The sequence below is a fragment of the Niallia sp. NCCP-28 genome, assembly GCF_023168165.1.
Lineage (GTDB): Bacteria > Bacillota > Bacilli > Bacillales > Cytobacillaceae > Niallia.
Genome location: NZ_BQYJ01000001.1, coordinates 403,701 through 461,371 on the forward strand (window position 1 = coordinate 403,701; position 57,671 = coordinate 461,371).

At 35.1% G+C, this 57,671-nt stretch carries 55 protein-coding genes, 3 pseudogenes and 1 riboswitch (2 of these 59 cut by a window edge); of the genes and pseudogenes, 7 read left to right on the forward strand and 51 right to left on the reverse strand.

Annotated features, from left to right (window positions below; genetic code table 11):
• The 15 genes from aroB to NCCP28_RS02045 all read right to left on the reverse strand — a co-directional run.
• A protein-coding gene (gene aroB, locus NCCP28_RS01975) for a 3-dehydroquinate synthase (RefSeq protein WP_248559729.1) crosses the window boundary here: on the reverse strand, positions 1–950 show its 5' portion. 130 nt of this gene lie to the left of the window's left edge; 950 of the gene's 1,080 nt are visible here — the first part of the coding sequence; its start codon is at positions 948–950; the stop codon falls past the left edge of the window.
• Entirely contained in the window at positions 950–2,119 is a 1,170-nt protein-coding gene (aroC, locus tag NCCP28_RS01980; protein ID WP_248559730.1) for a chorismate synthase, read from the reverse strand. The genes aroB and aroC overlap by 1 nt, the downstream gene beginning before the upstream one ends.
• Positions 2,120–2,280: 161 nt before the next feature.
• The gene (locus tag NCCP28_RS01985) at positions 2,281–3,060 is read right to left on the reverse strand and encodes a CheR family methyltransferase (protein ID WP_248559731.1); all 780 of its coding nucleotides are present in this window, start codon (positions 3,058–3,060) and stop codon (positions 2,281–2,283) included.
• Positions 3,061–3,311: 251 nt separating this feature from the next.
• A complete protein-coding gene (gene ndk, locus NCCP28_RS01990; protein ID WP_248559732.1) occupies positions 3,312–3,758 on the reverse strand; it encodes a nucleoside-diphosphate kinase in 447 nt (148 codons plus the stop codon).
• Between the two features lie 89 nt (positions 3,759–3,847).
• On the reverse strand, positions 3,848–4,810 hold the full coding sequence (hepT, locus tag NCCP28_RS01995) for a heptaprenyl diphosphate synthase component II (RefSeq protein WP_248559733.1): 963 nt from the start codon (positions 4,808–4,810) through the stop codon (positions 3,848–3,850).
• Positions 4,811–4,877: 67 nt separating this feature from the next.
• Positions 4,878–5,585 carry a demethylmenaquinone methyltransferase gene (locus NCCP28_RS02000; protein ID WP_248559734.1) on the reverse strand — a complete coding sequence of 236 codons (708 nt, stop codon included), beginning with the start codon at positions 5,583–5,585 and terminating at the stop codon, positions 4,878–4,880.
• A 7-nt stretch (positions 5,586–5,592) separates the two neighbouring features.
• Positions 5,593–6,390: a heptaprenyl diphosphate synthase component 1 gene (locus NCCP28_RS02005; protein WP_248559735.1), complete on the reverse strand. Its 798-nt coding sequence runs from the start codon at positions 6,388–6,390 to the stop codon at positions 5,593–5,595.
• Between the two features lie 296 nt (positions 6,391–6,686).
• The gene (gene folE, locus NCCP28_RS02010; protein WP_248559736.1) at positions 6,687–7,250 is read right to left on the reverse strand and encodes a GTP cyclohydrolase I FolE; all 564 of its coding nucleotides are present in this window, start codon (positions 7,248–7,250) and stop codon (positions 6,687–6,689) included.
• A 506-nt stretch (positions 7,251–7,756) separates the two neighbouring features.
• Positions 7,757–8,029, reverse strand: a complete 273-nt coding sequence (locus NCCP28_RS02015; RefSeq protein WP_016203034.1) for an HU family DNA-binding protein — start codon at positions 8,027–8,029, stop codon at positions 7,757–7,759.
• A gap of 847 nt (positions 8,030–8,876) precedes the next feature.
• A complete protein-coding gene (spoIVA, locus tag NCCP28_RS02020) occupies positions 8,877–10,355 on the reverse strand; it encodes a stage IV sporulation protein A (RefSeq protein WP_248559737.1) in 1,479 nt (492 codons plus the stop codon).
• A gap of 1,222 nt (positions 10,356–11,577) precedes the next feature.
• Entirely contained in the window at positions 11,578–12,630 is a 1,053-nt protein-coding gene (locus tag NCCP28_RS02025; protein WP_248559738.1) for an NAD(P)H-dependent glycerol-3-phosphate dehydrogenase, read from the reverse strand.
• A 15-nt stretch (positions 12,631–12,645) separates the two neighbouring features.
• Complete coding sequence (gene der, locus NCCP28_RS02030) at positions 12,646–13,956, reverse strand: ribosome biogenesis GTPase Der (RefSeq protein ID WP_248559739.1); 1,311 nt, start codon at positions 13,954–13,956, stop codon at positions 12,646–12,648.
• A gap of 633 nt (positions 13,957–14,589) precedes the next feature.
• Complete coding sequence (locus tag NCCP28_RS02035; protein ID WP_248559740.1) at positions 14,590–14,775, reverse strand: capping complex subunit for YIEGIA; 186 nt, start codon at positions 14,773–14,775, stop codon at positions 14,590–14,592.
• Positions 14,765–15,661 carry a YIEGIA family protein gene (locus NCCP28_RS02040; RefSeq protein ID WP_248559741.1) on the reverse strand — a complete coding sequence of 299 codons (897 nt, stop codon included), beginning with the start codon at positions 15,659–15,661 and terminating at the stop codon, positions 14,765–14,767. Before NCCP28_RS02040 ends, NCCP28_RS02035 begins: the two co-directional genes overlap by 11 nt.
• Positions 15,658–16,266 carry a YphA family membrane protein gene (locus tag NCCP28_RS02045; RefSeq protein WP_248559742.1) on the reverse strand — a complete coding sequence of 203 codons (609 nt, stop codon included), beginning with the start codon at positions 16,264–16,266 and terminating at the stop codon, positions 15,658–15,660. Before NCCP28_RS02045 ends, NCCP28_RS02040 begins: the two co-directional genes overlap by 4 nt.
• A gap of 105 nt (positions 16,267–16,371) precedes the next feature.
• On the opposite strand from NCCP28_RS02045, the gene NCCP28_RS02050 reads away from it, so the two are divergent.
• Positions 16,372–16,515 carry a YpzI family protein gene (locus tag NCCP28_RS02050; protein ID WP_248559743.1) on the forward strand — a complete coding sequence of 48 codons (144 nt, stop codon included), beginning with the start codon at positions 16,372–16,374 and terminating at the stop codon, positions 16,513–16,515.
• Between the two features lie 100 nt (positions 16,516–16,615).
• On the opposite strand, the gene rpsA is transcribed toward NCCP28_RS02050, so the two are convergent.
• The 11 genes from rpsA to NCCP28_RS02105 form a co-directional block, all read right to left on the reverse strand.
• Positions 16,616–17,755, reverse strand: coding sequence for a 30S ribosomal protein S1 (rpsA, locus tag NCCP28_RS02055; protein WP_248559744.1), 1,140 nt, complete (start codon positions 17,753–17,755; stop codon positions 16,616–16,618).
• Between the two features lie 233 nt (positions 17,756–17,988).
• Positions 17,989–18,666 carry a (d)CMP kinase gene (gene cmk / locus NCCP28_RS02060; protein WP_248559745.1) on the reverse strand — a complete coding sequence of 226 codons (678 nt, stop codon included), beginning with the start codon at positions 18,664–18,666 and terminating at the stop codon, positions 17,989–17,991.
• 412 nt (positions 18,667–19,078) lie between these two features.
• The gene (locus NCCP28_RS02065) at positions 19,079–19,258 is read right to left on the reverse strand and encodes a DUF5359 family protein (protein WP_248559746.1); all 180 of its coding nucleotides are present in this window, start codon (positions 19,256–19,258) and stop codon (positions 19,079–19,081) included.
• 67 nt (positions 19,259–19,325) lie between these two features.
• Positions 19,326–19,988 carry a flagellar brake protein gene (locus NCCP28_RS02070; protein WP_248559747.1) on the reverse strand — a complete coding sequence of 221 codons (663 nt, stop codon included), beginning with the start codon at positions 19,986–19,988 and terminating at the stop codon, positions 19,326–19,328.
• A 468-nt stretch (positions 19,989–20,456) separates the two neighbouring features.
• Complete coding sequence (gene ypeB, locus NCCP28_RS02075) at positions 20,457–21,806, reverse strand: germination protein YpeB (protein ID WP_248559748.1); 1,350 nt, start codon at positions 21,804–21,806, stop codon at positions 20,457–20,459.
• Positions 21,807–21,817: 11 nt separating this feature from the next.
• Positions 21,818–22,954, reverse strand: a complete 1,137-nt coding sequence (sleB, locus tag NCCP28_RS02080; protein WP_248559749.1) for a spore cortex-lytic enzyme — start codon at positions 22,952–22,954, stop codon at positions 21,818–21,820.
• A 272-nt stretch (positions 22,955–23,226) separates the two neighbouring features.
• Complete coding sequence (gene prsW / locus NCCP28_RS02085) at positions 23,227–23,907, reverse strand: glutamic-type intramembrane protease PrsW (RefSeq protein ID WP_248559750.1); 681 nt, start codon at positions 23,905–23,907, stop codon at positions 23,227–23,229.
• 323 nt (positions 23,908–24,230) lie between these two features.
• Complete coding sequence (locus tag NCCP28_RS02090; protein WP_248559751.1) at positions 24,231–25,199, reverse strand: YpdA family putative bacillithiol disulfide reductase; 969 nt, start codon at positions 25,197–25,199, stop codon at positions 24,231–24,233.
• Positions 25,200–25,359: 160 nt separating this feature from the next.
• Positions 25,360–26,637 (reverse strand): Glu/Leu/Phe/Val family dehydrogenase, encoded by a 1,278-nt coding sequence (locus tag NCCP28_RS02095; RefSeq protein ID WP_248559752.1) that lies wholly within the window; start codon positions 26,635–26,637, stop codon positions 25,360–25,362.
• Between the two features lie 769 nt (positions 26,638–27,406).
• Complete coding sequence (locus NCCP28_RS02100) at positions 27,407–27,991, reverse strand: genetic competence negative regulator (RefSeq protein WP_248559753.1); 585 nt, start codon at positions 27,989–27,991, stop codon at positions 27,407–27,409.
• 315 nt (positions 27,992–28,306) lie between these two features.
• Positions 28,307–29,095, reverse strand: coding sequence for a metallophosphoesterase (locus NCCP28_RS02105; protein WP_248559754.1), 789 nt, complete (start codon positions 29,093–29,095; stop codon positions 28,307–28,309).
• A 159-nt stretch (positions 29,096–29,254) separates the two neighbouring features.
• Here NCCP28_RS02105 and NCCP28_RS02110 point away from each other — a divergent pair, with 159 nt between their 5' ends.
• From NCCP28_RS02110 to cotJC, 3 genes and pseudogenes are all read left to right on the forward strand, one after another.
• The gene (locus NCCP28_RS02110) at positions 29,255–29,485 is read left to right on the forward strand and encodes a spore coat associated protein CotJA (protein ID WP_248559755.1); all 231 of its coding nucleotides are present in this window, start codon (positions 29,255–29,257) and stop codon (positions 29,483–29,485) included.
• A complete protein-coding gene (locus tag NCCP28_RS02115; protein ID WP_248559756.1) occupies positions 29,482–29,742 on the forward strand; it encodes a spore coat protein CotJB in 261 nt (86 codons plus the stop codon). The genes NCCP28_RS02110 and NCCP28_RS02115 overlap by 4 nt, the downstream gene beginning before the upstream one ends.
• 24 nt (positions 29,743–29,766) lie before the next feature.
• Positions 29,767–30,000, forward strand: a pseudogene (gene cotJC, locus NCCP28_RS02120) (spore coat protein CotJC); the annotation flags it as partial.
• A 456-nt stretch (positions 30,001–30,456) separates the two neighbouring features.
• Here the strand turns inward: cotJC and NCCP28_RS02125 are convergent.
• A complete protein-coding gene (locus NCCP28_RS02125) occupies positions 30,457–31,995 on the reverse strand; it encodes a recombinase family protein (RefSeq protein WP_248559757.1) in 1,539 nt (512 codons plus the stop codon).
• A 57-nt stretch (positions 31,996–32,052) separates the two neighbouring features.
• Between NCCP28_RS02125 and NCCP28_RS02130 the strand changes: the two are divergent.
• A pseudogene (locus tag NCCP28_RS02130) lies at positions 32,053–32,412 on the forward strand (manganese catalase family protein); the annotation flags it as partial.
• Positions 32,413–32,467: 55 nt separating this feature from the next.
• Here NCCP28_RS02130 and NCCP28_RS02135 read toward each other — a convergent pair.
• From NCCP28_RS02135 to NCCP28_RS02155, 5 genes are all read right to left on the reverse strand, one after another.
• Entirely contained in the window at positions 32,468–32,926 is a 459-nt protein-coding gene (locus NCCP28_RS02135) for a YpbF family protein (protein WP_248559758.1), read from the reverse strand.
• Positions 32,927–33,065: 139 nt separating this feature from the next.
• A complete protein-coding gene (locus NCCP28_RS02140; RefSeq protein ID WP_248559759.1) occupies positions 33,066–33,737 on the reverse strand; it encodes a LysM peptidoglycan-binding domain-containing protein in 672 nt (223 codons plus the stop codon).
• Positions 33,738–33,762: 25 nt separating this feature from the next.
• Positions 33,763–34,356, reverse strand: a complete 594-nt coding sequence (locus NCCP28_RS02145) for a CPBP family intramembrane glutamic endopeptidase (RefSeq protein WP_248559760.1) — start codon at positions 34,354–34,356, stop codon at positions 33,763–33,765.
• On the reverse strand, positions 34,346–35,851 hold the full coding sequence (locus tag NCCP28_RS02150) for a RecQ family ATP-dependent DNA helicase (RefSeq protein WP_248559761.1): 1,506 nt from the start codon (positions 35,849–35,851) through the stop codon (positions 34,346–34,348). The genes NCCP28_RS02145 and NCCP28_RS02150 overlap by 11 nt, the downstream gene beginning before the upstream one ends.
• On the reverse strand, positions 35,848–36,897 hold the full coding sequence (locus NCCP28_RS02155) for a YpbB family protein (RefSeq protein WP_248559762.1): 1,050 nt from the start codon (positions 36,895–36,897) through the stop codon (positions 35,848–35,850). The genes NCCP28_RS02150 and NCCP28_RS02155 overlap by 4 nt, the downstream gene beginning before the upstream one ends.
• A 268-nt stretch (positions 36,898–37,165) precedes the next feature.
• Between NCCP28_RS02155 and NCCP28_RS02160 the strand changes: the two genes are divergently transcribed.
• Positions 37,166–37,414, forward strand: a complete 249-nt coding sequence (locus tag NCCP28_RS02160) for a ferredoxin (protein WP_248559763.1) — start codon at positions 37,166–37,168, stop codon at positions 37,412–37,414.
• Positions 37,415–37,435: 21 nt separating this feature from the next.
• Here the strand turns inward: NCCP28_RS02160 and NCCP28_RS02165 are convergent, their stop codons facing one another.
• The 18 genes from NCCP28_RS02165 to NCCP28_RS02250 form a co-directional block, all read right to left on the reverse strand.
• Positions 37,436–38,053, reverse strand: coding sequence for an ECF transporter S component (locus tag NCCP28_RS02165; RefSeq protein WP_248559764.1), 618 nt, complete (start codon positions 38,051–38,053; stop codon positions 37,436–37,438).
• 168 nt (positions 38,054–38,221) lie between these two features.
• Positions 38,222–38,355: riboswitch (FMN riboswitch) on the reverse strand.
• 137 nt (positions 38,356–38,492) lie between these two features.
• Entirely contained in the window at positions 38,493–39,542 is a 1,050-nt protein-coding gene (locus NCCP28_RS02170; protein WP_248559765.1) for a sulfate/molybdate ABC transporter ATP-binding protein, read from the reverse strand.
• Between the two features lie 13 nt (positions 39,543–39,555).
• The gene (gene cysW / locus NCCP28_RS02175) at positions 39,556–40,428 is read right to left on the reverse strand and encodes a sulfate ABC transporter permease subunit CysW (protein WP_248559766.1); all 873 of its coding nucleotides are present in this window, start codon (positions 40,426–40,428) and stop codon (positions 39,556–39,558) included.
• Between the two features lie 101 nt (positions 40,429–40,529).
• Positions 40,530–41,366 (reverse strand): sulfate ABC transporter permease subunit CysT, encoded by an 837-nt coding sequence (cysT, locus tag NCCP28_RS02180; RefSeq protein WP_248559767.1) that lies wholly within the window; start codon positions 41,364–41,366, stop codon positions 40,530–40,532.
• 32 nt (positions 41,367–41,398) lie between these two features.
• On the reverse strand, positions 41,399–42,433 hold the full coding sequence (locus NCCP28_RS02185; protein ID WP_248559768.1) for a sulfate ABC transporter substrate-binding protein: 1,035 nt from the start codon (positions 42,431–42,433) through the stop codon (positions 41,399–41,401).
• Positions 42,434–42,852: 419 nt separating this feature from the next.
• Positions 42,853–43,653: a peptidoglycan DD-metalloendopeptidase family protein gene (locus tag NCCP28_RS02190; RefSeq protein ID WP_248559769.1), complete on the reverse strand. Its 801-nt coding sequence runs from the start codon at positions 43,651–43,653 to the stop codon at positions 42,853–42,855.
• A gap of 325 nt (positions 43,654–43,978) precedes the next feature.
• Positions 43,979–45,106 carry a glycerate kinase family protein gene (locus NCCP28_RS02195; protein ID WP_248559770.1) on the reverse strand — a complete coding sequence of 376 codons (1,128 nt, stop codon included), beginning with the start codon at positions 45,104–45,106 and terminating at the stop codon, positions 43,979–43,981.
• 154 nt (positions 45,107–45,260) lie between these two features.
• Positions 45,261–46,436, reverse strand: coding sequence for a hypothetical protein (locus NCCP28_RS02200; RefSeq protein ID WP_248559771.1), 1,176 nt, complete (start codon positions 46,434–46,436; stop codon positions 45,261–45,263).
• Positions 46,408–46,959, reverse strand: a complete 552-nt coding sequence (sigX, locus tag NCCP28_RS02205) for an RNA polymerase sigma factor SigX (protein ID WP_248559772.1) — start codon at positions 46,957–46,959, stop codon at positions 46,408–46,410. Before sigX ends, NCCP28_RS02200 begins: the two co-directional genes overlap by 29 nt.
• A gap of 621 nt (positions 46,960–47,580) precedes the next feature.
• Positions 47,581–49,341, reverse strand: coding sequence for an ATP-binding protein (locus tag NCCP28_RS02210; protein ID WP_248559773.1), 1,761 nt, complete (start codon positions 49,339–49,341; stop codon positions 47,581–47,583).
• Complete coding sequence (locus NCCP28_RS02215) at positions 49,338–50,054, reverse strand: response regulator transcription factor (RefSeq protein ID WP_248559774.1); 717 nt, start codon at positions 50,052–50,054, stop codon at positions 49,338–49,340. The genes NCCP28_RS02210 and NCCP28_RS02215 overlap by 4 nt, the downstream gene beginning before the upstream one ends.
• A gap of 115 nt (positions 50,055–50,169) precedes the next feature.
• Entirely contained in the window at positions 50,170–51,345 is a 1,176-nt protein-coding gene (gene ccsB, locus NCCP28_RS02220; protein WP_248559775.1) for a c-type cytochrome biogenesis protein CcsB, read from the reverse strand.
• Position 51,346: 1 nt separating this feature from the next.
• The gene (resB, locus tag NCCP28_RS02225) at positions 51,347–52,966 is read right to left on the reverse strand and encodes a cytochrome c biogenesis protein ResB (RefSeq protein ID WP_248559776.1); all 1,620 of its coding nucleotides are present in this window, start codon (positions 52,964–52,966) and stop codon (positions 51,347–51,349) included.
• A gap of 17 nt (positions 52,967–52,983) precedes the next feature.
• Positions 52,984–53,508 carry a thiol-disulfide oxidoreductase ResA gene (gene resA / locus NCCP28_RS02230; RefSeq protein WP_248559777.1) on the reverse strand — a complete coding sequence of 175 codons (525 nt, stop codon included), beginning with the start codon at positions 53,506–53,508 and terminating at the stop codon, positions 52,984–52,986.
• Positions 53,509–53,608: 100 nt separating this feature from the next.
• Positions 53,609–54,337, reverse strand: a complete 729-nt coding sequence (gene rluB, locus NCCP28_RS02235) for a 23S rRNA pseudouridine(2605) synthase RluB (RefSeq protein WP_248559778.1) — start codon at positions 54,335–54,337, stop codon at positions 53,609–53,611.
• 322 nt (positions 54,338–54,659) lie between these two features.
• On the reverse strand, positions 54,660–55,193 hold the full coding sequence (locus tag NCCP28_RS02240; protein ID WP_248559779.1) for a spore maturation protein: 534 nt from the start codon (positions 55,191–55,193) through the stop codon (positions 54,660–54,662).
• Positions 55,194–55,196: 3 nt separating this feature from the next.
• Entirely contained in the window at positions 55,197–55,787 is a 591-nt protein-coding gene (locus NCCP28_RS02245; protein ID WP_101176832.1) for a nucleoside recognition domain-containing protein, read from the reverse strand.
• Complete coding sequence (locus NCCP28_RS02250) at positions 55,780–56,928, reverse strand: D-alanyl-D-alanine carboxypeptidase family protein (RefSeq protein ID WP_248559780.1); 1,149 nt, start codon at positions 56,926–56,928, stop codon at positions 55,780–55,782. The genes NCCP28_RS02245 and NCCP28_RS02250 overlap by 8 nt, the downstream gene beginning before the upstream one ends.
• Positions 56,929–57,086: 158 nt before the next feature.
• Between NCCP28_RS02250 and NCCP28_RS02255 the strand changes: the two are divergent.
• Positions 57,087–57,493 (forward strand): annotated as a pseudogene (locus NCCP28_RS02255) (SMI1/KNR4 family protein).
• A 91-nt stretch (positions 57,494–57,584) separates the two neighbouring features.
• Here NCCP28_RS02255 and NCCP28_RS02260 read toward each other — a convergent pair.
• Positions 57,585–57,671: the 3' end of a superoxide dismutase gene (locus tag NCCP28_RS02260; protein ID WP_248559781.1), read on the reverse strand. The gene runs 807 nt beyond the window's last position; 87 of the gene's 894 nt are visible here — the last part of the coding sequence; the start codon falls outside the window, past its right edge — the gene reads right to left on this strand; its stop codon occupies positions 57,585–57,587.

Genomic DNA, 57,671 nt, shown 5'->3' on the forward strand with positions numbered 1-57,671 from the left:
TTCATTCTATTAATTAATCGATCCAGATCAAGATGATGCGGAATTTGAATTTGATAGTTTAATTTCTCCAACCATTGTGAGAAATCGGATATAGAAAAATCCAAACCATATTTCTTTTTGCTTAACGTTAGAGCAAAAATCATGCCAATTGCAACAGCTTCTCCATGCGTCATATTTCCATAACCCATTTCTGCTTCAATTGCATGGCCTAATGTATGTCCAAAATTCAAATAGGCTCTAATTCCTGTTTCTTTCTCATCTTCCCCGACAATTCCCGCCTTTATTTCAATGCCTTTTTGCAAAAAATCAGCTAGCTCTTGCTCTGTTACTTTGCCTAAATCATCCAACTTTAAAAGAGTATCATAAAACTCTTTATCACTAATTAATGCATGCTTTATTACTTCAGCAAAGCCTGACTTAATTTCTTTGTCAGGCAATGTCGCAATAGCTGAAGTATTATAAAATACAGCTTCCGGCTGATAAAAGGCTCCAATCATATTCTTTCCTTCTGGGTGATTAATAGCCACCTTTCCTCCAACAGCGCTGTCATGAGCCAAAATAGTTGTTGGGAGTTGAATAAAAGGGATTCCCCTCATAAAGGTAGCTGCTACAAAACCAGCCAAATCTCCTACTGCACCGCCACCAAGAGCTAAAACAATCGACTTTCTGTCAAAGTTTTGCGTTAGGGCAAAAGTTAAACAATCATAATATACATCAAATGTTTTAGCTTTTTCTCCTGATGGAACAACATATGCTTCATAAGAAAAATCAGCTAAAAGCTCTGTAAGGGAGGCTAAATGCAGCTTAGCCACTGTTTCATCAGTTAATATAAAAAGTTTGGAACAGTTTGGAAAATGATTATGCAGAAATTCAGGCAAATGTCTAACTGCCTGCTCTTCAATAAAAACATCATATTCTTTTGAATCAGTTTTAACCCTAACTGTTTTCATTAGAATTCCCTCGCATATTCTCGATGTTTATTGATATTTTCTAATAGGCTGTCGAACCTGTCAGAATAAAACTGATCAATAATAGCACATGCCAATTCCCATGCGACAACATTTTCCGCAACAACAGCAGCAGCAGGAACAGCACAGCTGTCTGAACGCTCAATGCTCGCAGCAAAAGGCTCTTTCGTTTCAATATCGACACTATTTAATGGTTTATATAAAGTTGGAATTGGCTTCATGACACCTCTCACTACAATCGGCATACCTGTTGACATTCCACCTTCTAAACCGCCTAATCTGTTTGTTTTGCGTGTATAGCCATTTTGTTCATCCCATATAATCTCATCATGCACTTCACTGCCAGGTTTTCTCGCTGCTTCAAAGCCAATGCCAAATTCCACACCTTTAAATGCATTAATGCTCATAATAGCTCCAGCAAGCTTTGCATCCAATTTGCGGTCATAATGTACATAACTGCCAACGCCGACAGGCATGCCTTCAACGATTACTTCTACTATACCGCCGATAGAATCACCATTGGTTTTTGCATCATCAATTGCTTTCATCATTTCTTTTTCAGCAATAGGGTCTAAGCAGCGAACCGGTGATTGTTCAGATATTTCTGCTACTTTTTCAATAGACTCATAGGACCCTACATTTGCTTTTACGCCGCCAATTTCTAAAACATGTGATGCCACTTTTATTCCTAAAAGGGAAAGCAGTTTTTTTCCGACAGCGCCAGCAGCTACTCTCACCGTTGTTTCACGGGCAGAAGAGCGTTCTAGCACATTGCGCATATCACGGTGGCCATATTTGATCGCCCCATTCAAATCAGCATGTCCAGGTCTTGGACGAGAGATTTTCCGTTTGATTTCTGTTTCATTTTCTTCTATTGGATCCTGACCCATTATTTTTGTCCAATGCTTCCAATCATTATTTTCGACAATTAAAGACACCGGAGAACCTAATGTATAACCATGTCTGATTCCGCCGCCAATTTCGACTATATCTTTTTCAATCTGCATTCTTCTGCCACGACCATGGCCTTTTTGTCTTCTTGCCAATTCCTCATTAATATCACTTGCAAGCAGTGGCATTCCAGCAGGAAGCCCTTCAATAATTGTTATAAGTTTGGGACCATGTGATTCCCCTGAAGTTAAATATCTCATTTTTCGAATCCTTTCTCCCTTCAACGCTTTAAAGGAAATATGTTTCAATATAACATATTCATGTATAGAAAAATAGTATAAAAAATAAATTTAATAAAAAAACCTTATAATTAATTAGCTTCAAAACACTATCGCCTAAACTGAAAAGCCTAAAAAACAACTTATAATCGCTTGCGATAGAAAAAAGTATCCTCTGTTTCAAATCCATACTTTCCTGGATTAAATATTTGTTCTGTACTGCCTACAAAAAAAATTCCTCCAGGTTTTAGGGCATTAGAAAATTTTTGATAAAGCAAATCTTTTGCCTCTTCGGTGAAATAGATAAGCACATTTCGACATACAATCAAATCAAAGGGGCCTTGAAATGAATCTGCCAATAGATTATGTTTTTTAAACATTACCGTTTTTTTTATCTCTTCATTTACATGAAAAAAACTGCCTTTTTCTGTAAAGTATTGCTGTTTTTGTTTTAAGGGAACTTCATTTAATGCTCTGCCTACATAAATGCCTGCTTTCGCTTTTTGAATAGCCAGTTCATCAATATCTGTAGCTAGAATATCATACGGAGTTCGTGGCAAACAATTGGCAAAAACCATCGAAAGAGTATAAGGCTCTTCTCCTGTAGAACAAGCAGCACTCCATACTTTCAGTTTCCCGCCTCGTTTATCCATTAGTTTAGGGATGATTTTATTCTCTAAAACTTCCCACCTTTTGTAATTTCGGTAAAATTCTGAAACATTGATTGTCATTCGATCCAATAATTCATCCATTAAATCTTTATTTCTAATGACTGCCTGAAAATATTCCTTAAAAGAAACAAATCCCCTTTTTTCATAAAGAGATGTTAATCTTCTTTTCATTTGAGCTTCCTTGTATAAGGATAAATCAATACCTGATTGACTGTAGAAATTTTTGATAAAATCATCATAATCTTTATCCATTATTACCCCTCACTACACTGCGTTAATTTCTTTTTTATAGTATAAACGATAAAACAGGAAAAAGGGCATTAAATTTCTCTCCCCCTACTGATTTCACATCAAATAAATAGGCCAGTGTTAGCCTATGCTTAAATAAATAACAAGAATATTCCCAATAATCAAAGGAAAGTAGTGCGCAATTAATAGTATAGAAAAAGATACTTGATTTTCATCAAGCATCTTCTTATGTAAGTAAGGGCTTATCTAGATAATTAATTCACCCATGCTTCTATATTTTTTTGATATGTAATTAATTCTTCCTCTTTAAAAAACAACTTAATTTCTCTTGCAGCGCTTTCTGCACCATCCGATCCATGAATAACATTTTTGCTTTTAACAGCAGCAAAATCTCCTCGGATTGTTCCAGGCATCGCTTCCATTGGATTTGTTTTGCCCATCATTAGTCTTGATTTAGCAATAACCTCTTCTCCTTGCCATACCATTGCAAAAACAGGACCAGAAGTAATAAAGTCTACTAATTCCGTAAAAAAAGGCTTTTCCACATGCTCCTGGTAGTGCTTCTCGGCCAACTCAGTGGATATATGCATAAATTTTGCACCAATAAGTTGGAAGCCTTTTTGTTCAAAACGTTCTATAATTTTGCCTATCAGATTTCTTTGTACACCATCTGGCTTTACCATCAAAAACGTTCTCTCCATCGTTTTCACTCCTATACTATTAATAGAAAATGTAAAAATAGGCTATTCATGAAAACACTACCATAAACGGAGACACTTTGCAAAATTTTCTAATATTTCCGTTTCCCTAAATACTTTGCTATATTAGTCAGCGCTTTTTTCGAACGGTTATTCGGTAAGCCTTCTAATTCCTTTAACGCTTTAACCAAATACAAATCACTTACTTTTAAGGAACGATCAATAGCATCTGAATTCTTTATTAGCATAATAATTTTCTCAAGATCTTTTTTGTCCATATCTTCATGGACAGTTTTTACAGCCTCCCGCACTTCTTTTTGCTCCATTGCGTACAAAACAGGCAGTGTAATATTTCCCTGCAGCAAATCTCCTCCTGCTGGTTTCCCTAATTCTTTTTCAGTTGCGACAAAATCAAGTACATCATCAATGATTTGATAAGACATTCCTACATAATAGCCATAACGATACAGCTTTTTTTGATATTTTTCTTCCACATCAGAAGCAATGGCTCCCACTAAAGAGCTTGCTGAAATAAGAAGAGCGGTTTTTCTTTTGATGCGGCGAAAATAATCTCTGATATTTTGTTCATAACGGTATTTATCTTTTATTTGCTGAAGTTCCCCAATGCATACTTCCACAATGGTATTGGCCAATACTTTATGCGCCTCTGTTTTTTTTATGTCGCTCATTACTTCTAAAGAACGGGCAAAAATATAATCCCCTGTGTACATGGCAATTTTATTGTCCCATTTTGCTTTAATCGTAGGCTGTCCTCGGCGAAGATCTGCATCATCAATAACATCATCATGCACTAAAGAAGCCATATGTATTAGTTCTAAGGCAACGGCAGCCTTTTTTATCACATCAATATTATAATCGCCAAACTGACCTGCCAATAAAACAAATATCGGTCTAATCCGTTTGCCGCCCGCCTGCAATAAATGCAAAGAAGACTCTCGCAAAACATTAGAATCAGCCATTACCGTTTCTTCTAATGTTTTTTCAATGATCGCTAAATCCGAATTCAAAAATGAATACATCATTTTTAATTTCACTCACTACTCACCCGTCTTTTAAAATCTATACGGCTAAAAATTCTGCTGTTTTTAACCGTACAGAAACTTATTTTTCTTTATATCCAAAATGGGCAGCTGCAACTCCGCCACTGTACGGCTTATAAGAAACATTAGATAAGCCGGCTTGTTCAAACATATTTTTTAATTCCTCCATACCAGGAAAATCGCGGGCAGATTCTTGCAGCCATGAATACTCTTTATAGCTTTTTGCAAACAATTTTCCAAATAGAGGCATAATGAACCGAAAATAAAAATAGTAGCCCTGCTTAAATACGGGCATTGTTGGTTGGGATGTTTCTAAACAAACTACCGTTCCCCCTGGTTTTACCACTCGCCGCATTTCTTTGAGCACTTGCAAATAATCAGGTACATTTCTGAGTCCAAATCCAATTGTTACATAATCAAAGCTGTTGTCTGGAAAAGGCAGATTCATCGCATTTCCATGTATAAGCTTGATATTGGAGCGGCTTTTTGTTTTTTCTTTCCCAATGCTTAACATATTTTCGCTAAAATCCAAACCAGTAGCATGACCAGTTGGCCCGACAGCATCCGCCAAACTAATCGTCCAATCAGCGGTGCCGCAGCAAACATCCAATGCAGCCGCACCTTTTGATACATTCATTTTTTTCATTGTATCTTTTCGCCAAAATTTGTGTTGCTGAAAACTAATTAGCGTGTTCATTTTATCATAATTACCATAGATCTTTTCAAAGACATGATGGACTTTTTCTTCCTTCGATTGTTGTTGCTGCATTGCCTTTTTACCCTTCTTCCACATACATTTGTTGTTGTTGACATTCATTTAATAAAAGTTGGATTTTTTCTAATAGCAAATTATTTATGCAAATGGGCGCAGACTTCATCGCCTTCTGCAAACGGCTACAAGCTTCTTCTAGACATTTCCCTAAAATAAGTTCTGAAGAGGATCCAGTCTTCTTTTTCTCTTTCCATTTTTCTGATGCAAAGTTATCTATGACAAGAGAGGATCCAGTCTCATTATATGTATTTTTTTCTTTTAATAGCCTTTTTATAAGCAATAAGAAACTAGATAGATTTTTCCATGCTTCCATATGAAAAGCCGCTATTAATTTATCTACTAAAGCATATTCTACTATTACAATGCTTTTCACTAACTCGTCTATATTGGCTGCTGCTTTTTGATAGAGAGCAATTTTTTGTTCATTGATCTCTTTTATTGCTTCCGCCAATATTTTTATCATATGAATATCTTCTGCTTCTGCTAATAGCTGAAAATAATGGCCACTATAAAAGTCACCTGCCAAAACAGTCAACTGTCTATTTTTTTCTAAATCTTTGCTTTGGCTTTCATTTGTTATCAGCTCATGGGTATCAAGGGCAATTTGGATAAGCATGGTAGTTATTGTATATTTCTCGATATCCTTATCCGATAATTTCGCCTCTTTTAAAATAGAAAGGATTAAAAGCAATCTTTCATCATCAATAACAGGCTTCTGTATATGCTGAAAAAGATAGGTATGAGAAATTTTCTGCAAGATTTTTTCTTTTATTTGATCAATCAAACTTTGTGTAATGGCCATTTTATCACCCTTGTTCCCCTATTATTTCAAATTTACTATTTACGCTTACTTTTGTAATTATAGCATAAAACGGGTGTATGACGCTTTTTCAACCTTCTAGCTCATTTTACATTACATACATCCACTTGCCTGAAAAACAAACATCCATAATGATTGCTCTCAAATCTTTGTCCATGACTATTATTTAGATAAAATAATATTTGATTCATTCGCAAAAACCAAATAGTTTGCACAAATGAATCAAATATCAACATTCTTCTTTAAAAGACTCTTTGAAAAAAGACCTGACCCCGATATTATTTTAATAAAGACAGCACTTCTGCCCTTGCATCAGAATCTTTTGCATAGCGGCCTCGCACAGCTGTCGTGATCGTTTTTGCCCCAGGTTTATTAACGCCTCTCATCGTCATGCACATATGCTCTGCTTCAATTACCACCATTACACCATGAGGCTCAAGCATTTCATAAATGGAGTCTGCAACAGTTGATGTAATTCGTTCTTGAAGCTGCGGCCTTTTGGCAACCACTTCTACCGCTCGCGCTAATTTGCTTAAACCTGTTACTTTTCCATTTCGCGGGATATATGCAACATGAGCGGTTCCGAAAAAGGGAACTAAATGATGTTCACACATGCTGTAAAATGGGATATCTTTTACTAGCACTAATTCTTCATGATCTTCTCCAAATATCGTTTGAAAATATTCTTTCGGATCTTCCTGCAAACCTGAGAAAATTTCACTATACATTTTTGCTACCCTTGTAGGTGTATCCAACAAACCTTCTCTATCGGGATCTTCTCCAATAGCTTCTAAAATAAGTTTTACCGCTTCTTCAATTTTTGGGATATTTACCTTAGACATTTCCTTTTTCCTCCTAAAGCCTTTCATTCCATTTATCTCTAACCATATTAGCATAATAACCAATAGAAGACTATCTCGCCTTGCTTTACAAAAATAAATTATAGGAGTATTCCTTTTATGCTCGGACATACTAAAAAATATAAACCGCCATAATTAGATAGATACTATAAAAAAACAAATGGTGTAAAAGCTATTATTTACGCTTTATGCTGTTTTTAGTTTTTTCTAAATAAATAAACCCATATAAATGGATTAACAGCAAAAACTATTTAATAAAAAACATATAGTTAGGAGAATAATATAAAAACACCCGTTTGTCGACTGTTTTCTTTGATAATCATTGGGGGAATGCGAAAGGAAGACAATCGTTTGTTTCAGCACGCTGCCAAAGTTATTTCCTGTTGCTTTTTTAAAACAACATATTTCAAAAAAACTTTTCTACCAAAACATTGCATAAAAAAAACCGCGATGGCCGCGGTTTTTTAATATCATAGCAATGTATGTAATTACTTCACTGCATCTTTAAGTGCTTTTCCTGGTTTAAAAGCAGGAACTTTGCTAGCTGCGATTTCAATTTCTTCGCCTGTTTGTGGGTTGCGCCCTTTACGTGCTGCACGCTCACGAACTTCAAAGTTTCCAAAACCGATAAGTTGAACTTTATCCCCATCTTTTAAAGCATTTAAGATTGTATCGAAAACAGCGTCAACTGCTTTAGTAGCGTCTTTTTTAGATAATTCACTTGCCTCAGCAACTGCGTTAATTAATTCTGTTTTGTTCATGCCTTTCACCTCCTCCCAAATGTTTCAAATAAATTCAAAGAAAGCATCTACTATCATTATTTGTAAACAAATTCACGGAATTATATACGTCATACCAAATATTTTCTTAAATATAAACTATATCCTAGTGCATATAAGAGAATTATTTGAACAAAAAGTGTCTTGCTTAAATGATATACCCCTAAAAAGCCTTATATGACGCTAATTCCTTTAAAAGATTATCATAATCATTTGCGCATATCAAGAAATATTATCTATCGAACGCAATCTTTTAATAATTTAACAGCTATTTGTAACAGTTGTCTTCCTTTTTTAACAATTCCTTCAAAATTCAGCTGAAAAATTATTCACTTTAAAAACCTTGCATGCTAATCAAGGCTTAAAATTGTTTGAATCCCCCATCAATTAGCGCTTCCATTTAAGCTTTATCTTTTGAACTATCCACCATTTAGCTAACGCTTGAAGTGGAATTTTCCTGCAAACACCAGTTTAGCCACTAATTAGAGCAGATTCTATCCGTAGTCCATGAAAACTTTTAGCATCTTGACTTCTCTCGCATCCTACTTTCATTTGGTTTTCGCAGAAGATTAGAACATGGAAGATTCCATCTGGCAGACGCTTTTCCTGCTAGAACCCATAACTTCCATTTTCAAAGAACAACTTGCAAAAATATCATAGCACACCTGTTCGCTTTTTTCAACTATTTAGGCTTAACCCTATCAGCATTCATCCTCGCTTACTCATCGGACTACGCCCTCCGCATTCCTTAAAGCGGGAGTCTTCTGTCGGGAAATGATAAAAAACAGAAAGGTCCCAACACAAAAAAAGAACCCTAAAAAGAGTTCTTCTAAAGAATGATTGCAATTAGTCCACCAGATCCTTCATTGATAATTCGTTCAAGTGTTTCTTTTAATTTATATCTTGCATTTTCTGGCATAAGCGAAAGCTTCGCTTGAATCCCTTCACGCACTATTGAACTTAAACTTCTGCCAAAAATATCAGAATTCCAAATGGATAGCGGATCATCTTCAAAATCCTGCATTAAATATCGGACAAGCTCCTCACTTTGCTTTTCAGAACCAATGATTGGCGCAAACTCCGACTCTACATCTACTTTTATCATGTGTATAGATGGTGCAACAGCCTTTAATCGCACCCCGAATCTAGAGCCTTGGCGAATAATTTCTGGTTCATCCAAACTCATATCCACTAATGATGGAGCAGCTATTCCATAGCCCGTTTGCTTTACCATCTTTAAAGCGTCAGATATTTGATCATACTCCGTTTTTGCATGAGCAAAATCTTGCATCAGCTCTAACAAGTGATCTTTCCCTCTTATCTCAACACCGACAATTTCTTTTAATATTTCATCATATAGCTCATCCGGGGCAAACAAATCAATTTCTGCAACGCCTTGCCCCATTTCAATTCCCGCAAGGCCTGCATGATCAATAAATTCATATTCGCTAAATTGGGTTACCACTCGATCAACATCTCTTAATCTTTTAATATCTTTAACCGTATCTTTTACTGCTTCTTGATAGTTGTCGCGAAGCCAATGATTTTCACGTAATACCATTACCCAGCTTGGAAGATTTACATTAACCTCCAAAACCGGGAATTCGAATAATGCTTCCCTCATTACATTTAATACATCTGTTTCCCTCATCGATTCTACACTCATTGCAATTACAGGAATATCATATTCATTAGAAAGCTCTGTACGAAGAGACTCTGTATTTGGATGAAATGGCTGTGCACTATTGATGATCATAATAAATGGTTTTCCTACTTCTTTTAGCTCTTCAATCACCCGTTTTTCGGCTTCTAAGTAGTTGCTTCTAGGGATATCCCCAATTGTACCATCTGTTGTAATAACGACACCAATAGTGCTATGTTCTTGAATAACCTTTCTTGTACCAATTTCAGCTGCTTCATGGAAAGGGATTGGCTCTTCATACCACGGTGTATTAATCATTCTTGGACCATTTTCGTCTTCGTAGCCTTGTGCTCCTGGAACTGTATATCCTACACAATCCACTAATCTTATATTAACATCTAATCCTTCATCCACTTTAATAGATGCTGCTTGATTTGGAACAAATTTTGGTTCTGTCGTCATGATTGTTTTGCCAGCAGCGCTTTGCGGCAATTCATCTTTTGTTCGAGCTTTGTCTCCTTCATTGTCCATATTAGGGATTACGACAAGTTCCATAAACTTTTTAATAAAAGTTGATTTTCCTGTTCGTACAGCACCTACAACTCCTAAATAAATATCGCCGCCCGTTCTTTCGGCAATATCTTTAAAAATATTGACCTTTTCCAAGTGATCCCCTCCTGAACTCTCCTTAGTATATCGGAAACTATTCCGTAAAATACTATTTGACACTATATATTTATGATGTTGTCCTATATCTTTATGACTGATTTTAAAAATTTCCTCCTTTAGATTTTTGTCCATTGATAAAACAAATGCATGTTGCCAATAAAGCGAAACTTCAATCAGCTGGGTTTTCCATATCCCCACTGATTATTAGGAACTTACTTGGATTTTGTTTCAGCAGTTCTCCTAGCTAGCTTCCTTTCATCATCTCGAGCTGGAAAGCAACAGGGGCAAATAGACCAAGAATCCGTATCTTTTTGCAACTTGGTGCCTACACGAAGAAAAAGGCAATTCCTTATGTTAAGGTAATTTTTTTAGTTTGCTATTCTTGAAGTTATAACTTTTTAGAAAAAATAGAAAAAAACCTTCTCTTCAATATATACATGAAAAGAAAGCTTATGACATTTTTTTAACACAATACAAAATAACATTTGCCGAATATCCTACTGGTTGCTTCTTGAGGCAAGATAAAACACAAGCTACACCGACGTTTCCACAGAGCATAGAGACTAGAATATCTTTCTATTAGGCCTTTAACCACCAGTATCTTCTTATCTCAAATAAGAGGACAAAACCTACTAAAAAAGGATAAGAACTCATTCTATAACAAAATATTCTGTTAAACTTATCTGTTGATTTCCGCTGCAGGCGTTTGCTCCAAACAACAAATTGCTAAAGTCAACAATAAAGCGAAACTTCAATCAGTGAGGGTTTTCCACGTCCCCACTGATTGTTAGCTGAACCAATCAGGCTTTTATGGGCAAGTTTCTACCCATCTAGATTTCTAGATTTCTCGTTTTCTCTTACAATCCCTTAGGTGGGGGCAAAAGCCCATTAATGCATGATAAACTTTAACATAGCTTAACAAAAAAACCAAAGTAAAGAAGGGGAAACTTTACTTTGGCAATTTTTTAGACTATTTTACCCAATCCCTGTTCAATCCACCAGGTTGCTTCGTTGCATTGTATGCAATTTGTTACAAAATCGCTTCATAAAAATGCCTATTTTTCTAAAAAAACGTTGGTATTTTTTAGAATGGGCCTTATACAAACTAAACAGCCAGTATATCTGCCCCTAACTATGAATTGAATTTTCCTTTTTTAAAATCCCTCACAAAATGCCTACAAACAAAAAAAGCAGCATATTTTCTGCTGCTTTCCTTTATTTATTCTATGTATTGAGAAGCAAGAATATTTATTAAATCCTCCATCTCACTTGTTTTTCCTCTTTCCATAAGGCTATCTACCGCCCTCTTTGGATCTCCTCCGTTAAAGAGGACATTGTACAAAGCATTGGCTATAGGCAGCTCTACATTATATTTTTCAGAAAGCTGATGAGCGGCTTTTGTCGTGCGGATTCCTTCCACAGCCATGCCCATATCACTTAATACGTCTTCCATTTTCCGCCCTTTTCCCAACTGATTTCCTGCTCTCCAGTTTCTAGAATGGGGACTTGTACATGTTACAATTAAATCGCCAATGCCTGTCAGTCCAGCAAATGTTAAAGGATTAGCTCCCATTTTTGTTCCAAGACGAGCCATCTCAGCAAGTCCTCTTGTAATTAAAGCTGCTTTGGCATTATCTCCATAACCTAATCCATCTGTAATTCCTGCACAAACAGCAATGATATTTTTTAATGCACCACCAATTTCAACGCCAATAATATCCGGATTTGTATATACTCTAAAATTAGAATTAATAAATAAATCTTGGACTTTTTGTGCTTCTTCCATATTTTTGGAAGAAACAGTCACCGTTGTTGGATGGCGCAGGCTCACTTCCTCGGCATGACTCGGGCCAGAAAGAACAACTATGCTTTTAATCAGTTCTTTCGGTATCTCTTCTTCCATTATTTCAGAAATCCGCAAAAGAGATTCTGGTTCTATTCCCTTGCTTACATGAACAAATGTCATAGGGCTTTTTACAAAGGGAATAATTTGTTTAATCACTTCCCGCATTGCTTTTGTTGGTACAGATAGTGTTATATATGCAGCATCACGCACTGCTTCTTCCATAGAAGTTGTCCCATGTATTCCATGTGGGAGCAAAATATTTGGCAAATATTTTTTATTCTCATGAACCTGATTTATTTCATCAATTGTTTGCTGGTTTTTTCCCCATAAATAAACAGTATGTCCATTATCTGCAAGAACCAATGATAGTGCTGTTCCCCAGCTGCCAGCACCTATCATTGCCACTTTAACTTTGCCATTGCCCATCAAAAAACACCTCGATTATTTGCGTTCTCTCGCAAAGATTTTAATTGGTGTGCCTTCGAAGCCAAATGCATCTCTTATGCGGTTTTCCAAGAAACGTTCATAAGAAAAATGAAGCAGTTCTGGATCATTAACAAATACAACAAATGTTGGCGGTCCCACGGCAACTTGTGTAGCATAGTAGATTTTTAATCTTTTTCCTTTATCGGTTGGTGTTGGATTCATCGCAACTGCATCCATTATGACATCGTTTAAGACACTTGTTTCCACACGCAATGTATGGTTTTCGCTTGCTAAATTAATCATTGGAATAAGCGTATGGATACGTTTTTTTGTTTTTGCAGATAAAAATACAATTGGAGCATAATCTAAAAATAAGAAATGTTCTCGAATATTCCGTTCAAATGCTTTCATTGTTTTTTCATCTTTTTCAACAGCATCCCATTTATTGACCACAATAATAACTGCTCTTCCAGCTTCATGCGCATAACCGGCAATCTTTTTATCCTGTTCAATAATTCCTTCTTCTCCATCGATTACAATAAGAACCACATCTGATCTTTCAATTGCTCTTAATGCGCGAAGAACGCTATATTTTTCTGTTGTTTCATATACTTTTCCCTTTTTTCTCATTCCGGCTGTATCAATAATAACATAAGGGTTTCCATTCACAGTTACTTGCGAATCAATTGCATCCCTTGTGGTTCCTGCTATATTGCTGACAATTACTCTATCTTCCCCTAGTATAGCATTAACTAAAGAAGATTTCCCAACATTTGGACGTCCAATTAAAGAGAATTTAATGACATCGTCTCCATATTCTTTCCCTTCTCCTTTTGGAAAATGTTGAGCTGCTTCATCAAGCAAATCTCCTAATCCTAAACCATGGGAACCTGAAATCGGAACTGGTTCACCAAAACCTAGAGAATAAAAATCATAAATCTGCTGGCGCATCTCAGGGTTATCAATCTTATTTACTGCAAGAACAACAGGTTTTTTTGCACGATATAAAATTTTTGCTACTTCTTCATCAGCAGATGTTACTCCTTCACGCCCATTGGTAATAAAAATAATAACGTCCGCTTCTTCTATAGCAATCTCTGCCTGCATTCTAATTTGATCTAAAAACGGCTCATCTCCAATGTCGATGCCCCCTGTATCAATTAAATTAAAATCATGATTCAACCATTCAGCAGAACTATAGATTCTATCCCTTGTTACTCCTGGAATATCTTCTACTATTGAAATACGTTCGCCAACAATTCTATTAAAAATAGTGGACTTGCCCACATTTGGCCTTCCTACTATCGCAATTACCGGTTTTGCCATTACATTCATCCTTCCATCATTTCCATTAAACTTATTTATGCAGCCAATCTGCTTCTTTCTAAAAAACAAGCATGTTATCAACTTGCTAAAGATAGACAATAAGCCGCACCTGCATTTTTAAACTATCTATTCAAGTTTGCTTCTCCTTATAAAGGACAACACAAAAGTTTAAAGGTGTCCATCATATGAGCATAAGCCAAATTTCCTTTACGCATAAGCTGTTGTTCACCTAATCTCACGGAAAATTCACTGCATATGGAGCCGAAAAAAATTTTGCTCTTATTACGGCTTTTATACGCACTGTTAAAATAATCCAACAATCAATATTATTGAGAAACATGCTTAAAAATAAAGTGAAAATCCAATCAGAATTTTACGGGCAAGTTTCTGCCCACTTGGATTTCTCCTTTTCCCTTAATATCCATTAGGTGAGATCAAAAGCTCATTAAATAGTGATAAAAAAGGAATACTGGATTATACTCATTATATCTAGGACACCCCTATAACTTATTTATTTTAACAAAGAGCCCTACTACTAGCAAGAACAAAAATTCTTAGCCATGTTCTTCCAAACAGGAAACAAGTTCCTTCTTATCCTGTACAAATAAAATGAACCATGGCATAAAATCATTTCTAATGCTTTACAATAATATAAATATCTTTGCTTATTTGATGAGCAATGCCATCTAGTATTGCTTCTAGATTAGTCGAAATATGCTCCATTTCTTTTTGATTTTCACAATAAAACACACCTGTTCCTTGGGCTACTTTGGCAGGATTGGTTGTAATGGCAGCCAGTATATACTTTTCAATATTCACCTTTCTCTTCCTTTCTCTCCAGCCTTTTGTTTGGCATTCTAATTGCATTCTCCAATGTTGGCACCGCTCCAATAATCGCTAGAGCCTTTTTAGTATTTTTTTCTTGGGGCAGAAGAAAAACAGCTACTCTCCCATCATTTAAGTCCCTTTTAGCTAATGGAACTAGTGCTGGTGTTCCTGAATCTCGATATACTCCAAGGGCAGTAGAAACATCATAAAGAATTGCTTGCCTTTGGCCTAAATTAGCGATAGTATTTCGTGCATTAAAGTTTTTTGGTGAAAGAATAAATCCCATGCCATATTGCAGCACCTCTTTTTGTCTTTCAGGCAAGCCGATATTCATAATATAAATATTGTCAATATATAAGCCGGCTTCCTCAAATCTCGGCTCCACTGCTTCTATCTTTACAATATCCTTTAGTTTTCCGCCAGACATTAATTTTTTTGAAATAGCGATAGATAAAATGGCTGCAAGCATTCCTGTCCAAATATTGTAGGCAATATATCCAAAGGTGCTTAAAAGGCTTGTGAACATTACCAAGTAGTTCCTGCTTTCAAAAGCGATAGCTATTCCTTCGATATAAGTTTTCCCCCTCGGCACCATCTCAAAGCTATCCAGCTCTGTTAGTGTATTTCGCTCCATATTACGCACTTCCCTAAATTGAGAAGCAGCTACCGTTAAAAAAGTGACCGCGGTAAAATCTTTATCCAATATAGCTGGAATTGCCACCGTTCCTAATCCTGCCGCAATAAAACCTAATGCGATATGAATTATTTTCCCATGCAAATATGTTGGATATTGCCGATAATCTGTTCTTAGCATAAACACTCTTAAAGCGGTTCCGATTATCACCCCAAAGGCAATAGGGTATGTATATTCATTCATAATAGTTTTTGTTTCTCCTTCTCCATAATATAAACATATTTTTCCCATCTTAAAAGGGATAGTTTAACTGTATAAAAGGTGATAATTCCAGCAATGCTTATAAGCAAACTATCAAAAAAATTCATAGAACCAATTGTATAGGAATACTGATATTTCTTTAATAGAATGCCATATAAAACATCCCCATTGACGCTTCCAAAAATGATTAATAAAATTTGTTTTGTCGGCTCTTTATAGATAAGCCGGGCCACTATAATTAAACTAATGGAAAGCAGCCACTCTTTATTGAAAATAATCCATATAGGGTCAAGAATGGAAAGCAAATGAAACGAGCAATAAGCAAGCATCATAAAAAAGGCGGATAAAAGAAAATACAAAAGTGTTTTTTTTCTAAATATATTGATATAGAAAAAAACTCCGATGTACAAACAAGCCAATAATAAAGAAATATTAAAATCAAACATATTTATTTGATATGGCGATACAATAATAGCTGCTAATAATAGAATGGTGAAATTCAATCGATTTTTATGTTTTTTATTCAAAAAAAATGTCGTTTGAATCCATAACATCCATGTAAACCAGTAAAAGAACTGACCATCCAAGTTTATCTCCTCCTCCTTTCCATTATGGCTCTTCAAAGAGAACTTTAAACGATGATGCATAATCTTCTCATAATTCATCATGATAAGGAAATGGAGGTGAAAAGCATGGGCAGAGATAGACAAGAGGGAAAATTAAAAAAGAGCAAAAGAGTGGAATCGGACCGGGATCAAGCATTGCATTACCCAGGTTCTGCAAAGCTTCAAAGTCCGGAAGAAGCAAGAGCTTTTAATGATAATAAGCAAGGTTAAGCAACCAGCAAACAACTGATGAAGCAGCTAAAGCATGCTGGGCCTACTAAACAAAAAGAGTGAGCTATTAATAGGGCAATAGCTCACTCTTTATTTTCTATTAGTTTTTTAGTTTTCTTAATTGATCTCCAATCATATCGCCTAATTGGAACCCTTTAGATTCTTCAGGAAGCTCGTAAGTTTCTTCTTCATCCTGTTCTTTTTCTGTCAACTCTTTAATGCTTAAGGATAGTCGCTGTTCTTGTTCATTTACATCCAATACTTTTACTTGTACAACCTGTCCTTCTTTTAATTCTTCATGTGGCGTTCCGATATGTTTATGTGCAATTTGGGAGATATGAACAAGTCCTTCTACCCCTTTGAACACTTCAACAAATGCGCCGTATGATACAAGTCTTTTTACTGTTCCTTCCAACACACTTCCTACTGCTGCTTTTTCTGCGATATTTGCCCATGGACCCGGCTGTGTATCTTTAATGGATAAAGAGATTCGATCATTATCCCGATCCACGCTTAATACTTTTACATTTACTTGTTGCCCTTCTTCCACTACATCAGACGGTTTTGAAATATGTTCATGGGATAATTGAGAGATATGAACTAATCCATCAATTCCTCCTAGATCAACAAATGCGCCAAAATCAGTAATTCTTTGTACAACACCAGTTAAAGTTTGTCCTGCTTCCAATGAATCTAGCAAGTTTTGTTTTTGTTTAATTTTTTCTTGTTCAATTACCGCTCGATGTGAAAGAATCAACCGATTTTTGTCTTTTTCCAATTCTACAATCTTAAATGAAATTGTTTTTCCTTTGTAGTCGGAAAAATCTTCTACATAATGATCTTCCACTAAAGAAGCGGGAACAAAACCTCGCACCCCAAGATCCACTACTAAGCCGCCTTTGACCACATCTTTTACTTCAGCGTCAAAAATCTCTCCGGCTTGAAACTTTTCTTCTAAACTATCCCATGCTTTTTCTGCATCAACTTTACGCTTAGAAAGCACAAGGGCATCTTCTTCTACTTTAATGACTTGCAATTCCAATGCATCTCCCACAGCTACCACATCACTGGCTTTTTCAATGTGAAGGCTTGAAAGTTCGCTAATGGGAATCACTCCATCTAATTTACTATTGGAAATAGCGACAATAACTTGTTTTTCTTCCACTTTTGTCACTTGGCCAACTACATTTTCTCCAACACCATAATTATTCACAACAATATCATTTAATTCTTCAGACATATGTACTCCTCCTTATATATCACTTTCATAAAATATGATTAAATAATTTCAGCAAGCTCGCTTGTGCAAACTTTTTAGAATACTTTAAATTATTCCTTTTCTTTAAGTTCTTATAAATAACCGCTTTTGTCAAGTAAGTCAACTTAAAAAGGAATAGCAAAATACAGAACTACTATATATTAAATAATTCTTTTTCTGCTATTCCGCACTATTTATAAACCGTGGAAAAGAAATTAGTTGGTGATTTTTTCGGCAGTCAATTCCATGATGCGATTGACCACTTCTCCAATAGAAAGAGAAGTAGTATCTACTTCTACTGCATCCGCCGCTTTTTTTAATGGCGCTACTTCACGTTCAGAATCTAATTTATCTCTTGTTGCAATTTCTTGCTTTAGCACTTCCAAATCAGAATTATAGCCTTTTTTTAGATTTTCGGTATGGCGTCTAACCGCTCGTTCATCTACAGATGCCAATAAAAATACTTTTACTTCTGCATTTGGAATAACATGTGTCCCAATATCCCTACCATCCATTACCACGCCGCCGCTTGTTGCAAACATCTGTTGGCGTCTAACCATCTCTTCACGGATTGATTTATGTTTCGCTACAATGGAAACGGAATTGGTGACAGCACTTGTCCTAATTTCTTCTGTTACATTTTGATTATCCAAAAATATTAGTTGACCGTTTTCGCCTGGAAATAATTCAATAACTGTACTTTCTAATACATTCATCAAGTTTTGTTCATCTTCAAGATCTATTTGATTATTTAAAGCTTTATATGTTAATGCTCGATACATCGCCCCTGTATCAATATAAATATATCCTAATTTTTCCGCAATAATTTTTGCAACAGTGCTTTTTCCAGCCGCAGCAGGTCCATCTATCGCAATGCTAATTTTTTTGTTCATAAATCCTCCTAAAACTTTGGCTTTTATAAAAACCACTATGATAATAATAGCTAAAACAAAACAGCTTGCTTTTTCAAACTTCTCAAAAAGAGCTGTACTGCTGAATGGTGAAACATTTTTACAGCAAAATTTTTGCTTGGCATTTCCCCTATAGGCTTAAAGCAATTTATATTGCTCTCTAACATAAAAGAAGATGTTTTATTATTTCTGTTTTTTCTATACGAAAAACGAAATATATCGCTTCTTTTTTATTTTAACATATTTTATTTACTATTTTCTTTAAAATAAGAGGATTTAAATATTTTATTCTATTGTCCAAATTCAACATAAAAATAACACTACTCTTAACAACAAAGCAGCGCACTCATTAATAAATTAATTCCATAAAAGTAGACTTATTTGCAGCATATAGTTAATTATTTTGCTCAAATGTTTCTAATATTTTTGTAAAATTCGATTTGGACACGCCTTCGTATTCAGCCAATTCATATAATTTAGGAAATAGATCCCAGTGATGAATCATTTGACTCGCCGCTAAAAAGGCAAATTGAATGATGATAATTTTTATTATAATTCTTTCAAATTTTTTCATAAATCCTCACTCCACCGATAGCTTATACTATTAGTATCGGAGGATTTCTACCTGTTTATTCAAGGTTCTAGCCTTTCTTTTTATAGGATAGCTGAATATCATAGCAATAGCGCAAAAGCAGCTGCCTATTTTTTGGGGATACATCTACAAACTGAATGATCAGCTTATTATTTGTTTCATTAAGCTCTAATACCTTTATCAATTTCCCCCTTAATTTTGGATAATAGTATTCTCCATTTTGGAGTGGAAGAACTAATGTCAATTCTGCTAATACATCTTCTGCAAACTCTATTGACTTAGAAACAGCAACGGCGGCGCCGCCAGCACTAATATCTATTGTCATGGCCGTAAAAGGCATGCATTCATTTGATATGGGATGTATGGCAATATCAGTGCATGCTGCTACTCGCACATACTGTCTTCGCTGATTTTTAATGAGCTGATCCTTTGTGGGGAAAGGCAATATCAACATTGGTATATTTTGTTTTAATCGGCCAATAATTTCTGTATCAAATAGATAGGAAATCCCTTCATTTGTTACAAAATTCCCTCTTAATTGCGTACCATTTACTAAAAAAACAGTTTTGTTTGTTTCTAAATGGATTGGATAATCAATATATAATTCTTTTTCACTACATTCCACTAGTCGACATTTGTATTGTTCAGGACTATCTGTATCCATCGGTTGAAGAATTAAAGTATCTCCAATATTGATCAATTGCGCTCCCACTCTTTCTTTGCTTCCACTTTCTTTTAGAAGCTGGGTTCAATCCCCCACTTTTTCTTTTATTATGGCATGGAACTTTCCTTTTAAGCAATAGGGGGAAAACCTAACATTGCTTTTCATATACAACAGGAAAAACCGCTATTTTATAGGGCTGTTAACGGGATGAATCAGTCTTTTGCAGAAAATAATCCTTTCCTTATATACTACGTAGCCAGCTAATGTTTGACCATTATTTTCTAATAGGCCTTTTAATGAATGTAGTTGAACAACAAGTTTTTAGAGAAGGATGATTTTTGTCAAAAAATAACCATTTCCAAAAAAATGAACCAAAACACGAAAAAAACACAGCAAAAATAAAAAAAGAAAATCACAGGGCCACTTTTCCTCTTATAAAAAAGCCAACCGAGACTGCTGAATGGAAACAGCAATCTCGGTTGGCTTTTAAAGCTATATTCAGGTTATTTATTGTATTTACACTACTTCTTCATAAACACTTTCTGCATTTTTTAACTTCTCTACCTTTTCTTCGATGCCGTTTTTGGCATTAATGTAAATTCGATAGGTGTCATCTCCAAGTGTGCCAATAAATTCATAGCATAGAACTTCTTTGTTCAAATCATTTTGGATAATCGCTAGCCCATCATCCATAATTTTCACTTTGGTATTTATTTTCTTTTGTGCATCAGCTTTTGAAATAACTGGATCGGCAATGTTTCTTTGCTTATGGGAAAGCAAATAATCCTCAGCCGCAAATCCAACAATATTTCCATTATCTAGTGCCACTTTAATTTTTATGCTGTCAGGATAAATTTTTACTCCCTCTTGTTCTGTTACAAAGGAAAACACTCCAATATTGTCATATTGCATACTTTCAAAAAGAGCAAGATCTTTAAAGTTATTATCTTTTAAAAACTTTATTGCATTATTGCCTGCCTTATTTAAACTGATCTTTTGCTTCTCTACATCTCTAGAAAGAATATACCAGATTGGATAGCCGCCTTTTTTAGATACATCCATACTGGCCTCAAGCTTTGTATCTTTATCCAATAAATTCACACTGTAAAAACCATAATTAGAACCTTTCCCATTTTCTGTTACTTTCACATCGACATCTCCATTAAATTCGGCGTATTTTTTTGCCACTTTTACCGCTTCCTCTTTGGAGATTGTCGCGCCACTTAGATTTTTAAAGTTTTGATCTTGTTTTTCCATACTGACATTTGTAACGCCGAATGATGCTTCATCGTATCCATTTACCGTTTTTTCTACTGTTTTTAATCCATCAATAATTGTATTGTCCCCAGCTTCCTTTCCACTCGCGATAGCCATTTCCACATCCATCCAGCGCAAATTGTTTTTTAAGACTAAATGCTGTACATTGCGCAGTTCATCTTGTATTTCTGCTGCTTGACTGTATAATTTTTTTAATGAATTATACTCTTCTGTAGATAATGGCTCTTTATTCAAATCTCTTACTGCAGTGCGATAGCTGAAATCTCCAATATTGGCCAGAAATTCTTCTGTTTTATTAAATGGCAATAAGGTTAACGGCAATTGTCCTACATCGCTATGCGCTTCCGATGTAATTCTCCAAACATCTGCCAATGCAGGCGATAAAGATTCTTTCGAATTCATTGCTAAAGTAGTTCCGATTTGGTCATGCAATAAATCGACTTGATAAGTTAAATCATGAAATGCTCGTTGATAATTGTTTTCTGCATTCATTAATATCGCATTTTTTTCTTTATGCTCTTGATAGCCCCAAAATGCTGCCCCTGCAACACCAATTGTTAAAACGGTTATTAATATGCCTCTTAGCAATTTTCTCACCTCTACTTACAGAAGATATGTTTTCCGATTTGCTTAATTTGCGGTCTTGTCCATATCCAGCCACTTGTTGCTGTATCTGGATTAAAATAATATAGTGCATTTCCTGTTGGATCCCAGCCATTAATAGCATCAAGCACTGCTTCTTTTGCTTTTTCATTTGGTGACAGCCATATTTGGCCATCTGCTACTGCTGTAAATGCACGGGGTTCAAAAATAACGCCTGAAACCGTATTAGGAAAAGATGGGCTGTTTACCCTATTTAAAATTACTGCCGCAACTGCCACTTGTCCCGTATAGGGTTCACCGCGGGATTCTCCATAAACTGCATTTGCCATTAATTGAATATCATTTTGAGAAAATCCATTCGGAACATTAGCAGCCGTCGGTTTTTTCCCTTTTATATTTTCGCCAGAATTAGCTGTACCGCCACTTCCCGTGTTTGCTGCATTATTTTGTGCCGTATCCGTTCCCTTGTTTGTTGTATTATTGCTGGAACCTTTGGATGCATCGGCTCCTTTGTTTCCTGCATTATTGCCGGAACCTTTGGATGCATCTGTCCCTTTGTTTGTTGTATTATCGCCGGAACCTTTGGATGCATTTGTCCCTTTGTTTGTTGTATTATTGCCAGAACCTTTGGATGCGTCTGTCCCTTTGTTTGTTGTATTGTTATTTGCCCCACTTTTTGTACCGCCAGATCCTTTTTGATTCTCTTTAGAAGTTCCGCCTTTATTAGCTGAAGGTGTTTTTTGTTTCTCTAGATCAACCCCTCCATAATGGGAAAACTTCTTTCCACTATTAATTTGATCCTTGACAAATTTTTCATTATAGTTAGACGCTTTTGCTAACTTTTGTTTTGTTTTTGTCCCTGCTAATCCATCAATCGGCAAACCAAATTCATATTGAAAATTTCTTAGCGCCCAATATGTTTTCCATCCAAAAACTCCATCTATTTTTCCATTATAAAAGCCTAAATATTGCAGCCTTGATTGCAGTTCGATTACATCGTCACCAACTGCCCCCTGCTGAATAACTTGATTGGAAAATGCCTTAGCAGATCTTTCCCCTTCAAGCGAAGGCGCCAATACTAAGCATAGAGAAAAAATAATTGAAATTTTTGTGAGTAATAATTTCTTATTCATGATTGTTACCCCCAGAAGTAAATACTATTAACATTAACCCTATTTTTTGTAGATGTTGGTTTTTTATGCAAAAAAAAAAAACAGAATGAATAATCATCCTGTTTAAAATCAAAGATTTAGTTTATCTTCCATTGACTGCAACATTATTCATATATCAATATTCCCACTTACAATGAGAACAAAAAAACAGAGAACGAGGACTTTTCTCCAAATTTGAAAAGAGAAAAGCACGGATTAAAATTTTTTTCATAGGAAAAGCAATATAGTTTTTCCTATTTAATGGTGCTCATCTTTATATGTTTTTCAAAATGCTCTTTACTTAATTCTCTTGCGGCTTTTACCTTTTTTAATCCAAGCCACCATAAAAACAACATAAATGGAGCAATAATTGCAAGCCAGTGGTTTTGTATTGTTAGAATATAGTCATATATTCCATGCAAGAAAAAAGGAATAAATAAAGAATAAAACACCCACTTGCCCCGAGGCATAGTAAATTTCCCTTTACCTAAATAATATCCCATCAAAACTCCGAATATAGCATGGCTTGAAACAGGCAGAAGCGCTCTTCCTAAAGCATGTTCCACGCCGTTTGCAATTAAGTAAAGAATATTTTCTACTGTTGCAAATCCTAAAGACACACTTGCTCCATATATGATACCATCATATGGTTCATCAAATTCAACATGCTGATAGGCAGTATAAAAAAGGATAAACCACTTGAAAAACTCTTCCAGCAAACTGGTTGTTATTAAGGAACTCCATAATCCTGATGGAATAATATGCTCTACTTCTATAACATATTGAATAAACATGATTGGAAATACAAGAAGAGCCCCAGCAACAAACGCTCGAAATACAAGAGAAATTGGCTCTGAGTCGTATTGATCCTTTAAATAAAAATAACTTAATAAAGCAAGACCAGGAGCTATCCCAGCTGAAATAATCGCCAACATGCCAATCCTCATTCCCATTTTTTTACTTAATTATATGATATTTCCATTGTTATTACGAGTTATTAAATAAATCTCTGCCAGCACTTAGCTTTATTTTAGCATCTATTTCTTTTTTGCTAATAAAGAAAAAAAAACTTGAGATGGGCAGAAACTTTCCCGTAAAAGCCTGATAGAAAAGAACACAGGCTATATGGCCTATCTTGCCTCATCTCCCAATCAGTGTAAAAACCCACTGATTTATTAGCATAAAATAATCCTCCACCAGCAAGAGGTTTGCAGAATAAACCATAACAATAAACTATACAATCAATAAAGAATTACTGTTATCTGGAACGATTAACAATAGACTCCGCAATTTGCCCGCCATGAAAACGGCCATTTTCAATAAAAATTTCATTTGCATTATTGCCTGCTGCAATAACACCAGCAATAAATATTCCCTTAACATTTGTTTCCATCGTTTCTGGATTAAACATTGGTCTTCCTGTTGTTTTTTCAATCTCCACACCCATTTCCATTAAAAAACGATGATCTGGATGATATCCTGTCATTGCAAATACAAAATCATTTTTTATTTCAAAGGATTCGCCATTTTTTGTGTACACCAAACTATCTTCCTTAATTTCCACTAGATGAGCATTAAACTCCATCTTTATAATCTCATTTCTCACCAATGACTCAAATTCAGGCAAAATCCATGGTTTAATGCTAGATGAATATTCATTTCCTCTATATAGGACAGTTACTCTTGCTCCTGCTTTCACAAGTTCAATGGCAGCATCTACACTCGAATTTTTCCCGCCAATTACAGTAACATCATGATTAAAGTATGGGTGGGCTTCTTTAAAATAATGCATTACTTTCGACAATTTTTCACCTGGAACATTCATATAATTCGGATGATCATAATAGCCTGTTGCAACAATTACATATGGGGTTATGTATTCTTCCTTTTCACTTTTCACTATAAATTCTTGATTATTCGTTTTTTCCACAAAAGTGACTTTCTCATACGCATTAATTCGCAGCTGTTTTCTTTTAACCACTTCGCGATAATAAACCAATGCTTGATTGCGATGTGGTTTATACTGTTCTGTTATAAACGGCACTTCACCTATTTCTAATTTTTCGCTCGTACTAAAAAAAGTTTGATGGGTTGGATACCCATGTATAGCATTTACCACATTCCCTTTTTCAATAATAAGTGGATTGATATTAATTTCTTTTAATGCAATCGCGGCAGCCAAACCACAAGGTCCTGCACCAATTATTATTGCTTCTTCTCTTTTCAACCATCTTCACTCCTAACCTAATTACATTCAAACATCCCAATATTTCAGCAAATAAAAAAGATCCATATAATCTGTTTATCCAAATATGTCCTATAAAAAAAATCCCCTAAAAATAGCATAGGAGATTTTTAAAAAATATACAATAAAAAGAATTGATACTTTAAATCCATCCTCTAAATCTTGAAGCTTCAGCCATTTTTCTTACCCCTACCATATATGCGGCAAGTCTCATGTCCACTCTTCTAACTTGAGCTGTTTCATAAATATTTTCGAAAGATTTGCTCATCACCTTTTCTAATCTTGCTTCCACTTCTTCTTCTGTCCAATAATACCCTTGATTATTTTGCACCCATTCGAAATAGGAAACGGTTACTCCACCTGCTGATGCCAAAACATCCGGCACTAACAGCACTCCTTTGTCTGTCAAAATCCTTGTTGCTTCTAATGTAGTTGGGCCATTTGCTGCTTCTACGACGATGCTTGCTTTTATGTTATCTGCATTTTTTTCGGTAATTTGATTTTCAATTGCGGCAGGCACTAAAATGTCACATTCTAATTCTAATAGCTCCTGATTGGTAATTGTCTTATTAAATAAGTTTGTAACTGTTCCAAAACTGTCTCTTCTATCTAATAAATAATCAATATCCAATCCCTCTGGATCATGCAGAGCACCATATGCATCAGATATGCCAATTATTTTTGCACCTGCATCATGCATAAATTTAGCTAGGAAACTTCCTGCATTTCCAAACCCTTGAACCACTACACGAGCTCCTTCAATGGAAATTCCTTTCTTTTTCGCCGCTTCTCTTATACAAATTGTTACCCCTTTTGCTGTTGCTGTTTCTCTTCCATGTGATCCCCCTAATACTAGCGGTTTTCCTGTTATAAAGCCTGGAGAATTAAATTCATCGATTCGGCTGTACTCGTCCATCATCCAAGCCATTATCTGCGAATTGGTAAATACATCTGGAGCAGGAATATCTTTAGTAGGGCCGACTATTTGGCTGATTGCTCGAACATAACCTCGACTCAGCCGCTCTAATTCACGGAACGACATATCCCTTGGATCACAGACGATTCCTCCTTTTCCGCCTCCATACGGCAAATCAACAATTCCGCATTTTAAGCTCATCCAAATCGACAATGCTTTTACTTCTTTTTCTGTTACATGTGGATGAAAACGAATTCCGCCTTTAGTTGGTCCAACAGCATCATTATGTTGCGCCCGGTAGCCTGTGAATATTTTTACTGTTCCATCATCCATTCTCACGGGAATCTTAACAGTCATCATTCTAATCGGTTCTTTTAGCAACTCATATACTTCATCAGAATATCCAAGCTTGCTTAACGCTTTTTGAATAACCGTTTGTGTTGATTGTAAAACATCATGCTGCTCATCTGTTTGTTTTTTCTCGTTAGATTTTTTGGCTACCATTTTGAAATCCTCCTAAAAAACTACAAAATTAATTATCAATTAGTCGTGCACCGTTTATACTTTTGTCGGCAAGTCCAAATTTGCCTCTTAATAATAAAAAATCACTTTAAAGAAATGCTTGCTAAACAATAATTCTATTTATTTCAACATGCATCTCCATCATACAGTCTAAACTAGTATACCTGCCTTTTATTTTATTGCAAGAAAACTTTTCAATCCGTTAAATCATTTTATTAATTCCTTTTTCCATTATGGTTAGATGGTTTTCATTATACAGTCATCCCTAATAATAATATATTCGAATAACATAGTCTTTGTCCGTCATCTCCCTGTAAAATTTCAAAAGTCTCTATTTTCATCATAATGATTTGTCTTCTATTTCTAACGTTTTATTCTCTGGTAAAAGAGAATAAAACTTTCTTTCATTTTAACATTTTTCATAACATTTACCAATGAAGATGTACTCATCGTTTCATTTTTTTAGGCATCTCATTATAAATTATTTTTGTCTGTTTCCTTCTTTTTTTGAAAAAAACCCTTTCATCTGCTTTTATCTATGTAAAATATATGATGCAAACTGAAAACAACGACATTATTTGCTTATTTTTCAATAAAAAAATAAAGCTTCTCCGTTGCCTTAAAAATTTGGAAAACCTTTTCTTCTCCTTCCTTCCTTTATTTATAAAAAGAGAAAAAATAAGTTAACGCTGCAAATTTTTAAAGTCTTCAGAATGAACTTTATCTTTTTAACGAGCTATTAAGTATGACATTAAAAATAAGTAGTAATTGTTTCAATTGCACAATCGGCACAAATTTTTTTCCCATATTCCTCCAAAACATGGATGCTTATTAAAGAAGGCTCTCCATATTCACCTAAAATAGCTACTGCCCGCTCCTCTTCTTTTGCCGTCATCTCTTTAAACATTAAATAGTAGTGTCCGTTTTTGCTTAATAGCGCTCCACCGTTCAAGTTAAGACTTTTCAGCTGTTTGCAGACTTGAATCACATCTTCCAATTCCATAAACTCAAATAATATATCGATTGTCTCTTCAACAGTAACTTGCATTTCCAAAAAGCCCTCATTTAAAAGCTCTTCCTCGTCTTCTTCTAAACTGTCGCTCATGGTTAAAATCATTACCATTCCCTGTGCTTTCAAAGAGAAGATTTCAACAGCAACAGAACCTTGTATTTCTATATCGAAAAGAACATTTGCTTCTTCTAGCATTTCATGAAAAAAATACTGCCATTTTATCGAGTCTTTCCATATGTCTTCTTTCGTTAAACCACGTTCATATAAATCATCAAAAGTCAGGTGTATTTTTATTCTGTTATAATTTAATCTCTCTAAGCGCATAGCATTGCCTCCTGCTCCTCTGAAAAAACTCTTACTGTAGCTTATGAAACAAAAGTCAAAAGGTGATACTTTCAAAGGAATGGATATAATATTTCTCATGTTTTCTCTACCTATATGATGATATTAAACATGGCTAGCATAACAATACCTTATAATGCCTTTTCCCCTTATTTGCTCATCCAAATAGCAAGTTCATGGCGCATTAACTGGCTTTTGAAAATGACAAATCTAATCGGCCAAAAACCTTCTTGTAAGTTGCACTTTATTTAAAAAAAGAACAGTCCCCTATTTGCTTCTAGTTTTGCTTTCCCAGATTTATTGATCTAGTTTATTTTTAATCTTAATGAGATGAGTCTCTGGTTTTGCACCGAGACGAAGAGGAACCTTGGTTGTTCCATACCCGTTGCTGACAAGTATAGTTGTATTGCCTATTACTTTTGTTTTTCCAATTTCATATGGCCCTATTCCAAAAATCCTAATTTGTCCTCCATGTGTATGCCCGCTTAACACAAAAGATATTTTATGCTCTTCTTTTATCTTTTCCATTATTTTAGGATTATGGCTTAATAAAATTTTAAAAACATCTTCTTTTGTTTGCGCTAAAGCACCTTCTAAATCATCCAATTCCATCGAATAATCCTCAATTCCAACCAATGACCATTTTTCCCCTCCTTCTGAATTAAAGGTTATGGATTTATTATCAAGTACTGAGACTTTTTCCTCTGCAAACAACTGTTTTAAACGATCTGAATCTACTTCATAATCATTATTTCCCCAAACAAAATAAATATGGCCAATTAATTTTAGTTTTTGAATATTTTTTCTGATCTGTTCAAAAGATACTCCTTTTTCTGTTAAATCTCCCCCTATTATTACGATATCAGCTATATCTTTCACTTCATTGATTAGACTGTCTGCAACAGTTCTTTTATGTATATCCGAAATAAAAAAAAGGGAAACTTCCTGAAAAGATCGGGGAAAATCCGGAAAATAAATCAGTTCATATTTCACTGTATTTTCATTGGCTTGCTGATGCATTTTGACAAGCAGCAAAACTCCAATAAACAGAACAAAAACAGCCAATAAGAGCATGAATGGTAGCATAATTACCTTCCTTTCTATTTTAGAGTAAAAAATACAGAACCAGATTCTACATTATATTTCTATTTTTTTACATTTATTAACGATAAAAAGAAGCATGAAAATAAATCAGGCTCATATTATTTAAAGAATGAAAACATTTTAAATAAAGGAGGATATTTTATGAATTCATTTTATAAACAATATCAGCCATATATAGGCCCATTCGATCCATGTCCACCAATAAAAACAAAAACCTATTCTACTCCCCCTAATCTTTATATGGGATTTCAACCACCGCATTTGCCGCAATTTTCACCGATGGAAGCATTAAAGGCAGGAACTTTATGGAAAGCATTTTATGATCCTTATTATAGTCCATATGAAAACAAAAAAGGAGAGAATCCTTTATGAAGCAACTTCCAAAAGAATATTATCAGCTTTTAGAACAACTTCAAGCTGTAGACTTTGTACTTGTGGAACTTACTTTATATTTAGATACCCATCCTCATGATAAAGATGCCATCAACCAATTTAATCATTATGTAAAAGAAAGAGAAAAATTCAAAAAGCTTTATGAAAGTAAATATGGTCCCTTGCTGCAATATGGGAATAGCTATTCTGACACCCCTTGGGACTGGGACTCTGCTCCTTGGCCATGGCAAGTATAAATTAACTAAAGGAGATGAAATCCAATGTGGCTATACGAAAAAAAATTGCAGTACCCAGTAAAAGTGAGCACTTGTAATCCTATGCTTGCCAAATTTTTAATTGAACAGTATGGTGGTGCTGATGGAGAGTTAGCCGCTGCATTACGTTATCTAAACCAGCGCTATTCTATTCCTGATCGTGTCATCGGCTTGCTTACCGATATCGGGACAGAAGAATTTGCTCACTTAGAAATGATTGCCACTATGATTTATAAACTAATCATTCTTAATATGCAATATTATACAATATACTTTTCTTCCTTAATATTTATACCTCAAAAAGAGCATAAAAAAACTACCTCCAAAAAGAAGGTAAGCTCATTGCATCCTTTATAAAATTCCTCAGGTCTAACTCTCCTGTTTTTTTAACTATTCCTAATCCCTCAATATAAATAGTATTCTCGTCTACATAAGTACCTTTTAGCTCTGTACCTTTAATAACCTTAGTAACTGTTTTCTGTTCTGTCATGATGCATCCTCTCCCCAATACAATGTATGAGGCTATGAGTTGTCCTAATTACTGACTCCTCATACTCATTAGAGAAAAAAGAAAGCTTATGACAAACATCCTAATTGCCTCCCAAAGTATTTAAAGAGAATTCATCCTCTGACATTCTTGTAAAAAAAGAGCCTATTTAGCTCTTAATCACCTCTCCATGGTGTCTTCTCGCCTAATCAAGATAAAGTTTCCCTTCCTTTATAATGCACCTTAATTTCTACCTCTGCTTTATGGTCTCCAATTCTGGTATATTCAATATAGTCAATATGCTTACGCAGCAGAGCATTTATATCACTTTTACACATTTTCGTGTTACCTTCTAGAATAGCTCTTAATTTGCTTACAGAGTCCTCTAGTTCATTTATCTCCTCAATTTGGGATTTATTATTCAATCCCTCTAATTCTTGTTCTAGCTGTGTTATTTGATTCCTAATTTCCTTAATGGCTTGAGTAAACTCCTCATCAGTATAGCCTCCCATCTGAAAACCTTTTTGCACCCTTTTTATCTCTTGTCCTTTGCTCTTAATTGCTTTTTCAATGGATACTTTCTCATCAGCACGATTAATAACCTCACCTATAGGAATATAGTTTTTAATATCATCTAGATGCTGCTTTAGAGCATTAACAAAACCCTCAAACTGAAAATAAAATAACTTCTCAAACTTATCTAATCTGACTCCTTTATTTTCACAGACAGTATATGAGCCGTCCTCTTTATAATGCCTTGTTTGACAAGATGTAATCCTCAGCTCTTTTCCTTTTCTCCTCTGGAAACTCTGAATTCTGCCACAAAGAGAGCATTTAATTAAACCTGTAAAGATAACCTTTCCTATTCTAGCTGATGGAGGCTTACTGTTTCTGCTTTCCCTAATAAGTCGCACTCTCTCCCAATCCTCAGGAGATACAATAGATTGATGAGCATCATCTATAATAATCTGCTCCTCCTCTGTAGTCTTAAATTGTCTAGGAGCACCTGAGGGCTTTCTGCTTATTTTAGATACCTTTGTTTTACCATAGACAGCAGTGCCTTTATATGCAGGATTAGCCAAAACTACTGCTATTCTTGCCTTATCCCATTTAAAGCCTTGCGGAGTGAAAACACCCTCAAGCTCAAACTGTTCAGCTATGTTTGTTGTAGACTTACCTAAAAGATAGAGTCTGAATATTCTTTCAATTACTGGTGCATATTCATTAGGTACTAATCTCTTTGATACAGAATCATATTTATAACCTACAGGAGTCCTGCCACCTACCCAATTGCCTGTCTTAGCTGATTGTCTTTTACCTCTGATAAGTCTTTTTCTAGTGTTTAAATACTCCTGTTTATCTACAAGTGTCTGCATATCACTATATAAAGTACCTTCCTGAGTAGCAAGGTCAAGAGTTTGAGTAGGAGTAATGAGTTTAACCCCATATGTAGCTAGTACATGTTTAACCTGTGCAATAACTACATCATTCCTGCCTAGCCTGCTTTGCTCAGTAGTTACCACAGCATCATAATGAAAGTCCTGTAACTTTGCTAACATTTTGTTTAACTCAGGATTTATATCTTGTGATGAGCCTACTTCCTGAAAAACATCATACTCCCAATTATTTTTAGAACAAATGTCTAGAAGTACAGCTAATTGTCTTTGAAGCACCTCATCAGTCTCATCAGGTCTACTTTTGCGACTGTATATAGCTACTTTCTTTATTTTGTTCATTTTTGTACTCATAATGCACCACCTTAAATACTATAAAATGTTGATATATCTGTATTTTAACATAATTGCATTTTGTTATCAATTTGTAAATTAACTAAAGATGCTACTCCTGACCAATTAAAAGCAGCCGGTCTTGGAGACCATTATGCTAATCATGAACATGCCTTATTTTATCATGATGCTGCTGGGAATCCATGGACTGCCACATATATTGCTGCAAAAGGGGACCCTATTGCCGATTTATATGAAGATATTGCTGCAGAAGAAAAAGCAAGAGCAACCTATCAATGGATTATTAATATGAGTGATGATCCGGATTTAAATGACAGCCTGCGCTTTTTGCGGGAAAGAGAAATTATTCATTCTCAACGATTTCGCGAAGCAGTCGAAATTATTAAAGAAGATCAAAACCGCAAAAAAATATTCTAAAGCTAGAAAAAATAGAGAGTCATTTGCAAAAAAGCTAAAGCAAATGAAACTCTCTTTATTTTGATTCATAAAATAAATTAATATCATATTCTTTTTTCATCATTTCAAATATTTGATGCCGATTTTTCCATTCTTCTTCTTTTTTCCATAAATCTTTGCTTTTATCAATGATTTCACAGCGCAAAGTGTGGAACTCTTTTTCCGCCTTATCTGTTTTTTGTTTTAGCACATTCATAAAACCAAACAAACCAATAATAACAGTCATCGCATATAAATTAAATGATTCCTCGACAAAAGCGGAAAACATCCGTTCCATTGAATGAGAATATGGAAGAGCGATATGCTTGTATAAGAATAAAAAATATAAAAAAGCGAATAGAATAGTTAACCACATCACAAAAAGATGCCTTTTATGTAATATTTCGAACTTCCGCTTTTTTTCAACAACCTTCTGCAGCATTTCCTTTGTCGCCTCATCGGTATGATGATTCAACTTAATAATGGATGCTTCCATTACTTTTCCTCCCTTTTCCCCTTACTCGCTCATCATAAACGCTTCAAAAAACAATGGTTTATTTTTAGCAGTTCTGTTTTTTATGCTTCTTTATATAAAAACATATGAAGGAAAAGGACAAGTTAGAATCACAATAGATTTATGGAAGAGGTATTTTTAATGTCTGACCAACCATAATTTCATTATTTGTGAGTTGATTTTCCTGTTTAATAAGATCAACCCCATTACCAGATGGATAATATTTCAAGGAAATTGTAAATAAGGTTTCTCCTTGTACAACCTCATGATAGACGATTTTTCCAGTTGCAGGACTATTGGTTTGCGAACTTGTTCCTTGAGATTCTGCTGTCTTTTCTGCTGCTTCGTCGGCAGTTTGTTTTTGATCTGCCGAATTTGTTTCTTCTTTATTATCTTCTTCCTTTTGGCTCGTTTGTTTTTCCTCTTCCATCGGGTCTGTTTCTTCCTCTTTTTTTGTATTCTCTTCATCAATTTTATCTATATTTACTTGTTCAAACATCTTGGAAGCAGGTTCTGTTGGCACCAATTTTGAAAAATTAATATTAGACAATGTTTTATTTACCAGTAAAAGGGCAACAGGCAATAAAATAAAGATAATGACTAATAAAGTAATAGTTGGTATCTTTTTCTTTTTTCCTTTTTTTCGATGCACACTGCTTCTAGATGGCAATTCTTTTTTAGAATTCTCTTGTTTAGAATTTTCTTGTTGTTTTTCAACTTTTATATTATTTGCACGAGGGATTCTTTTTTTCTGCAATTCCGCTTGCTTTCTGTATGAATCTTCCCTTGTCATAACATCCCTTCCCTACTTCTCTCCATTAATTTACCCTTTTATAGCCAAATAGCCGATACCTGATAATTATTCCAAGGAGAAAATCAATCATAAAATGCATAATGATTGTAACAAAAATATTTTCTGTCCATTGGAATAGCGCCCCAATAATTAAGCTTAAGATAATAATATTAGCAAATAAAAAACGATTAAATAAATACCGATAATGAATAACGGCAAAAACAATGCTGCTGATCCATAATCCTAAATGAGTTTGAATAATGCCCCGAAACAATAGCTCTTCAACAAATGCGACTACAAAAGCAATAATGGCAATATGAAGAGGATTTCTGGCACTAAATATTCGATGATTTAATCCCCCATCATCATTATATTCAGCCGGCAAACATTTCATCATTATAATATCAAATACAACCACAGCTACCCCTGCCGCTACCCCTAACAGCATCTCATTTATATCTATAACAAACAGCTCTTTTAATGTAGCGCTTTTAAATATAAATGTATGCAAAATAAATGCTATAGCCAGTAATAAAAGCTGAGTAAGATATAAATGCTTGATTAGCTGCTTGTCCGGCAATTCTTTTATCAATTGAAAATATGCTTCTTTATTCATCATAGGAATCCCTTTGCAATAAAATTTGGGCAAGCATTTTTTTCCAGTCACCTTCATTATGTTTCTTCTCTATGAAGGTTCTTTTTTGATGATAAAAAGATAAATCTAAACCGCATTTATCACAGCATCTTTCCATAGATTCTGGTTTTTTCTCATGAAAGTAATCAGCTATAAACGTTCTTCTGCATTCCTGCTTGTTTATCCATGTTAATAATGCTGCTATTTTCTGTCTTTTTATTTCTACCCTTTTTAGCCGATGTTGTTTAAAACGATGAAGTTTTTTTATTAAACCTGGCATATCAGCTATTTCTGATAAAAAATATGCTTCTAATACTCGCCACTGTGTTTCAGAAAAAACAAATTGGCGCCACTCCTGTTCTTTTTCTTTCCAGTCTTGATAGCTTCTATAGGAAGATAGGCTTGCCAGCAGTTGATCAATTTGCATATCGCTCGCTAGTTCCATTTCAATCAGCTGACTTGTCAATGCCTCATCTCCATTTGCATAAAGCAAAATAGAGATACTGTCTAATCCATCTCTGCCAGCCCTGCCGATTTCCTGCAAAAAGGATTCCATCTGTGTTGGCATATGATAGTGGATCACATAGCGAATATTTTCCTTATTAACTCCCATGCCAAATGCACTTGTAGCACAAATCACTTCCAAATGCCCATGCAAAAACTGCTGCTGAATTAAAATCCGATCTTCCTGTGTCATACCACCATGATAGCCGCTAATTTTTTTATTGCTTTTGCTGCGAATATAACTTGCAGTTTGTTCGGCAATTTTTTTGCTGGAAAAATAAATAATGCCTGGCCCTTGCAATTGTTTTACTAATGTATACAATCTCTCCAGCTTCTCTGTTGCTGTAGAAAATTTCTCTACAGCAAGTGCAATATTTGGCCGGTTAACAGGATAAATAATTTCGGTCACTTCTTCTAAAAAAAGCGACTTTTTAATATCCTCTCTAATTTCAGATGTAGCAGTTGCTGTTAATGCCAGCGTTAAAGGAGAGTTTAACTCCTTTCTAACATTCCCTAAATTTTTGTATTCTGGACGAAAATCATAGCCCCATTGTGAGATGCAATGGGCCTCATCCACTACAAACAAGGCAATTTTTATTGTTTTTAATAGATTTAATACATAACTAGAAGAAATCATTTCTGGGGAAATATAGATGAATTTATATTTTTTTATATGAGTAAAAGAATAGTCTCGTTCTTTTTTCGACAAAAAAGAATTAAGTGCTACTACTCGTTTTTCACCATTCATCTTCATTTGTTCCACTTGATCTTGCATTAAGGATAACAATGGCGAAATAATAATCACGGCTCCATCTAAAAAAAGCCCTGGAAATTGGAAACACAAAGACTTTCCAGTGCCAGTCGGCAGCATTGACAGCGTATGATCCCCCTTTAAAATGGACGAAATTGTTTCCTTTTGGCCTGGTCTAAAGGACGAAAAAGAAAAGAATTCTTTTAATTTATTTTCTAAATTCATATTTTATCCCCCAATTTTGCCAGCACTACCCGAATTTCAAAATAACTTATATCCTGCAAATTTTCTTTAATAAACTTTAAAGATTTTGTTCCTAATTTTTCTACACAATTTTTAACCCGAACAAAACTATTTTCTGATATATACTCACTAATAGGAAATGTTGGGATATTTAATATGATTTCTACTATATGATCCTCAATAGTGTTCTCTTTTAACTGGCGGACTGTACTAATTTCTTCTATATTATAGCCTCTTTGAATATACTGATATGTTTTTGCTGTGGAAAGAGTTAAAGGGAGATTTTGTTCCGTTTTTTTTATTATTTTTTGCAATAATGGAAAATCATCTTCCAATTTCCTAATACGATCCATCATAAAATGTAAAATGGACAGAAAATAAACATGATAATAATCCTTGTCAACCTGCAGCTGCTGTGCTCCTTGATGCACTGTTAATCCAATATTATCACACCCCGTCAATCTTATAACGAAATAACGTGGATCGATGTCATCATGATCTAGGCATGCCATTAATTCTCCATACAATTTTTCGCTTATTTTATCTCGGGGAATATTTATGCTTGCTAGCGTCTCCTTTAGCCATACTTGTATGGAACGATCTCTTTGCACCGGAATATAGCGGCGTTTCCCCGCTTTTAAGTGTGCAGCTACTTGTACAAATAAGGACAGCCTTTCCCAAAAAGCACTTGTTTGCTGATGATAAGTCCACCCATTTAAACGCTCAGGGATAGGGTTTTCTACTATAAGCATCTCTAATTCGCTTTGTTTCTCCTTCCTGATGACAACATGCTGTTCTGAAAGCTCTTCTAGCCAGCCATTCCCTTTTAAAGTTTCCATAATTGCTTGGAAGTCTTTTCTTGATAGCTCTGGAAAAGTTTGAAACAACATGGTCAATTGAAACAAATGAATATCTTGTATCGTTTGCGAAGATTTTTTTCCATTTAAAATGTGCAAAATAGAATAGATTGTTCTTTCTCCAGAAATATTATGTAAACAGTACAATACTATAATTTCTATAAAAGGCATTTGTTTCTCTCCATACACAATTTTTTTAGCTGATATTGTAGAAATTTGTTGTATTTCTCCCCTTATTTTATCATGAAAAAGGAGGATTTTGAAAATTTGTACGTTATTAGACAGGAATTTTACTAACTGATTTACAGTTGTTTATATCATAAACACATCTTTTTTTATTGAAAAGTTATAGATTCAGTTTTACAATAGGATAAGAGTAAGGAGTATCATTCGTAAAAATGCATATAACTTAACTAAAATATTGGAGGTTTTTTTACTCATGGCAAAATATACAATAGTAGATAAAGACACATGCATCGCTTGTGGAGCATGCGGTGCGGCAGCACCAGACATTTATGATTATGATGATGAAGGTTTAGCTTTTGTTATGTTAGATGAAAATGAAGGGACAGTAGAAGTTCCTGATGTTTTATTAGATGATATGTTAGATGCTTTTGAAGGATGCCCAACAGACTCTATTAAAGTTGCAGATGAGCCATTCGAAGGCGACGCACTTAAATTCGAATAGTTTTAAGAAAAAGGAAGCAGGTCAAAATCGACCAGCTTCCTTTTTTCTTAACAGCATTACACTGTTGTATTGAGCTTGCTGTTTCATAATCCAGCCTCTCATTTTTGAGAAAACCAGCATAAATAAAACAGAAATGATGAATCCCTTTAATAAATTGAATGGAAGGATTAAAGAAACTACATATTGACGTATTTCCGGGCCACTCATTGGTGTATTCATTAATTTCATAAATACTGGAAGAAGCACAAAATAATTAAAGAAACTAAGCAATGTACTCATTAATACAACGCTAACCACTAATCCAAAAACCATGCCTTTTTTGGATTTTAATTTATTATAAATATAATAGGTTGGCAGAATAAAAGATACGCCTGCGATAAAGTTCGCCATATGCCCAACAGGAATGCCCGTTTCACTGCCTGTTATAAAATAATCAATAATATTTTTAATCAGCTCTACTAATACTCCGGCAAGCGGACCAAATATAAATGCTGCAATCAATGCCGGAATATCGCTAAAATCAATCTTTAAAAAGGTTGGAAATGGCGGGATTGGAAAATTCATAAACATTAGAATATACGCCAAACTGCTTAACATCCCAACTCCTACATAGGTTCTTACATTCATCTTTTTTTTCATTTCTACTCTCTCCTTTTTAGGATCCATCTGCCTAAAGAAGAAAGATTCTGTTCTCTTTTGGCATATTCTTCAAATAAAAACCCTCAAGCAAATACACTTGAGGGAGAATTTTTAAAGGTACGCCAAATAAAAGTTCGCAAATACAAAATTTTTGAACAAGCGCAGAACCTCCATCTTCTCCCATCCAGACTATACTGTCGGTTTTGGATTTTCACCAAATCAACCTATCGAAATAGGTTCACGGACTTTGAGCTATACTCATCACCGCCGGTCGGGAATTTCACCCTGCCCCGAAGATAGATCAATATTAATTTTTAATATGATACAATTGCCATTATACATAAGAAATTTCAATCTGTGAAGAAGAATAATTCATTTTTTCAAAAGATTTTTTTAGTCTAGCTTTTCTCCCGCTGTTTTCTCCAAAAAGAATAAGTATTTAGCTAAAAACTCTTATCTCTTTTGGTTTAACATAAATAATATCGCCTTGTTTTACTTGTAATAAGCTATATTGTTCTTTTGTCAGCTCCACTTCCAAACTTTCATGCAAATCTGTTCGTACAGCATCCATCCGAACTGTATTCCCTACCTTTTGGATATGGCGAATAACGGATTTAATAGAGCTTTCATCACTTGGCTGTTTTTCAATAATAAAATTATATGGTCTAACATAACCAATACCGTCTTCATTGCCAATTTCATCCTGAATAGTAAACATTGCAGTACCGGAAGCAAATTTTCCTTTCTCCATTCTTCCCTTAAATATATTGATGCTTCCTAAAAAATCATAAACAAAAGAATTAGCTGGACTTTCATACACTTCTTCTGGTGTGCCTATTTGTTCTATTTTCCCTTCGTTCATAATAACAACCCTATCCGCAACATCTAATGCTTCTTCTTGATCATGTGTGACAAATATGCTGGTAATTTTATATTGATCATGAAGTTTTCTTAACCAACGTCTTAATTCTTTGCGAACCTTAGCATCTAGTGCACCAAAAGGCTCATCTAACAATAATATTTTTGGCTGCACAGCAAGAGCCCTGGCCAACGCAACTCTTTGCCTTTGTCCTCCAGATAATTGAGATGGGTATCGATCATGATAGTTGCTTAATTTAACAAGCTCCAATAATTCAGTCACTTTTTCTGCAATTTCTTTTTTGGTTGGCCTTTCTTTTTTCGGCTTTACACGTAAACCGTATGCTACATTTTCAAAAATAGTCATATGGCGAAATAGAGCGTAATGCTGAAAAACAAACCCAACATTTCTGTCTTTTACATGCTTTTCTGAAAAATTTTCTTCATCGACTAATATCATGCCTTGATCTTGGTATTCCAACCCTGCGATAATACGCAGCAAGGATGTTTTCCCTGATCCAGAAGGACCTAATAAAGCAAGAAGTTCTCCTGTTTTAACTTCAAGGTTTATATCTTTTAATGCTTCATAAGAACCATAGTTTTTATGGATATTCTTAATATTTATGCTCAACTGCCACCCCTCCTTACCGTTCTAATTCTAGATGTTTTGTTTTTGATTCCACAATACTTTTAATAATTAAAGAAATAATCGCAAAAACCGACATAAGCGATGCTACCGCAAAAGATGCTGAAAACTGATATTCGTTGTACAATATTTCAATATGAAGAGGCAATGTATTGGTTAATCCTCTAATATGGCCAGAAACAACAGATACAGCTCCAAATTCTCCAATTGTTCTTGCAGTAGCCAAAATCACTCCATGAAGCAAAGCCCACTTTATATTTGGAAGGGTAATATTCCAAAATGTTCTAAATCCTCCCGCTCCCAAGATAATTGAGGCCTCTTCTTCTGACGTGCCTTGACTTTGCATAATTGGTATTAGTTCACGGGCAATAAACGGAAATGTGACAAAAAGTGTTGCTAACACAATTCCTGGAACTGCAAAAATAATTTTTATATCATATTCCAGCAATATTTGTCCAAATGCTCCATGAAGACCAAATAATAGAACAAAAATAAGTCCTGCAATAACAGGTGAAACTGCAAATGGCAAATCAATTAAAGTGATAAGAAGATTTTTTCCTTTAAATTCATATTTAGTGATTGCCCATGCTGCAATCACGCCAAATATCGTATTAATCGGCACAGCAATAATTACTACTAACAGCGTCAATTTAATAGCCGATAACGAATCTGGATTGGAAATTGCTTCAAAATAAACCCAAATCCCTTTTTCGAAGGCCTTTACAAAAATAGCAATCAAAGGAACTACTAAAAAAAGCGTTAAAAATAGTAAAACAATACTAATCAATGCCCATTTTACTAACATAGGCTCCTTTTGTACTTTCATTTTATTATCTATGTTTTTTTGTTTAAGCTGTACGTTCGCATCCATTCCTATCCTCCTGATAAATGGAACATAAAACGCTATTTTCTAAATAGGTATATTATCCAATTAAAATGAATTTTTTCTTTTGTTTATCTCAAACTAATAATTTAAGAAATAAATTTTTTTCTATTCCACCATTGAAGTAGATTGATGCCAAATAAAATAAAAAATGTAATAATCAGCATTCCGGCTGCAACAGCTGTAGCTCCTTCATAATCATACTGCTCTAGTTTCGTTATAATAATTAATGGTGAAATTTCCGTTTTATATGGCATATTTCCAGCAATAAACACAACCGATCCATATTCTCCTAAAGCTCGTGCAAAGGATAGGGAAAATCCAATAAAAATGCTTGGAATTATTTCTGGAAATATCACTTTAATGAATGTTTGCCACCTGTTGGCTCCTAATGCAGCAGATGCTTCCTCCACTTCCGCCTCCACGCTTGCCAACACCGGCTGAACCATTCTAACCACAAATGGCAAACCAATAAAAACTAATGCGATGATTATTCCAATTGGCGTGAAAGCAATTTTAAAAGAAAAAAATTGGCCTATCCAGCCGTTGCTTGCATAAAGAGTAGTTAAAGTTATGCCAGCAACGGCTGTAGGCAATGCAAATGGCAAATCAACAAGGCCATCAATAAATCTTTTTCCTGGGAATTGATATCTGGTTAAGACCCAGGCAATTAACACTCCAAAAAAAACATTGATTAGCGCTGCTGAAAAAGCAGTCAAAAAACTCAATTTATAGGACGCTAACACCCTTTTTTCTGTAATGATATTCCAAAAACTATCTAAACCATTAGAAAAAGAATTTAGAAACACCATGGATAATGGAATTAGTACAATTAAGGAAAGGTAAAACAAGGTAAAACCTAATGTAAGCCGAAAACCAGGAATATAAGTTTTGTTAGCTTTTTGATTTATTGCTATTTTCCCCATTTCACACCATCACTTTATCGATTGCAGAAACTTTATTGTTCATATATTTCATCAAAAGTTCCTCCATCATTAAAATGTTTTTCTTGTGCTTTTTTCCATCCGCCAAACTCTTTATCCACTGTAACTAAATCAATATCTGCAAATTGATTTTTATATTTTTTTAAGATTTCTTCATTTCTTGGACGATAGAAGTTTTTAGCCGCAATTTCTTGGCCTTCATCTGTATATAAATATTTTAAATACGCTTCTGCCACTTCTTTTGTTCCTTTTTTATCTACTACTTTATCAACGATGGAAACAGGCGGTTCAGCTAAAATGCTGATAGATGGATTAATAATTTCAAATTTATCTGAGCCAAATTCTTTTAATGTTAAGTATGCTTCGTTTTCCCATGCAATTAAAACATCGCCTATCCCGCGCTCCACAAAAGTAGTAGTAGCTCCTCTGGCACCTGAATCTAGCACTTCCACATTTTTATATAATTTTTTCATAAATCCTTTTGTTTGTTCTTCATCTCCGCCATTTTGTTTATCTGCATATGCCCATGCAGCTAAGTAGTTCCATCTTGCCCCACCTGAAGTTTTTGGATTTGGCGTAATAACAGACACATCTTTTTTCACTAAATCATTCCAATCTTTGATCCCTTTAGGATTACCTTTTTTTACTAGAAAAACAATACTAGAAGTATAAGGCGTTGAATTATCTGGCAGTCTTTTTTGCCATTCTTTATCAATTAAATTAGCTCCATCTGCAATGGCATCAATATCATATGCAAGCGCCAATGTGACAACATCTGCTTCAAGCCCATCAATAACAGCTCTTCCTTGTTTTCCTGAACCTCCATGGGATTGTTTAATCGTAACCGTTTGTCCTGTTTTCTCTTTCCAATCTTTCGCAAAAGCCTGATTAAATTCTTGATAGAGTTCTCTCGTTGGATCATAGGAAACATTTAATAATTCTACATTTTCAGCCTCTTTTTTAGCGCTTTTTTCTTTTTCATTTCCGCATGCAGCAAGCACGCCTATCAATAGAATAAATGAAACTAGTAAAATAGCAGTTTTTTTCATTTTTCTTTCCCCCTTAAAAATGGCTACAAAAAAGGCATATTACCCCCTTTTTATGTGATAGGTAATATGCCTTTAGTTGTCTAATCAGCATTGTTAATATTATTTTTTCTTTTATATAGATTAAACTATATTATCCCTATTTGTCAACTCGGTTTTATTTTTTTCGGTCCTTCCCTCTACATTTATCCATACTTTACCCATTCTCTTGCGTTTTATCTCTATTGAACAAGGTTTTGCGACTCTCCCTTAAGCGATTAGGAGCAGAACAAGAACCTAAATGGGGAGTAGCTTATCAAGTAAAAAATCTAATCCAGGCTACAGTACCCACTACTTGCAGCAATGTTTGTGCGGCCTTTTTATTCTATCGTGCAAAAAAAACAATCAGCAAGGGATGTGCCCCGCTGATGGTTAGTTTCACTTTATTTAATAAGCAATTTCTCCCCCTCTATAATCACATCAGATTGTTTATTATTCCATCTTTTCAGTTCAGCCACTGATACATTATCCCTTTTCGCAATCGACCATAATGTATCATTCGCTTTAATGGTATAAACAATTACTTTTCTGGCAGACTTTTTCGCCTTATCCTTATGCAAGGCTGCTTTATTTTCTTCTGCTAAGGGCATACTTTTTACTACTTCTACTGATTTCCGTTTTTTATTCTCTTTGCTAGCTGTCAGCTTTTCCTTTTGCACAGAAGCATGGACAGCTTGCCCTACCTCTACTTTTCCTAAAGCTACCATTGGATCTACAGCATTCTTTTTTGTAATTGTCCATTCCTTATTATGTATTTCAAAATGAAGATGAACACCAGAGGAATTGCCTGTACTCCCCATTTTTCCGATCACTTGTCCTTTTTTCACTCGATCATTTTGCTTTACCATTCTTTTATTTAAATGGGCATAGACTGTTTCAAGCCCGCTAGCATGCTTAATAAACACTACATTTCCATAAGAATTGGAATAATAAGATTTCATCACCATTCCACTATCGACAACATAAACTGATTCATTTATACTTCCAGCAATATCGATTCCTTTATGATGTCCATTTCTCGTATTATATAAATCAGAAATGATGCCATCACTTGGCCAAGCCCAATCCTTTGTTCGTTCTGCAATGGATGAGGCATCTGCTTCTTTTATACTGACTAAAAACAATAAACAAAACATTGTCAAAAAACGCATTGTTTTTATTTGTTTCTTCCTGTAATCTTCCATCTTTTCCTCCTTTATAATGATTGAGAACATAAAAAGTTCCTGCCATTTTAAAAGCACGCCTTCAAGATGTCGGTTACGATCAGCTTCTAATCCCTTTTCTTTCTCGAAAATCCCCAAAAACAAAGTTCTTTTAAATCATGGGTTATCTGGCAAGATATGTCTTAAAAAGGAAACAACAAAGCTTATTATTTCTGTTGTATGAAAAACTATGCATCAAATTTTTTGTTGTATGCATCCATTATAAAAAATTGATATAATAAAACAAAATGCTTGTCAGCCACTGCAAACAAAAAAAGCAGGGAATCCCCGCTTTTGCAAATAGTTTCTATAATAAACGAGCAATATTTTCACAAGTTCTTTCTACGTTTTTTGGACCTTCTTTTAATAAGTCTTCTAAACCGCAAGCCTTAGGTATAATGCCGAATATTGCATCGATTCCCTCTTTATACAAAACATCTATACCTTCTCCCACATAACCGGCTATCGCAATTACTTTTACATTCTGTTCTTTCGCGGCTTTAGCAACTCCATATGGGGTTTTGCCATACTGTGTTTGAAAATCGATGCCTCCTTCACCAGTGAATACAAAATCAGCTTCTTTTATTTTTTCTTTTAAGCGGGAGTATTCAATCACTAAATCGATGCCTTTTTTTAAAACTGCATTTGTAAAAATCAATAAACCCGCACCTAATCCCCCTGCTGCACCAGCTCCAGGATAATCTTTTATATCAATCTCTAATTGTTTTTTAACGATTGAAGCATAATGAGCTAAATTTTGATCCAATTGCTCAGCCATCTCTTTTGTTGCTCCCTTTTGTGGGCCAAACACAAAAGAAGCTCCATTTTCTCCACATAAAGGGTTTGTTACATCACAGGCAACCATCAGCTCTACCTTAGCTAATCTTTTATCTATATGAGAACAATCAATTTTATTTAATAGATTTAAAGAACCTCCCCCGCGCGGCAGATAATTTCCATATCCATCCAGAAATTTCACTCCAAGAGCTTCTGCCATTCCTGTGCCTCCATCATTTGTAGCGCTTCCACCAATGCCGATAATAATTCTTTTCGCCTTTTTATTTAGACATTCTATTATTAGTTCACCTGTTCCATATGTAGTCGCCACAAGAGGATTTCGGGTATTCTTATCCACAAGATGAATGCCGCTCGCTTCTGCCATCTCGATGACAGCTGTTTCTTTATCTCCCATTATTCCGTATGTGGCCTTTACTGCATTTCCAAGAGGGCCAGTTACATAAACAGAATACAACTTTCCATCTGTAGCATCCACTAAGGATTGCACGGTTCCTTCTCCCCCATCGGCCATCGGAACATGAATAAATTTTCCATTTGGAAACACTTTTTTAATGCCCCGTTCCATTGCAATGCATACTTCTTTTGCCGTCATGCTTTCTTTAAATGAATCTGGTGCAAACACAAACGTTTTTGTCATAAACACGCCCCCTAAAGTGAACTTTTCAGCTAAAACCACTATAAACCAGAAAACTAAAAAACTGTTATTCTCCATTAAAAAAGCAATACAATCAAACTTTACTAGTTAAAAAAGGGCAATAATTAAAACATTGCCCTAAGAAACAAACACTCTCCTATCTTACATCTCTTTTATTTGGTGCAACAGGCACTGCTATTGCTTTTGAAAGGGAAAATCTGCCAATTTGCTTTAACTTGGCATTTTCAAATTTTACAGTGGAAAAATGAAAATCTTTTGCCGTCAATAAAATGGATTCTATTGCTTGAAGAGTAATTGCATTTTCCTCTAGTTTACTGCCATTTGTTAAAAAGAGAGTAAGCTGGCCTTTAGTTTTATCTTTAATAATTTTGGCAAAATGAATAGTGTTGGGAATCGAGGACTTCAGCCCTAAAATTTCATTATCTTTCCTCATTTCATAAAAAGCCGTTTCTATATCTTGATAGGAATCTAATGATGGCACATAAAACGGACGATTCCCTTCTATCTTATTGGAAGCTAAAAGAAAATATCCTCTGTTCTCTAATTCGGTATATTGATAAGACATTTTTTCGCCAAAATTGCCAAATTCAATGCCTGGCTGATTTTCTGTCATAAATGTTACTTCTTTTCCTCCAACGTTTTGTAATTGTTGATTTATGATAGCAGAATAAAAGTTTATTCCATTGGAAGGAAAAGCAGTTAACTCTTTTTCAATAGTCACTGACACGATTTTGTTCTTTTCATCAAATTGAATGTCTGCTTGAATAGGATAAGATTCTTTTAAATGCCAATTCTTTTCTGTCAACTTACTCATATTATCCATGTACAGCTGAAAACGAGAATTCTGATTCGGGTTATCTGCTACTATGCTAATCGGTACAACTACTTGCATAGCAGCATCTGGGATTGGGTAAGTCAGTACCTCCTTGTTTTGTATATCTTCCTGATAAACAGCATTTGCTTCGAGCAGCGTATTGCCTTGATCGAGGCTTAGGCTGTCCGAGGTGTCTTCTTCCTGTTTAGCTATTTTATCTTTTGCTTTTAATGCGATCATATTAGAATTATCCCATGAACGTTTATTCGTTTCATTTTCTGCCCCATTTTGAATAATGCCGTTAATAATAATCAAAAAAAGAAGCAGAGAACAAGCCGTGGCAATTATGGGAATATTCCAGATTCCTTTGCGGCGCCTATTTATTTTTTTATCTATCTGTTGATAAACCTTCTGTTTCGTCCTATGGTCTTTTAGTGCAGGCAGCTGTTTTAAAAGCTCTGTAACTTTTTCATCGCTCCACTCGGATTTTTTTGTCATATTCTTCCTCCTCTCTATATATGTCCTCCATTCTTTTCTTTAACACTTTCAGTGCACGATGCTGAGTCGTTTTCACTTTGCTTTCTGTCCATCCTAATGCATTCGCAGTTTCCGCAATCGATTGTTCCTGTATATAGCGCATAATGATAACCATTCGCTGATCTACCGTACACAGCTTTAATGCGTTATATATTTTTTGGATTTCTTCTGATTGCAAAACAAGTTCTTCTGGCATTAGCTCTTCTATTTTGATTTGCTGCTTTGTCCAATCAAATTTCTCTATAATTTTCGTTTTGATGCTTTTTTGTTTGCGAAAATGATCAATCGCAACATTTTTGGCAATACTGAATAGCCATGTTTTTTGTGAGCTTTTCCCCTCAAACCGCTTATATGATTTAAATACACGAATATATACTTCCTGCATCAAATCTTCTGCAGTTTCTTTATGCTGCACCATATATAATAAAAATTGAAAAACGTCATGATGATACTTGTCGTATAGGTCATCAAAAACGGAGTTCATGTCTTCCCCTCCCCGTTCCTTTAATTAGTCGAACTTTATGTAACAATAGTTTCATCTTCATAAAAAAAATATTCATTTTGTTACATACCAAAAATAATTACGTTACATATCCTCGATTTTATGCAGCATGCTAATCCCCCGTTTTTTCAAGGCTGTTTTCATATAGTATATCGCCCTTTGGCTTGCATGCTAAATACACTTCGCTTTCCGCGAGGCGAGCGCAGAGCCGCTTCGCCGCCTCATTCCTGCCGGTTCTCTCCTAGCTCGCCAATCCCACAGGAGTCTACATATATTCATCCCGCTCAATAACCCTAAAAACTTTTTCATCTTATTTAATAAGCAACCGTTTTTTAGAAAAGAGCATTTCCAAAGGCTATCCTCTAAAAAACCGCTGTTTTAAACAGGTTTCATTCATTCAATCCGTTGATATAGAAGATGATTTTCTCTCCAGAATTCCCGCGGAAAACGAGCATCCTAGAAAGGAAATCAACTAACTCTATGAAAACAGCCTTCTCAAAAAACTACTAATAAAAAAAGGAAGGTATCTAAACTCCTTCCCATACGTTCTATTATGTGAAATTGTTTCTTATGAATCAAGAATAATCGTCATTTTCTCTTATTTTATTCAAGGATTCGAGGCAAATAGATTAAAAATGTCGTACCGCTGCCTACTTTACTGTGTACAGAAATATGACCATGATGCGCCTCCACAATGTTTTTGGCAATAGCAAGTCCAAGTCCTGTTCCTGAATTGCCTCTTGTTCTAGCTTTATCTGCTTTATAAAAACGTTCAAATACAAAAGGCAAATCTTCTTCGGAAATGCCAATTCCTGTATCTTCGATTGTCCAGGTAACACCTGAACTGTCTACTTTGCAATCAATAGTAACCTTGCCTTTAAGAGGAGTATGTCTAATGCAATTGTCGATAACATTAGTTAATACTTGTTCTATGCGATCTGGATCCATATAAAAAGCTTGCGCTATAGATGGGGAATGCACAATTAATGAAATATCCTTCTCTTTCGCTAATGCATTGAATTTCCGAGAAACTTTTTGCAAAAAGCTGCTTATTTCCACTTCTTCTTTTAATAAATCTACATGCTCAGCTTCCATTCTCGCCAAATCCAATAATTCATTCACCAATTTTCCCATTCGAACCGATTCGTCATAAATAATTTGCGCCATTTCTTTTTTTTCCGCTTCCGACCCAGCGATATCATCTACAATTGCTTCACTATACCCTTGAAGCATGCTTATTGGCGTACGCAATTCATGAGAAACATTGGCAATAAAATCAATCCTTAGCTTATCCAGTTTTCTTTCTTCTGTCATATCTCTAATGACTGCAATTGCCCCTCGAATAAAATCTTTGTTGTATAGTGGGCTTACAATAACAACCCAATATCTTCCTTGCAGTTTTATCTCATCAATTTGTTCTTCCCCTGTTGTAACAGCTAAAAGAAATAGCTCGTTCACTTTTGTTGGAACTTGCCCTTCTTTCGTATAATCGTTTTGCTCATAATGCCAATGCTGCAAAAATCTTTCAGCCGGAGGGTTGGTGATTAATAATCTTCCGTTTTTATTAAACGTAATAACGCCATCTGCCATTCCGCTCAATATGTTGCCTAGCTGTTCTTTTTCTTCACTTAGAGCATTAATATTAAAATTTAGTCTTTTTGCCATATTATTAAAAGCAATCGCCAATTCACCGATTTCATCCTGTGCCATAATCGGCACCTTTGTATCAAAATTCCCTTTTGCCAGTTCAAATGCAGCTTCTCTCATTTTTCGCAAGGGAGCCGTTATTCTTGTCAGCAAAAAAAAGGCAAAGATTGTGGTTAAAACAATTGCAATCACAGCTGCTAATACAATAAATTTAGTAGTAGAATTTTTCGTCTCATTTAATGCTTTTAAGGATTGGTAAATATAAACCGCTCCAGAGGATTTACCGCTTTCAATTAGAGGTGTCCCAACAATAACCAATTGATCTTGGTCATTAATCGGATCTTTTATCGTGATGACCTTTGTTTTCCCCTTGGAAATCGCATCAGATAATTTTTTATTTTGCGCTAAATAATGAGGAGAAAGCTTTGTCACCTGACCTTTCGGAGATAAAATAACCTTATCAGAAGATTGAATGATCGTAGCCCCCATCTCATCATCAAGCAAATCCCAAGCAATTTCTACTCCTGCCTCTGCTTTATGTTTGCTAAGAATTGAGGCTATTTTGGTTGCGGTATTTTCCAGCCCCTTTTTTGTCTGGTCAGAATGATACTGTTGAAAATATTCCAACAGCATCACTGTCAATATAAAAAGCACAATGGATATAAGAAGTAAAAATGTAAACCATAATTTAAATACTACGCTCCTCCAAAACATCATCCATTGTTAACCTCAAACTTATACCCTACACCCCAAACTGTCACAATCATTCCTGCAGCTTTTTCTGATACTTTATTTAATTTTTCCCTTAAACGTTTAACATGTGTATCTACTGTACGCAAATCACCAAAGAACTCATAATGCCATACTTCCTTTAAAAGGAGTTCTCGATCAAAAACCTTATCTGGAGATTTGGCCAAAAAATATAACAGTTCATATTCTTTAGGCGTTAAACTTACTTCTTTTCCTTCTGCAAGCACTCGATGTGCGTCATGATCAATCGTAATATATGGGAATACAATAATATCTTTTGAGCTGCTGTCATTTTGCACAAATGTTGTTGTTGCAGATCTTCTGAGAAGTGCTTTTACACGCAAAACAACTTCTCTTGGACTAAACGGTTTGACAATATAGTCATCTGTTCCCGCTTCAAACCCTTGTACTCTATTTATTTCTTCCCCTTTTGCTGTCAGCATAATAACTGGGGTCGCTTTTTTTTCTCTTAGCTCTTTGCATACTTCCATGCCATCTTTGCCTGGCATCATTAAATCAAGGAGTATGGCATCATAATCTGTCGCCAAAGCCTTTGTTAGCGCCTCTTCGCCATCTTCAGCTTCTTCTACATGAAAATTTTCTCTTTCCAAATACATTTTTAATAGACGTCTTATTCTTTCCTCATCATCTACTACTAACAGTCTGATTTCTTTTTCCATTTATGAATCCTCCTATACGAAGTACTCTGATTTAAGTATTTTTTTCATTGCATATAGTTGATACTCACATTGTCTCTTTTAAGGCGAATGGGAAAATTACCTTTGACGCCTTTATCTATGCATAAGAATGCAAACCTACCATAATTAAATTCACGACAATCAAATTGAACATAATGATAATAAAACCTAGTACAGCAAGCCACGCAGATTTTTCCCCCTGCCAGCCTTTCCCAATGCGCAAATGCAAAAATGCTGCATAAAACAACCAAGTAATCAATGCCCACACTTCTTTAGGATCCCAATCCCAAAACCTCGACCAAGCTATTTGCGCCCAGATCATTGCAAAAATTAATGCCCCTAATGTGAAAATAGGAAATCCAATTAAAACGGAACGATAGCTTATTTCATCCAAAAGATCTAATGAAACATTTTTCACCAGCGGTTTTAATGCGGCGCCAATTCTTTTTCGGAGAATCAATCTAACTAATATATATAAAATTCCCCCTGCCACAACAGATAATAGCACGCTATTTAATTTACCGCTATTTATTGTTGCCGGCACTGTAAGAAAAGGCTGAAAATCCGTATTATTAGCTGCTCCTTTTTCAGCTGGGCCAATGATTGGCGGCATATGATATTCAATCACTGTTTTTTCTCCTTGACTATCGACTATGTACATTTCTTCTTTAAAGCCAATGGAAGAAAAAATAAGATTTAATAGAATAAAACCTACAAAAGATAAAAAGGCAAAGATGATTAATTCAATCCCTTTTATGCTTTTTGCATTTTGGTCATTTGCTGCTTTCAGTAAATAAATAAAGCCTGCCGCAAAACTGACGGATAAAATGCCTTCCCCTAATGCTGCTGTTATCACATGAATTTTAAGCCAAGAACTCTGGAGCGCCGGTATAAGAGGCGCCACATCTTTTGGAAACATATTTGCATATGCCAAAAGAACAATAACAACAGGCAAGGTGAAAACCCCTAGTGAGGGAAGCTGGTACAATTTGAATATTAGCAAAAAACCTGCAACTATTGCCAATGCAAAAAAGCAAATAAATTCAAATAAGTTGCTGACAGGAGCATGACCAGCTGCAATCCATCGCAAGATAAAAAAGGTTAAATGGCTTAAAAAAGCCAAAATAGTTATAGCGGTGCCTATGGCTGAAAATTTACCCAACATCGTTTTTTTGTCTTTTTGCCTTTGTTTCACTCCCCCGCCAAAAAACAAAGTGGCCACTATATAAAGGAGAAATGAAGCAAATAAAAAATCGCTGCTGACACTTGCCATTCTATTCCTCCCCTCTAGTGCCTGAATGTTTATATGCAGGTTTTTCCAAGCTTATTTTTTCGATAATTCCAAACACCTGCTCGATATCCCGTTTTAGTCCATGCCAGTTTTTATTTGTATGTGCGGCAATCCAAATTTTTTGATCTCCCACTTTTTTTATCCATACTCTTCTATGGTTCCAATAAGAGCCTTGAATAACACCTAGCATAAAAATAATTCCACCAATAAAAAGAATTGGCAGCAATGGATCTTTTTTGACGGTTAAAGCTGTTACATTTTTTGTTTTGATATTTTCCAATTTCACAGTAAACTGATGATTTTTGAACGAATTAACCGTTTGGTTTACCGTAGCAAAACTGACTTCTGAAACTTTTTTATCTGCTGAATGTATTCGAAACACAAACGCTGGATTATTGGGGATTTTGGATACTGTTCGAGGTTTCCCTAATTTATCAAAGGCTACATCTGGATAATACTCTTCTATCTCTACTTGCAAACCGGCATGTAAAGTATAGCTTTTTTGTGGATCAGCCAAATTAATCTTAATGGACCCAAATTCCTTGTTTGTCGCAGTTTCTGTTATTTTATACTCCAGCTTAGATAATTCATTCAGTTTATAGTCTCCCTGATACAACGCATATCCATCATATTTTAATGGTTTATTCACTTCAATATCTGCTTTTTTTACTTCTTGCAAAATTGGTTTTTCACCTAAAATGGCATGTTGGTCTGTTTGAAATAAGGTTGCTTTTGTTTGAAAGGTTTTCGCTATAATCTCTCTTTTTTTCAAAGCATCCTCAAATACTTTTCCTTCTTTCGTTTTATCATATACTTCTACAATAAATTGATTGTTTTTCAAGTAATATTCCCCGTTTGTCCCAGGCAAACGTTTTGTTTCTCCATCTCGAATCCATACTACTTCATTTACATACATTCCAGGCAAAAAGCGTGCTATCACACCAATCAAAAAAATAATTAAGCCTAAATGATTAACATACGGCCCCCATCTTGAAAACCTTCCTTTTTCAGCCAATACATTTTCCTTTTCCTTTTTTACCCTATAGCGAAGAGACTGAAGCTTCCACTCTAGCTCTTGTTCATTAATAGATGCTAGTTGAAAAAAAACATGCTGGTTTTTAAAAAAACTTGGATGTTTTATTACCCTCTGATATTTCAAAGAACGATATAAAGGAAAAAAACGATCAATGCTTGCAATAAGTAAAGAGATGCTTAAACAAATGATTGAAAAAAGATACCAAAAGGAATGATATAAATTAGAAAAACCTAGAGTATGGTACACGGCTCCAAACCATCCATAATTTTGTTTGTAATATTCCCCTAGCGGAAGTGCTGTCTGGATAGTTGGGACTTGGGGCAATATCGTTCCAATGATGGATGCAACTAATACAAGAACAATAAAGCCAACACCGACTTTTACGGATGAAAAAAAGTTCCAAAGTTTATCAATAAGGGTTCTCTTATAGGTTTGAGAGCGACGGGCACTGCCTTCATAGCGCATATCCACTTTTCCACCATTTCCCCCTAATACATGGCCGCATGCACAGCAAATTTCTGTTCCATATGGATTTTTATAGCCGCAGCCGCATTGGATTGGTTTCATATGTACGCCACCTGATATCATGGTTTAATCTTTTTCAGTAATGCTTCCATTTTTTCTTCCGTTAATTCCCCTGTATAAATCTCTTGAATGATTCCATCCTTATCGATGAAAAAGGAAGCAGGAAGGGGGTTGATTGCATAAGCTTCCTGCACTCCTTCATTCGCATCATTCATAATCGAAAAATCCAATTGATATTTTTCTATAAATCTATCTACTGCCAAAGAGGATTCCCCAATATTAATAGATAATACTCGAATGCCTTTTCCGCTGTATTTTTTGTTTACTTTATTAATAAGAGGCATCTCTGTTTCACATGGTTTGCACCAAGTGGCCCAAAAATTCAAAAATACACCTTGGCCTTTATAATTTTCTAGTTGCTGCTTTTTTCCATATTGATCTACAAGCATAAAATTAGGGGCTTTTTGGCCAACTTGCAGCTGGTCGACTTTTTTATTGGCTATGCTTGCATAAATCGTATAAAGGGAAGCTGCACTTATTAGCAAAAAAATAGTGGAGCGGACAAGTAAACGTTTCTTTTTCATAAATGCCCCCTTGCCAAACTGCTTTCGCCATTATTATATCATTTATATGTTGTTGATATTGTAATCCTCATTAGGCAACTGTGAAAGTTTTATGAATTTTTCACTTTTTTTTACTTGCTTCTGCACGGAGCAGCTTTACTTCATGTGCTGTCAGTTCTCTTGCCTCGCCTGGTCTTAATCCACTTAAATTAAGAAAAGCGTATCTTTCCCTTTTTAGTTTCATAACAGGCGCACCAATTGCTTCAAACATTCTTCTTACTTGACGGTTTCGTCCTTCATGAATTTTCAATTCAATAATGGACGTCCCTTTTTTCTTATCTAAAGAAAGAAGCTTTACTTTAGCAGGGGCTGTTTTGCCATCTTCTAATTCCACGCCTCTTTCTAGCAATTTTAATTTCTCCCGAGATGGAACTCCTTTAACTTTTGCCACATATACTTTTTCGATTTCTCCTTTTGGATGCATCATGATATTGGCAAACTCTCCATCATTTGTTAACAGGATTAACCCTGATGTATCATAATCTAATCGACCGATTGGATAAATTCGAGCCTCGACAATTTCAGAGAAAAAGTCTGTCACTACTTTTCTTCCTTTATCATCATTTACACTTGAGATAACCCCTCTTGGTTTGTACAGCAAAAAGTAAACTGGCTCTTCTCTTTCAAGAGGTATTCCATTTACTTCTACTTTGTCAGAAGGAGTCACCTTTATTCCTAATTCCTTAACCGTTTTTCCATTAACTTTCACTCGGCCTTCTACGATTAATTCTTCTGCTTTTCTTCTTGATGCAATTCCTGCATGCGCAATTACTTTTTGTAGTCTTTCCATCTATGCCACCTCAAAATTTTCATTATTTTCTTGATTTCGCCATCGGTTAAAGATACTCTAAACTTTGCTTTTTTATTGTTTGGCTCTGTTAAACTCATCTGTTGATCTCCAATCCATATAGCATCAAAATCAACCATAACATTTAACACGTTCTATTGTTTAAAGCACTCACATATTAAGCTATATCCTTTTTGCATTATGACATAAATTCACGAATTTTCAAAGAAAGTCTTTATTAATCCATTATTCCGACAACATAAAAAACACACTGCTAGATATAGCAGTGTGCAATCAAACGGCTAAATAGCCATAAATATTTTTATCATTTTCCAAAAAACAAGGTAACCACCACAATAGCAACAATGAAACCAACTAAATCTGCCAGTAATCCCACCTTTAGAGCATCACCCATTTTTCTAATGCCAACAGCCCCAAAATAAACAGTAAGAACATACAATGTTGTATCTGTACTCCCTTGAATGGTAGCAGCAAGCCTTCCAATATATGAGTCAGGTCCATATGTCGCAATCAAATCACTTGTCATTCCAAGGGCTGCATTTCCTGAAATGGGACGAATAATCGCAAGGGGAGCCACCTCTGATGGAATCCCTACAAAATCGAGGACCGGTTTTAGAAACCCCATAAAATACTCTAACGCACCGCTTGCTCTGAATACAGAAATCGCTACAAGCATGCCAATTAAAAAAGGAATGATGGAAAATGCAATGCTAATGCCTTCCTTTCCCCCTTCTACAAAGCTTTCATATGTCGGCACTCGCTTATATGTTCCATATAGCAGAATGAACCCAATCAGGGAAGGAATCATCCATAAAGAAATAAGGGAAACAAACTCCATAAATTATCCACCCTTTTTTAATCTTCTATAGTAGAAAAAACGATCAATTGATATCCCGGCTATTGCCGAAAAAATCGTTGCAATTAATGTTGGCCCAACAATATCTGTCGGGGATGCAGAATGATAGTTCATTCTAATTGCAATAACTGTTGTAGGAATTAATGTGACACTCGATGTATTTAATGCAAGAAAAGTAATCATGCTGTTGCTTGCTGTTGTTTTTCCTCCATTTAATTTTTTCAGCTCCTCCATTGCTTTAATGCCAAGAGGAGTTGCCGCATTGCCAAGTCCAAATAAATTAGCCATCATATTGGAAAGAATATAGCCCATTGCTGGATGGTTTTTTGGCACTTCTGGGAATAGTTTTGTCACAAGTGGACGAAAAAGATTAGTCAGTTTTTTTAACAGTCCTGCTTCTTCCGCAATTCTCATCATGCCAAGCCAAAAAACCAAGACACTGATTAAGCCAATGCAGATTGTAACAGCTTCCTTTGCCCCCGAAAAAATGGCTTTATTCACCTCATCCATCGTTCCGTTAAACATGGCAAATACAATGCCGATAACAGTCATCAATACCCAAATAATATTAACCATTGCCGTCCACTCCGCTTATGGCAAAAAAGATGCTTTTAAAATAGTCGATAAAAGATTTCCCCTTTTTTTCTGTATGTTTATAATAGATTGGAATTGTATCAACTATTTTTTGGTCAAAGGATATCTCTACTTCCCCAACAATATTCGGCACTTTTGATGCATCCTTTTTCCATGTTTTTTTTACAGGAGCAAGCTTATACTCTACAGAAAAAAGATTCTGTTCATCCTCTGTTATTGGATAGTTATATCCTTGTTTTATATACAATTTCTTTTTATAGAATTTACTGTCCACATCTTTTAAATCCCCTTTTTCCATTACGGTTTCCATCGTATATTTTTTAAAAGCTGTTTCAAACATATTAATATGGTCATCCCAGTCATCTGGATCATTTAATGTTACAGCTATAAGGGATAAGCCATCTTTTTCAGCTGTGCTGACAAGCGTTCTTTTTGCCCTTTTTGTGTAGCCTGTTTTTCCCCCTGTTGAATATTCATAAAGCGATGTTAATAGCTTGTTTTTATTTTTCCAAACACGGTCCCATGCTTCTGTCGGATTATCTTGGCGATAGGTTTTGGTAGAAGCAATCTTTTTATATGTATCATTGTTCATAGCGTAACGTGTCAATAATGCCATATCATATGCCGTAGAATAATGATTCTCATGGTCGTCCAAACCGTGTGGATTGGCAAAATTGGTATTGGCCATGCCGATTTCTTCTGCCTTTTGGTTCATCATATAAACAAAACCATCTAAACTTCCTCCAACCGCTTCTGCAATTGCAACAGCAGCATCATTGCCGGAGCGAAGCATCAAACCATATACTAGATCTTCTAGCGCTATCTTTTCACCTGGCTTTAAATATACAGAGGAACCTTCTGCTTTCACTGCATTTTCACTCACTGTCACTTTTTCTTTTAATTTTCCTGACTCAATCGCAAGGACTGCCGTCATAATTTTAGTAATGCTTGCGATTCTTCTTTTGGTATTTGCATCTTTTTCATAAATGATTCTTCCTGAATCCTGCTCCATTAATACTGCACTACTTGCACTGACATACATTGCTGCACTTGTATTTTGAGGAATGGCTAGTATTAACAAGGACGTGATAACAGATAAAATGATTACTTTAAATAATTTCATTTAACCTACCTCGTCTCCTTATAATGGTTTGTACAAGTTTATGAAGAGAAAAGTGGGGTTATGACTGTTGCGGGAAAATCTAATCAAATTCCCTTATAGCTCTTCCTTTAATATAATGTAGAATAGACATAGTACTCGAGCAGGACGGAAGGACTACCTTGAAAGAAGCTCGCAAATTAATTTATACAAAAAAATCAGGTATAGACGAAGCCGCCATACAAGCAGCAGAAAAAAATTCAGGTGCTATATTCCAAAACAATACAAAGAACTTTTTCAATTAGTCAATAACTCAGAAATTGGAGAGTAGATACTATTTCCTATCAAAGACGATACAAATCTTAAACATACTTGGGATGATGTGTTCAGGCAAAATATCGATAGCAGAGAAGAAACTATTCCTTGGGATTACATAACAATCGGTGAAGACGGCTCTGGAGATAAACTATGCCTTAAGATAAACAACGGAATCATGAATGAGGAAATTTATCTATGGCATCATGAAAATAGAGAAATCGAGATATATGCTCCAAATTTAAAAACCTGGATCTATTCCATACCAAATTAATTTAGAAAACGACTAGCCACTGTCTACTATAAAAAAGGTTTATTATTCGAGATTCACGTCTCGAATAATAAACCTTTTTTTCTTGCACCAATTAATATGGACGCCATTTTAATTCACTGGCTTTTAAAAAGCGCTGTTCTACATCTTTCCAGTTGACAATATTCCACCAATTATCAAC

Excerpts from the sequence above, each read along its gene's own strand:
- aroC (WP_248559730.1), bottom strand. The coding sequence starts at position 2,119 with ATGAGATATTTAACTTCAGGGGAATCACATGGTCCCAAACTTATAACA.
- NCCP28_RS01985 (WP_248559731.1), bottom strand. The coding sequence starts at position 3,060 with ATGGATAAAGATTATGATGATTTTATCAAAAATTTCTACAGTCAATCA.
- ndk (WP_248559732.1), bottom strand. The coding sequence starts at position 3,758 with ATGGAGAGAACGTTTTTGATGGTAAAGCCAGATGGTGTACAAAGAAAT.
- NCCP28_RS02000 (WP_248559734.1), bottom strand. The coding sequence starts at position 5,585 with ATGCAGCAACAACAATCGAAGGAAGAAAAAGTCCATCATGTCTTTGAA.
- NCCP28_RS02005 (WP_248559735.1), bottom strand. The coding sequence starts at position 6,390 with ATGGCCATTACACAAAGTTTGATTGATCAAATAAAAGAAAAAATCTTG.
- folE (WP_248559736.1), bottom strand. The coding sequence starts at position 7,250 with ATGTCTAAGGTAAATATCCCAAAAATTGAAGAAGCGGTAAAACTTATT.
- NCCP28_RS02015 (WP_016203034.1), bottom strand. The coding sequence starts at position 8,029 with ATGAACAAAACAGAATTAATTAACGCAGTTGCTGAGGCAAGTGAATTA.
- NCCP28_RS02025 (WP_248559738.1), bottom strand. The coding sequence starts at position 12,630 with ATGGGCAATGGCAAAGTTAAAGTGGCAATGATAGGTGCTGGCAGCTGG.
- der (WP_248559739.1), bottom strand. The coding sequence starts at position 13,956 with ATGGCAAAACCGGTAATTGCGATAGTAGGAAGGCCAAATGTGGGCAAG.
- NCCP28_RS02040 (WP_248559741.1), bottom strand. The coding sequence starts at position 15,661 with ATGAATGAATATACATACCCTATTGCCTTTGGGGTGATAATCGGAACC.
- NCCP28_RS02050 (WP_248559743.1), top strand. The coding sequence starts at position 16,372 with ATGGGCAGAGATAGACAAGAGGGAAAATTAAAAAAGAGCAAAAGAGTG.
- rpsA (WP_248559744.1), bottom strand. The coding sequence starts at position 17,755 with ATGTCTGAAGAATTAAATGATATTGTTGTGAATAATTATGGTGTTGGA.
- cmk (WP_248559745.1), bottom strand. The coding sequence starts at position 18,666 with ATGAACAAAAAAATTAGCATTGCGATAGATGGACCTGCTGCGGCTGGA.
- NCCP28_RS02065 (WP_248559746.1), bottom strand. The coding sequence starts at position 19,258 with ATGAAAAAATTTGAAAGAATTATAATAAAAATTATCATCATTCAATTT.
- sleB (WP_248559749.1), bottom strand. The coding sequence starts at position 22,954 with ATGAATAAGAAATTATTACTCACAAAAATTTCAATTATTTTTTCTCTA.
- prsW (WP_248559750.1), bottom strand. The coding sequence starts at position 23,907 with ATGTTGGCGATTATTTCAGCTGGGATAGCTCCTGGTCTTGCTTTATTA.
- NCCP28_RS02095 (WP_248559752.1), bottom strand. The coding sequence starts at position 26,637 with ATGGTAGCCAAAAAATCTAACGAGAAAAAACAAACAGATGAGCAGCAT.
- NCCP28_RS02100 (WP_248559753.1), bottom strand. The coding sequence starts at position 27,991 with ATGCGCTTAGAGAGATTAAATTATAACAGAATAAAAATACACCTGACT.
- NCCP28_RS02105 (WP_248559754.1), bottom strand. The coding sequence starts at position 29,095 with ATGCTACCATTCATGCTCTTATTGGCTGTTTTTGTTCTGTTTATTGGA.
- NCCP28_RS02110 (WP_248559755.1), top strand. The coding sequence starts at position 29,255 with ATGAATTCATTTTATAAACAATATCAGCCATATATAGGCCCATTCGAT.
- NCCP28_RS02115 (WP_248559756.1), top strand. The coding sequence starts at position 29,482 with ATGAAGCAACTTCCAAAAGAATATTATCAGCTTTTAGAACAACTTCAA.
- NCCP28_RS02125 (WP_248559757.1), bottom strand. The coding sequence starts at position 31,995 with ATGAGTACAAAAATGAACAAAATAAAGAAAGTAGCTATATACAGTCGC.
- NCCP28_RS02135 (WP_248559758.1), bottom strand. The coding sequence starts at position 32,926 with ATGGAAGCATCCATTATTAAGTTGAATCATCATACCGATGAGGCGACA.
- NCCP28_RS02140 (WP_248559759.1), bottom strand. The coding sequence starts at position 33,737 with ATGACAAGGGAAGATTCATACAGAAAGCAAGCGGAATTGCAGAAAAAA.
- NCCP28_RS02145 (WP_248559760.1), bottom strand. The coding sequence starts at position 34,356 with ATGATGAATAAAGAAGCATATTTTCAATTGATAAAAGAATTGCCGGAC.
- NCCP28_RS02150 (WP_248559761.1), bottom strand. The coding sequence starts at position 35,851 with ATGAATTTAGAAAATAAATTAAAAGAATTCTTTTCTTTTTCGTCCTTT.
- NCCP28_RS02155 (WP_248559762.1), bottom strand. The coding sequence starts at position 36,897 with ATGCCTTTTATAGAAATTATAGTATTGTACTGTTTACATAATATTTCT.
- NCCP28_RS02160 (WP_248559763.1), top strand. The coding sequence starts at position 37,166 with ATGGCAAAATATACAATAGTAGATAAAGACACATGCATCGCTTGTGGA.
- NCCP28_RS02165 (WP_248559764.1), bottom strand. The coding sequence starts at position 38,053 with ATGAAAAAAAAGATGAATGTAAGAACCTATGTAGGAGTTGGGATGTTA.
- cysW (WP_248559766.1), bottom strand. The coding sequence starts at position 40,428 with ATGGATGCGAACGTACAGCTTAAACAAAAAAACATAGATAATAAAATG.
- cysT (WP_248559767.1), bottom strand. The coding sequence starts at position 41,366 with ATGGGGAAAATAGCAATAAATCAAAAAGCTAACAAAACTTATATTCCT.
- NCCP28_RS02185 (WP_248559768.1), bottom strand. The coding sequence starts at position 42,433 with ATGAAAAAAACTGCTATTTTACTAGTTTCATTTATTCTATTGATAGGC.
- NCCP28_RS02190 (WP_248559769.1), bottom strand. The coding sequence starts at position 43,653 with ATGGAAGATTACAGGAAGAAACAAATAAAAACAATGCGTTTTTTGACA.
- NCCP28_RS02195 (WP_248559770.1), bottom strand. The coding sequence starts at position 45,106 with ATGACAAAAACGTTTGTGTTTGCACCAGATTCATTTAAAGAAAGCATG.
- NCCP28_RS02200 (WP_248559771.1), bottom strand. The coding sequence starts at position 46,436 with ATGACAAAAAAATCCGAGTGGAGCGATGAAAAAGTTACAGAGCTTTTA.
- sigX (WP_248559772.1), bottom strand. The coding sequence starts at position 46,959 with ATGAACTCCGTTTTTGATGACCTATACGACAAGTATCATCATGACGTT.
- NCCP28_RS02210 (WP_248559773.1), bottom strand. The coding sequence starts at position 49,341 with ATGATGTTTTGGAGGAGCGTAGTATTTAAATTATGGTTTACATTTTTA.
- NCCP28_RS02215 (WP_248559774.1), bottom strand. The coding sequence starts at position 50,054 with ATGGAAAAAGAAATCAGACTGTTAGTAGTAGATGATGAGGAAAGAATA.
- ccsB (WP_248559775.1), bottom strand. The coding sequence starts at position 51,345 with ATGGCAAGTGTCAGCAGCGATTTTTTATTTGCTTCATTTCTCCTTTAT.
- resB (WP_248559776.1), bottom strand. The coding sequence starts at position 52,966 with ATGAAACCAATCCAATGCGGCTGCGGCTATAAAAATCCATATGGAACA.
- resA (WP_248559777.1), bottom strand. The coding sequence starts at position 53,508 with ATGAAAAAGAAACGTTTACTTGTCCGCTCCACTATTTTTTTGCTAATA.
- rluB (WP_248559778.1), bottom strand. The coding sequence starts at position 54,337 with ATGGAAAGACTACAAAAAGTAATTGCGCATGCAGGAATTGCATCAAGA.
- NCCP28_RS02240 (WP_248559779.1), bottom strand. The coding sequence starts at position 55,193 with ATGGAGTTTGTTTCCCTTATTTCTTTATGGATGATTCCTTCCCTGATT.
- NCCP28_RS02245 (WP_101176832.1), bottom strand. The coding sequence starts at position 55,787 with ATGGTTAATATTATTTGGGTATTGATGACTGTTATCGGCATTGTATTT.
- NCCP28_RS02250 (WP_248559780.1), bottom strand. The coding sequence starts at position 56,928 with ATGAAATTATTTAAAGTAATCATTTTATCTGTTATCACGTCCTTGTTA.